The sequence below is a fragment of the Pseudomonas sp. CC11G genome (assembly GCF_056174845.1).
In genome coordinates this window covers 57,672-102,499 of record NZ_JBWBZC010000019.1, presented here as the reverse complement: position 1 = coordinate 102,499, position 44,828 = coordinate 57,672, and the positions used below count along the sequence as shown (strand labels likewise).

The window sequence follows — 44,828 nt, the reverse complement described above, 5'->3', positions numbered from 1 at the left end:
CTGGGGGAAATTACATCACTCGGCAGTTTTACGGCGACGCAGGCGCAGCAGGTATTGCACAGGCCGGACGCAGCATAGGCGAGGAAAATCAGCAGCAGAATACGTGGCGGATCGCTGAACACCACGGCGAACACCAATACCACCGCAAGAATGGCCACGAAAGGCACACGCCCTTTGAGGTCCAGATCCTTAAAGCTGTAGTACTTGATGTTGCTGACCATCAACATGCCGGCCGCCGCCACCATCAAAGCAACCACGAACGACATCTTCGAGCCTTGAATGCCGAAGTCGCTGAATGCCCACACCGTACCGGCAACCACGCCCGCGGCTGCGGGGCTGGCCAGACCGATAAAGTAGCGTTTATCCACAGTACCTATCTGGGTGTTGAAGCGCGCCAACCGCAATGCAGCACCGGCCACATAGATGAAGGCGACCATCCAGCCGACCTTACCCATACTGCCCAACGCCCACTCAAACGCAAGGATCGCCGGAGCCACACCGAAGCCACCATGTCCGACAGCGAGTCGTACTCGGCACCAAACGCACTTTGCGTATTGGTCAGACGAGCAACACGGCCATCCAGGCTATCAAGCACCATCGCAACGAAATAGTCGCGGCCGCTACATAGAAGTTGCCGTTGATGGCATTGATGATCGCGTAGAAACCGGCAAACAGGTTGGCGGTGGTGAACAGGTTGGGCAGCAGGTAGATGCCACGATGCCGGACTTTGCGTCCTTCGGCGTCATGACCTTCTTCTACATGCTCATCAATTGGCAGCAGGCTTTCTGCATCGGGGCCGGTAGCCGGCTCCTCGGGACGTTCGCTCATGAACAACACCTTGCAACGGTTTGGAAAGTTTTCGACCAATCGGCTGACTCAGGGTTCAGCCCGGCGTGGTCCTGACGCTTTATACCAGAAGCCTTAGCCTAGAACGAAAAAACGCGGCCGGAGCCGCGTTCTTTCTAGACATCGACAGCCTTAGTTCTTGGCTTTGTCGACGATCTTGTTGGCGGCGATCCAAGGCATCATGGAACGCAGTTGCTCACCAATGATCTCGATGCCGTGGGCAGCGTTGTTACGACGCTTGGCGGTCATCGAAGGGTAGTTGGTGGCGCCTTCGCTGATGAACATCTTCGCGTATTCACCGTCCTGGATACGCTTCAGAGCGTTGCGCATGGCCTGACGGGATTCGGCGTTGATGACTTCCGGGCCGGTCACGTACTCGCCGTATTCGGCGTTGTTGGAGATTGAGTAGTTCATGTTGGCGATACCGCCTTCGTACATGAGGTCAACGATCAGCTTCAGTTCGTGCAGGCACTCGAAGTAGGCCATTTCAGGCGCGTAGCCCGCTTCAACCAAGGTTTCGAAACCAGCTTTAACCAGTTCAACGGTACCGCCGCACAGAACGGCTTGTTCGCCGAACAGGTCGGTTTCGGTTTCGTCTTTGAAGGTGGTTTCGATGATGCCGGTACGGCCGCCGCCAACGCCCGACGCGTAGGACAGTGCAACGTTTTTGGCGTTGCCCGAAGCGTCCTGGTAAACAGCGATCAGGTCAGGAATGCCGCCGCCTTTTACGAATTCGGTACGTACGGTGTGACCCGGTGCTTTCGGCGCGATCATGATCACGTCAAGGTCAGCGCGCGGTACAACCTGGTTGTAGTGAATCGCGAAGCCGTGGGAGAAGGCCAGGGTGGCGCCTTTCTTGATGTTCGGCTCGACTTCGTTTTTGTACAGCTGGGATTGGAACTCGTCCGGGGTCAGGATCATGACCAGATCGGCAGCAGCAACGGCAGCAGGCACGTCAGCCACTTTCAGACCATGAGCTTCAGCCTTGGCACGGGTAGCGGAACCTGGACGCAGGCCGACGGTAACGTCAACGCCGGAGTCTTTCAGGTTGCACGCTTGAGCGTGGCCCTGGGAGCCGTAACCGATGATGGCTACTTTTTTGCCCTGGATGATCGAAAGGTCGCAATCTTTATCGTAAAAAACTTTCATGAATTTCCCCTGATTTCTGAGGCCCGCTGGGGCCTCGCGCTAAATGAGTTAAATGCTGAGAACTTTGTCGCCACGGGCAATGCCGGTGACGCCACTGCGGACAGTTTCCAGAATGGAGCTAGTGCCAACGGCCTGGATGAAACTGTCCAGCTTGTCGCTGGTCCCCGCGAGCTGGATGGTGTAGACGCTGCTGGTCACATCCACGATCTGGCCACGGAAGATATCGGTAGTACGTTTGATCTCAGCACGCTGAGCACCGGTCGCCTTGACTTTCACCAACATCAATTCGCGCTCGATATGGGCGCTTTCCGACAGGTTCACCAGCTTGACCACTTCGATCAACTTGTTGAGGTTTTTGGTGATCTGCTCAATCACCTCATCATGACCAACGGTGGTCAAGGTCAGACGCGACAGAGTCGGGTCTTCGGTTGGCGCTACCGTCAGGCTTTCGATGTTGTAGTTACGCTGGGAGAACAGACCGACCACGCGGGACAGTGCGCCCGGTTCGTTTTCCAGAAGCAGAGAGATGATATGTCGCATGATTATGTCCGCTCCGTCTTGCTCAGCCACATGTCACGCATGGAGCCATCTCTGATCTGCATCGGGTAAACGTGCTCGCTGGTATCCACCTGGATATCGAGGAACACCAGGCGATCTTTCATCGCGAACGCTTCGGCCATCTTCGGCTTCAGGTCTTTCAGATCGGTGATCTTGATACCCACGTGACCATAGGCTTCGACCAACTTCACGAAGTCTGGTAACGACTCCATGTAGGAGTGCGAATGGCGACCGCTGTAGCTCATGTCCTGCCACTGGCGAACCATGCCCAACACGCCGTTGTTCAGGTTGACGATCTTCACCGGCAAACCGTACTGCAGGCAGGTCGACAGCTCCTGAATGTTCATCTGGATGCTGCCTTCACCGGTGACGCAAGCAACGTCGTCATCCGGGAAGCTCAGCTTGACGCCCATGGCCGCCGGGAAACCGAAGCCCATGGTGCCCAGGCCGCCGGAGTTGATCCAACGGTTCGGCTTGTTGAAGCGGTAGTACTGCGCAGCGAACATTTGATGCTGGCCCACATCGGAAGTCACAAAGGCATCGCCATTGGTAACTTCGCTGAGGGTTTCGATCACGGTTTGCGGCTTGATGATGCTGCCGTCGCCCTTCTCGTAGGGGAACAACGCACCATTGGCACGCCACTCATCCACCTGTTTCCACCAACTGGCCACCGCTTCTTTGTTCGGGGTCTCGCCGATTTCTTTCAGGATGGCGACCATCTCGGTCAGCACGCTATCCACCGGACCAACGATAGGCACGTCGGCCTTGATGGTTTTGGAGATCGAAGCTGGGTCGATGTCGATGTGGATGATCTTGGCGTTCGGGCAGAACTTCGGAGCACCGTTGATGACACGGTCATCGAAGCGCGCGCCGACAGCCAGGATCACATCGGCGTGATGCATCGCGAGGTTAGCGGTGTAGCTACCGTGCATACCGAGCATGCCAACGAACTGGCGATCGGTTCCAGGGAAGCCGCCCAGGCCCATCAGGGTATTGGTTACCGGCAGATTGAGCATTTTCGCCAGCTCGGTAAGCGGCTCAGCGGCATTGCCCATGATTACGCCACCACCGGAATACAGAACTGGGCGCTTGGCGGCCAGCAGCATTTCAGCGGCTTTGCGGATCTGCCCGGAATGGCCACGAACGGCTGGGCTGTAGGAGCGCAGCTTGGCTTTTTTCGGGTAGACGTATTCGAATTTCTCGGCCGGGTTGGTCATGTCTTTCGGGATATCGACAACAACCGGACCTGGACGGCCGGACTGGGCGATATAGAAAGCCTTCTTCATGACTTCCGGGATTTCCGACGCGTGCTTGATCATGAAGCTGTGCTTCACGATCGGCCGGGAGATACCGATCATGTCGGTTTCCTGGAACGCATCGGTGCCGACCATGTTGCTCGGTACCTGGCCGGACAAGATCACCATCGGAATGGAGTCCATGTAGGCAGTGGCGATACCAGTAATAGCGTTGGTCGCGCCCGGGCCGGAGGTAACCAGCACCACGCCGGCTTTACCGGTAGCACGGGCGTAGCCGTCAGCCATATGGGTTGCAGCCTGCTCGTGGCGAACCAGGATGTGGCTCACTTCCGGTTCTTTGAACAGGGCATCGTAAATATGCAGGAGGGCACCGCCTGGGTACCCATAGATATGCTTAACGCCTTCGTCACGCAAAAAGCGGACGACCATTTCAGCGCCAGATAAAAGCTCCACGTTGTTCACCTCTAAAACGCTTAGAGAACCGCTCGAAAAGAACGGGTCCGAATAGGTTTACCGCCAAGCAGAGCATGAGCGACGGTGGTCGCCGACTACGCCAGCTACTACTTGAGCAAGTATTGGGAAGGCCCCTGAGTGTTTCGGGGTTTTCCCACCCAGCGCGAGGTAACGCGTTGCGGGTGTAACAGGTCGGCACGGGTATGCGCCTCATGTCTGCTGAGCTAAAGCCTGCTTGCGGCCGACTCCACTACAGCGAACGTCGAATTGTTCGGATTCAGCGCACCCAAGTCAAGTCATCAGTTGTGCTTTCTTCGAATTAGAGCTGTGACACGGTGCAGGGTGACGAGCGGCTGGTTTTGGTTATAGTTAGCACCATGTTCCGCCGCTAAATCAGAAGGACACCGCATGCGACGCATGATTATCACCGGCAGCCTGCTGCTTGCCCTGAGTGCTACGGCTTCGGCCAGCCAGGTTTTCAAATGGGTCGACGCACAAGGCAATACCCACTTTGGTGCTCAGCCGCCGCAGGGGCAGGACGCCACGCCCGTCAATACCGGCGTTGCTCAACCCAAGCCTGCCACACCCGCTCCGGCGCCACTGCCTTTGCCCGGCACGGAGCAAGACCCGGCGCAAAAAGCCATCGACGAAAAAGTTAAACAGGAAGTGGCGGCCAAAGAGGAAGAACGCAAGAAGTACTGCGAGGCCGTGCGCACCCACTTATCGCAGCTGCAGAACAATCCGCGTCTGATGGTTGAAGTGGATGGTGAGAAGCGTCGTTTCACCGAAGACGAGCGTCAGGCCAAGATCGCTGAAGACCAGAAATCAATCGCCGATACGTGCAACGACTGATAGCCCGCCGTTCCAGGCAACTTCAGCTATGAAGTTGCCTTACCGATCAAACCATCAAACTCCCCCAGTAACACCAATAGCCCGCGAGCCTTGCCTAGGTTGGCGCTATAAACCATTTCCGCCATGGGCCGAATGCCCGACACCGACGGCAATGGCTGCCCGCTCTCGATGATGGCCTTCATGCGCGGCAGAAAAATCCACTGCAACCATTCTTCGAACGCCAGGCTGTCCACGCAGAACGGCTCGACGCTGGCCAGCGCATCGGCCGACGGCGGCGACGCCGACCACCAGCCTTGCGTTCGCAGTTCGCGCTCGATTAACAGCAGGTGGTCGGCCAGATCTGGCAAACGGCGATCCATCAAAGATTCACCTGGGCCTTCTGCCGGGCCTGGGCAGCGCCAGATGCATTGCCTTGTTTATCTCGCGCCTGGGCGATCAAGCCCCACAGACTGGCTTGCAGTGTCGGCCGCCCGTTGGCGTAAGTCAGCCCGCGTTGCGCCACTTGCTCGGCCTGTGCGGCATCGCCTTGGGCCAGGCGTACTTGCGCCAAACGGTACAGCACTTGTGGCTCGCTCGGAGCAATACGCTGAGCACGCTCCAGGCTGGACGACGCACCGTTCAGGTCGCCGCTGCTTTGTTGTTGCTGAGCAGTAGTGAGCAGCGCAAGCACAGGACCATCCAACTGCTCATCCGCAGCCAGGCCGCCGGCAGAAGGAATGCCACTCGGCGCTACTGGCGTCGGCACGCTATAGCTGGCACCGGGGCCAGGTGTAATGGGGCCGGTGGTAATCGGGCCCGGTGTAATACCGCCGCTAGAAATAGGCGCGCTGCTCACCGAAGAGCCGCCAGCCGGGTAGGTCTGGATCGGCGTAGACGCCTTGCCCTGCCCCGGCACCATTACCACCACGCCGGAGTCCTGCGGCACAGCCTGGGTTTGCGACTGTGTTTGCGCTTGGGCATACCCGCCCGTCGTCGCCCGGCCATTCGCGGACGGACGATCATTGGACAGAGGCGCACCGGAGTCGACCACTGGAATCGAACCGCGTTGAACGTTGGCGCAACCGGACAGCACGCTGGTGGCCACTACTGCAGAAATCAACCACTTGTTCACTGAGCACCTCATCACTTAATTCATCCAACCGCGCACCCAGTCCATCACTTCCGTAGCAGGCGTCTGCCCGCCACAGGCCGTACCGGCTGCCGGCTCGCTGCCGCGAATATACGGCATCTGTACCGCGTTCGGGCAGTTGGCATCGGAGCCCTGGCCGCTGTTGGCATCGACCCATACCTGCACCACGTTATCGGGCAGCGGCATGTTCAATGGCAACGGATCGGCCTGCTTCATAAAGCCGGTCCACACCTGCAACGCACCGGTGGCACCGGTAAATGGCGTGCCGCCGTTATCGTCGCGCCCCATCCACACCACGGCCAGCAAGTCCTGGCTGAAGCCGGCAAACCAGCTGTCGCGCGAGTCGTTACTAGTACCGGTCTTGCCGGCCAGGTTGAGCGAGGACGGCAACTGGGTGTAGACCGAACGCCCGGTGCCTTCGCGCATAACGCGCTGCATGGCGTTCTGCACAAGGTAAATGGCACCCGGGTCAAATCGCTGCTGAATCTGGAACGGATAACGCTTGAGAGGTTCCCCTTCGGCGGTCAAAACGCTGCGAATACCGCGCAGCGGGGTATTGAAGCCGCCGTTGGCGATGGTCTGGTACATGCCCGCCACCTCGATCGGCGCCAAGGCACCGGCCCCCAGCAGCATCGACGGGAACGCCGGCCACTCGCGGGAAACGCCCAGGCGCTCCAGGGTTTTCAGCACATTGGGCACGCCCAGTTCCAGCCCCAGCTTGGCGGTGGAAAGGTTGTAGGAATGCGCCAGGCCCTGGTACAGGTAAATGGTGCCATGGGCTTTGCGGTCGTAGTTCTGCGGCGTCCATACCTGGCCGTCTTTACCCTTCACCGAGAACGGCTCGTCTTCCAGCCAACTGGTCAGCGTGTATTGGCTCGGCCGTTCGAGAGCCGTCAGGTACACCGCCGGTTTTACCAGCGAGCCAATCGGGCGCACGGCATCCAGCGCGCGGTTAAAGCCGGCAAACCGTGGCTGGCGACTTCCGAGCATGGCCTGAATTTCACCGCTTTCCGGGTTGGTGACCACCATCGCCGCTTCCACTTCATCAGCGCCTTTACGGCCTTTGAAGCTTTTCAACGTGGTGTGCAGGGCGTTTTCCGCCTTCTGCTGCAAAATCGGATCGAAGCTGGTGAAAATCCGCAGGCCTTCTTCGGTCAAGTCTTCGTCGCGGTAGTCTTGGCGCAACTGGCGCTTCACCAGATCGAGGAAGGCCGGATACGAACTGTCCGCCATGCTGCCGCGCTTGGTTACGCCCAGCGGCATCTTCTTCGCCGCTTCGGCCTGCTCCACCGTCACCACGTTTTGCGCGGCCAGCAGGTCGAGCACCAGGTTGCGACGCTCCAGCGCACGGTCCGGATTGCGCCGCGGGTTATAGAAGGTCGGCCCTTTCACCATACCTACCAGCAGCGCCACCTGATGCAGCTTCAACTCTGCCAGTGGTTGGCTGAAGAAGTACTGACTGGCCAGACCAAACCCGTGCACCGCACGCTGCCCGTCTTGCCCCAGGAACACTTCGTTGAGGTAGGCCTCAAGAATGTCCTGCTTGGTGTAATGCAGCTCCAGCAACACCGCCATCATGGCTTCGGTGGCTTTACGGGTGAGGCTGCGTTCGCTGGTCAGGAAGAAGTTCTTCACCAACTGTTGGGTGAGCGTACTACCGCCCTGACGCATCTGCCCGGCACTGGCGTTCACCCAGAACGCACGCGCAATGGACTTGGGCGACACGCCGAAGTGATGGAAAAACTCACGGTCTTCGACTGCCACCAGGGTGTCCACCAGATACGGCGGCGCCTGGTCGAGCTTGATCAGAATGCGGTCTTCGTTGTGCGCCGGGTACAGGCCGCCGATCAACAACGGTTCCAGCCGCGCCACCGCCAAATCCTGGCCGCTGGCTTGGGTGAGCCCGGCCACATAATCACCGGAGAACTTCACCCGGATGCGCTGGGCTGGTTCGGCGCCTTCATAGAACTGAAAGCCGCGGGTATTGAGGTCGATATTGTTGCCGGCCACCACAGCCGCGCCGGGGCCGGTTACGGTCGTTTCGCGGCGATAGCCCAAGGCATCGAGTTCGGTAAGAAAATCGTCTTTGGCCAGCTTCTGGCCGACGAACAATTCCAGCGGACGGGCGTACACCTTGGCGGGAATGGTCCAGCGCTTGCCGGAGAATTTTTCCTGCACCACGGCGTCGAGGTACACGGCAAAACCCGCCACCACCACAATGCCGACAAGACTGAGTTTGAGCAGCCAACCCAACCAGGGGCGCATGCCACCAGAACGGGATTTAGGGCGCGAACGAGAGGGGCGAGAAGATCGGGTACGTGTCATGGCGGCGCATTATACGCACTTTGCCTGGGCCAGACAGACGCCTACCGGCGGTTTGCACACTTGCTCACAGCCGCCATAATGGCCGCCTGAATCCTGCCCGTTATTCAAGGAAAGACCGTGAGCCAAACCCTGATCGCTGCCCTGCAGAACCCGGCCCTCTACCCCCATCCGGTGGAAGGTTTCCAGGTCATTGAAACGCATATTTCCTGGGTGGTGTTGACCGGTCCCTTCGCTTACAAAATCAAGAAACCGGTGAATTTCGGCTTCCTCGACTTCACCAACCTCGATGACCGCAAGCACTTCTGCAACGAAGAACTGCGCCTCAACCAGCGCCTGACCGAAGGCCTGTACCTCGACGTAGTGCCGATTTTCGGCAGCGCCGAAGCGCCTCAATTCGATGGCAGCGGCCCGGTGCTGGAATACGCCCTGAAGATGCGCCAGTTCCCGCAAAGCCAGTTACTGGCCGAAGTGCAAAGCCGCGGTGAGCTGACCACCGACCATATCGACGCCTTGGCCAGCCAGATCGCCCACTTCCACCTCAATGCGCCGCGCGTTGCCGCTGACCACCCGCTCGCCAGCGCCGCTGCCATCATGGCGCCGGTTACGCAGAACTTCGAACAGATCCGCCCGATGCTGTCCGACAAGGCCGATCTGGTACAACTTGACGCCCTGCAAGCCTGGGCCGATGCAAGCTTCGAGCGCCTGCAGCCGTTGTTCGAAAAGCGCCGCACCGAAGGGTTTATCCGTGAATGCCACGGCGACATTCACCTGGGCAACGCCACCATTCTGGATGGCGAGGTGGTGCTGTTCGACTGCATCGAATTCAACGAACCATTCCGCCTGACCGACGTTACCGCAGACGTCGGCTTCCTTGCCATGGACCTCGAAGACCGCGGCTTGAAGCCACTGGCTCGACGCTTTATCAGCGCCTGGCTGGAACACACTGGCGACTACGACGCGCTGCAAATCCTGAATTTCTTCAAGGCCTACCGCGCCATGGTGCGCGCCAAAGTCGGCCTGTTCCGCCTGGGCCAGGAAGAAAGCGCCGTACAACGTGCAGTTATCCTGCGTCAGTACCGCAGCTATGCCGCGCTGGCCGAAAGCTACAGCGCCATTCCTTCGCGCCTGCTGGCCATTACCCATGGCGTGTCTGCCGTCGGCAAAAGCCATGTAGCGATGCGCCTGGTCGAAGCGCTGGGCGCCATTCGCCTGCGCTCGGACGTCGAACGCAAACGCCTGTTCGGCGACCAGAAAGCCGCCGACAAAGGCCAATTGACTGCCGGCATCTACAGCAGCGATGCCAGCGTCGCCACCTACCAGCGCTTGCACCAGTTGGCCGATGCCGCACTGCGGGCAGGTTTCCCGGTCGTGATCGACGCCACCTACCTGAAGCACGCCCAGCGCGAAGCGGCATGGGACGTAGCATTGGAGACGGGCGCGCCGTTTCTGATTCTGGATTGCCAGGCACCGGAAACCGTTATCGCCAGTTGGCTGGCGCAACGTCAGGCCGCCGCCAAGGACCCGTCCGACGCCACCCTGGAAGTAGTGCAAGCCCAGCAAGCCAGCCGTGAACCGCTGGATGCCGAAGAACTGGCCCACACCAAACGCGTCGACACCCACGAAAGCGCCAGCCTCGACTCGCTGATCGAACGCATTCGTCAGCGCCTGCCGGGCCTCTAAGCCCTCGCCACACGCCCGGTTCTGCCAACAGGCAGAGCTGGTCATGGCTTCTATACTGCCGGTGAACCCTTCATCGGAAGCACACCATGACCAAGCCGCGCCAACTGGATTCACCGCTGTACCTGCTTCTGCACAACGAAGACATCGAAGGCTTCAACGCGCAACGCAAGCAAGGGGGTGATCTCGACTTCACCGACGGCGACTTTCGCGGCCTGGACTTGCGGCTTATCGACGCCGACGGCATCAACTTCACCAACGGCTATTTCCGCGGCGCCGACTTGCGCGGCGTGGACCTGCGCACCACCCGCATGGATGGCGCGAGCATCGCCCACGCGCAGATCTCCGGCGCGTACTTCCCGCTCGAGCTGAGTGCCGATGAGATCGTGATGTCGCTCACCTACGGCACTCGCATGCGCTACCGGCCACAGGGCAATTAAGCGCCCAAGCCCTGCCAGTAACATCGTGCGGCCAAGCAAAAAGCATGGCGGGATATCAAACAGCCACGTTTTATCCACTGGCCGCTACACTTCCTGGCAGGGTCCCCGCCGCACCAGCAGCAGCGGGCTACGCACGGCAGCCAAGGAGGCGCGATGAACGACGAACTGCAACACTTGAAAAATCTGGGTAAAACCTCATCGCAATGGCTGCATGCCGTCGGCATCCATAGCGCAACAGACCTGCGTCGCCTGGGCGCGGTGGGTGCTTATCGCGCCGTACAAGCCCGTGGTTTCAGAGCATCCAAGGTTTTGCTGTACGCGATCGAAGGGGCATTGCTGGATGTGCATTGGAATGAGTTGCCTCCGGCCCATAAAGCAGAGTTGAATGGCCAACTTGACGCGATGCCGCCCAACAACAAGAGCTAGCTCACATCCTCCACGCTCGATGATTTACGCCGGGGCGGGCGCGCACTATTGTTTCAGGGACGTTCGTGCGTTCTCGTAAGCCCAGCCAGTTCAAGGAATTACTGTATGTACCTACTCGGGGAGCAACCGGCTTACGCCGACCAGCTGATCAACCGACTGCAAGGCATCCCCACGCAACTGCTGGAAGGACTTGCACCTTCGGGTGCCACCGTGCGCCTGGAGCGCACCGACGACCTCGCACAGGAATTGCCGGGCAACCAGCTGTTCATCATCGAAAACGGCTTGCTGCATGCGCTTGTCGATGAGCGTCCGCTGTTCTACCTGCAGGAAGGCGACCTCTTCGGGCTGCGCCAGGGCATCGAATTCCCTACCTGCCGTTACTCCAGCGAAGAACCCCTGAGCCTGGTGCCGTACTCGCGCACCGAGGTGTTCAAACATATCTATGCCAGCGAAGTGCGCCTGGAACTGTTCGTTCAGTACCTGATTGGCCACACCGCCTTGCTGTCCGACGCTCTCGCGCGCCTGAAGCAGCCGGAAATTCGCCCCGCCACCGGCTTCCAGCACTTTGCCGCCGGCGAAGAGCTGATTCACCAGGGCGACGAAGCAGACCACGTGTTCATCATCATCGAGGGCCACGCTGAGGCGTACGTCGACGGGCACAAGGTGGGTGACGTACAGAAAGATGAAATCTTCGGCGCCATGGCCGTTTTCACCCGCGAAAAACGCAGCGCCACCGTATTGGCCAGCGAGCCGTGCACGGTGATGGTCATTCCGAAAGAGCAGTTCCTGAGCCTTACCCAGAGCAATCCACGCATCGCCCACAGCCTGATCGAGAGCATGGCGCGGCGCATCGATCTGCTGAACAAGGAAGTCACCCAGCTGCGTTTACCGCCTGGCGAATAACGCGCAAACCCTTACAGAACCCGGCCTTGCGCCGGGTTTTGTGTATCTGGGATAGGCGTTTTTTGCAGGCAGAAAAAAAGATGCGGGAGAGGTGTTGACTTAGAAATGAGAATTGTTATTATTATCGCAACTGGTCGCGAGATCAGTCGATATTCTGAGAGACCTTCAGTCGGACTTTTCAGATTATCTCCTCATCAGGCTAATCACGGTTTTTGACCCGGCTCTTGCCGGGTCTTTTTTTGCCAGCGAAAAAGTGGCGGCCAAAGGCAATAAAAAACCCGCCGAAGCGGGTTCTGTGGAACGGCGAGCAACGTTACTTACGCAGCTCCGCGCAGTGGTCCTGTTCCGGCAATGCTGGGGTGAACCACACGTAATCCGCAGTAGAAGCCGGCACCGTTTTGCCCACCTCCGCCAACACCACACTGATACTGCCCTGCCCCGCTCCCAGATCGGCCAGATGCAAGGGCACCCCAAGATCGCGGCGCACATGAAACGCCCCGGCGAACAACAGCGCCGGCTGCGGCGCGGCCAACAGACGCTGCGCCATGCGCCGATCACGCTGCTGCTGCACCGCCAGCATCGACGGCAGTTGCTCTTCGGGTAGCAACCCGCAATGCGACTCGCGAATGTCGTCCAGCAGCGGCGCCTGTACGCTCTTCGCCGTCGACGCCGAGCCGTCGAGTACCGGGCGCGTTTTGTAGATGTTCATGATCTCGCTGCGATCCAGGTTGGCAGACAACAGCGGATACGGCTGCGCCAGCGCATGGCGAACGATCGGGCCATACATCGACCACTCCCAGTTTTTCTGCCAAGCCAACGCCGCCGGCAGATCGGCGACGGTTTGCCCGCGCGCCTGATCCACCTTGGCTTGCTGATCAGGGTTAAGCATCTCCATCAACAAGCTGCCCTGCGCGCGCTTTTTCTCCAGCGCCTGCAACAGCCACAATTCCAGCGCGTGGTGATCCGGGTTGTCGTGCTGCTCACCCACCAGCACGCGCGGTGCGGGCGCCAAGCGCTCGACCAGTTGCGCGGGCGTTAGCTGCTCGCCGGTACGCAGGTCACGGATAACACCGAGGTCGGCGTGTTGACGCCCCTCGGGCGCTTGCCAGGTGGGCAACGGCGGCAAGCTTTGGCAGCCGGCCAGAAAAACGCAAAACAGCAGAAGACAACGCATTGCCGAATCCTTGATACGGGGTTAACGGGCGATGATCAGCGGATGACCCCGCTCGGGGTGCTGCTGCACCAGCACTTCCAGGTCGAACACCGCTTGCAGCGGCTCGGCCTGTAGCACTTCATGGGGCGTGCCGAGCGCGTGCGGGCGGCCGCCTTGCAGCAGCAACAGTCGGTCGCAGTAGCGCGCGGCCAGGTTCAGGTCATGGAGAATCACCAGCACGGCCACGCCACTGGCGGCGATATTGCGCGTCGCCTGCAAGGTGGTGTGTTGGTGCAGCGGGTCGAGCATCGAGGTGGGCTCGTCGAGCAGCAACGTCTGCCCGCTCGCGCCCGGCCACAACTGCGCCAGCACACGGGCCAGGTGCACGCGCTGACGTTCGCCGCCGGACAGCTCCAGGTAATTGCGCCCCGCCAGGTGCGCGGCATCGGCTGCCCCCAGCGCTTCGGCAATGATTTCCTCATCACGCACGCGGCCGGTCGCATGGGGCAAACGGCCCATGCCCACGACATCTTCGACGCGAAAGGCAAAATTCAGCGTTGAGGTCTGCGGCAAGATGGCCAGGCGCTGAGCGCGCTCGGGGCCGATCCACGCCGATAGCGGCTTACCATCGAGCGTCACATGCCCCTCGCTCGGTTTCAGCTCGCCGCTCAAGGCATCGAGCAAAGTACTTTTGCCGGCGCCATTGGGGCCCAACACGCCCAGCACTTCACCCGGCTGCAAGGCCAGGTCGATACCGCTCAGCACCAATTTGCTGCCACGCTGAACGGCCAGATTGTCTGCACGGAGCATCAGGCGCGTCCTCGCAGCAATAGATAAAGGAAGAACGGCGCACCGATCAGCGCCGTGACAATGCCGATGGGCAGTTCGGCCGGCGCCAGCACCATGCGCGCGAGCACGTCGGCGAACAGCAGCAACGCCGCGCCCGCCAAGGCCGAAGCCGGCAGCAACACCCGATGGTCCGGCCCCACCAGCAAGCGCACCAGGTGCGGCACCACCAGGCCGATAAAGCCGATCATGCCCGCCGCCGCTACGGCAGCGCCCACGCCCAATGCCGTGCAGAACACCAGCTCGCGTTTCACCCGCTCAACCTCGAAGCCCAGGTGGCGCGCCTCCGACTCGCCCAGCAGCAAGGCATTCAACGCTTTGGCGCGTTTGGGCAACCACAGGCCGACGGCAATGGTGACCACCAGCAACGGCCACAGCCGCGAATAGCTGGCGCCGTTCAGGCTGCCCAAGTTCCAGAAGGTCAGGGTACGCAGGGTGGCGTCATCGGCCAGGTAGGTGAACAAACCGATCACCGCGCCCGCCAAGGCCGTTAGGGCGATACCGGCGAGCAGCATGGTCGACACGCTGGTCTGGCCATTGCGACTGCCCAGGCGATACACCAGCGCCGTCACCACCAGCCCGCCGCCGAATGCACTGGCCGACAACAGATACGGCGCAAAGGCGTCCGGCAGCCCGCCCAGCCAGGCGCCGCCCACAATGGCCATGGCCGCGCCCAGCGCCGCACCGCTCGAGACGCCGACCAAACCGGGGTCTGCCAATGGGTTGCGAAACAGGCCCTGCATGGCCACCCCGGACAGCGCCAACACGGCACCGACCGCCAGCCCCAGCAAGGTCCGCGGCATGCGGATCTGGCCGATGATCAGCTCAGCCTGATCCAGCTCGGCCCCGCCGATGGGCGCACCAAACACCCGGAAGGTGGCTTTCAGCGTATCGAGCCACGGCAAACTCACCGGGCCAAGCGCCAGCGATAACAGCAGCGCGAGCGCCAGCAGCAGGCCCAGTGCAATAAACAGTGAGCGCGGAAGAACAACTGGATTCATGGTTGCGGCTTAGCGTCGGCAGTTAGGGGTTGCGCGGCAGGATAGAAGGCTGCACCCAGCACCGCCAGTGCATCAGGAATGCGCGGGCCGAGGCCGCCGACCAGCAGGGTCGGGTCCAGCGCCAGCAGGCGATCATTCTTTGCCGCACGGGTAGCGGCCAATGCCGGGTTCTGCTTGAGCAGTGCCGCCTTGGCTTGCGGGCCGGCGATGCTGCGGTCGGCGAAAATGATCACTTCTGGATCCAGCGCCAGCAGGGCCTCGGTAGACAACGCCTTGTAGCTGGTATGGGTGGTGATACTGCGGCCGCCGGCCTGTTCGATTAGCCAGGCGCCAATGGTGTCTTGGCCCGCCGCCATGGGGCTGCTGCCGGAATGGGACAGCAGCAGCAACACGGTCGGCGCGGGTTTGCCGGCCTGCGCGGTGGCTACCCATTTGGCCTGGGTTTGCAGACGCGCTTTGTAGTCGGCCAGCGCCTTGGCGGCACGCGGCTCATCGCCCAACAGCGCGCCTATGCGACCGAGGTTATGTTCGAGGGTCGGCAAGTCCGACTTGGTCGGCAACGCCTCGACGGTTACACCGGCGCCTTTGACCTGCGCCAGCACCGGCGGCGGGCCCATCTCTTCGCTGCCCAGCAGCAAGTCCGGCTTGAGGCTCAAGATGCCTTCGGCGGCCAACTGGCGTTGATAGCCAATGCTCGGCAGTTTTTTCAGTTCAATCGGGTGCAGGCTGGTCGTATCGACGCCCACCAGTTTGCTTTCACCTCCCAGCGCGACCACCCATTCAGTGATCGAACCACCGGCACTCACCCAACGCTGTGGCAAGGCATCGGCGGCGCTCACCGCTTGGCTCAGAAGAACAGCACAGCACAGGCTGGCAACACGGGCAGTCACACGCATGAAAGGCTCCATAAATTCTTGGAAAAACGTAAGCAGTAAAAAACCAGCCTGTCAGGCTCCTATATAGAAGGAACAGGCTGGTTGGGATGCAGCTGTTTACCGGTAATCAGGCTTCCAGAACGGGAGCAGCCTCGGCCAGTGCACGCCATTCGGTCAACTCCGGGATGCCCGGTTTGCGCGCGCCGAACAGTTGCACGATCAGCTCACCATTGGCATCGAACGCTTCGAAGCTGGTGATCACACCGTCGCTGCTTGGCTTACGTACGCGCCACAGCTCGGCTACCGAATGGCTCTTGAGGTGCAGGTTGAACTCGGGGTCCAGCACGTTGAACCAGGTGTCCATCCAGCGCAGGTTTTTCACCAGGCCGCTGTGAATCTGGATGCAGTGACGGTTGCCGACAAACACCATCAACGGCACTTCGGTGGTGCCAGCGGTTTCCATCAACTTCGGCAGTTCACTCGGCGCCAGCGGTTCGGCCCACTCGCGGCCCGCCAGACGCAGGGCCTGGGTACGGGTGGTTTCGTGCTTTTTCAGCAGGGCGAAAAAGTGGTGGGTGTCTTTCAGGGTCGACCAGCCAGCGCGTAGCGACTCAACGTCGATTTCGCTGTCAGGCTTGGCCACGACCGGCGCCGGCAGCGGCTTCAATTCCAGTACCGAGGTCTGCTCTTGCGCACGGAAACGTTCAACCAGCGGCGCCCAGGCGGCTTCGTTGCTGTCTTCGGTCAGGAATACTTTGTGGACAGCCACGCCTTGGTAGTCGAACACCTGGATGCTGTGCTGAGTGCCCTTGGCGGTTTCTTCGGCAATGGCGAACACGCTGGCCCAGCCGCCAAGGAACAGGCGCAGGTCGATGTCCGGCGATACCACCAGGCCCATCTGCCCGTTGGCCATTACGGTCACGTCGCGGTAGTAGCCTTTGCGCTCGTGCACGCAATCTTCGTTGCGGGTCAGGGCCATGATGTAGCCCAGCTCGCCGAGGGCCGGCAGCAGCGTGGCCCACTCCGGGTTGAGGCGCACGGTGTCGACACCCAGGCGGCTGGCAACCAGCTCGCCTTCGCTTACGGCCAGGTGGGCGGCGGCATCGCGGGCACGCAGTTTTGGCTGTTCGCCGCGCAGGGTTTGCCAGGCCTGATACAGGTCGCTGGCAGCAGCGTTAGGGTTTACAGCCTGAATTTGGCTACTCATGGACAACTCCTCGATCACAATCAACGGCTCGCCGTCAGGGCGAACTCAATAGGTATTTGCACGCGGCTCGGTACTGCTCGTCCGTCTAGGGTTTCGGGGCGAAAATGCCAGTCGGCTACCGCCTCCAGTGCGGCTTCATCCAGGCTTTCAACCCCGGAAGACCGCACGATTTGCAACGCCCGCTGGTGGCCGCGCTCATCCAGACGCACCTCCACCAACACCACGCCTTGCTGATTTCGGCGCTTAGCCAATTTCGGGTAATTCGGCTGCGTGGGCGGCTGCAAGTAACTCGGTTTACTGCTGAACACTTCTTTAACCGGCTCCGGAGTTACCGGGCCGGCGGAGGTGGCCGCGCTGGGCAATTCCACTTTCGCCATTTCCGGACCGGGCGCTGTTTGCGGCTCCACCGGTTTGGGCGGCGCCGCTTTCTGTGGCTGCACTTTTTTCGGCTGGTCTTTTGGCGGCGTGGCTTTCGCGACCGGGCGCGGCTCGACCTTGCGCTCAACTATTACTGCCGGCTTCACCACCGGCGGCTCGGGTGTCACCACTGGTTCTTCAATCGTTTCCAGCGGTTCAACGACAACCGGCTGAGTCAGCGCTACGGTCGCCGGAATTGTCGCCGGGGCCAGCTGAATCAGCATGGCCGGCGGCGCTTTGGCCAAATCCTGGGCGCGCCCGGCCGCTACGACAGACTCGCGTAGAAAGAAGCTCGCCATCGCATGCAGCGCGAGCGACACCAGGAAATACACCGAAAAACGCAGCATCGGATGCCAATACCTATCAAACACGAATTCATTTGATAATTATTTGCATTTGCGTGTCAAGGCCGCTAACGTTCCGCCCCGATATCAAACCGGTGGCCAATGCAGCTACCCGACGTTAACGATCTAGGAGTAGATCCATGTCCCTTCGTCCGCCCTTCGCCCACAAGCCTTGGCTGGTCTTGCTGTTGCTCTCGCCGTCGCTGGCTGTTGCAGCCGACAAGACGCCGACACAATTCGACACAGTTACCGTGACCGCGACCCGTACCGAGCAGAAGCTCGACGAGGTGCCGAGCACCGTATCGGTTCAAACCGAGCGCGACATCGACCAGAACAACGTCAAAGACATCAAGGATTTGGTCCGTTACGAGCCGGGCGTTTCGGTGGGTGGTACCGGTAGCCGTTTCGGCCTGTCGGGCTTCACCATTCGCGGCATCGGTGGTAACCGCGTGCTGACCCAGGTAGACGGTGTGGCCGTGCCCGATGCGTTCGCGTTCGGCCCGTTCATGGAAGCCCGCCGCGACTACATCGACCCCGACACCATGAAGCAGGTCGAGATCATCCGTGGCCCAGCCTCGTCGCTGTACGGCAGCGATGCCATCGGCGGCGCAGTCAGCTTCCTTACCAAGGACGCCGCTGACTACCTGGAAGACGGCGATGACGCCTATGCCCGCCTGAAAACCGGCTTCGACAGTTCCGATGACAGCTTTATGCGCAGCGCGACCGTCGCCGGCCGCCTCGGCAGCGTCGACGGCGTGGCGCATATCGGCCACCGCAACGGCCAGGAAGTCGACTCCTACGGCGGCAACGACGGCATCGGTGCCAGCCGTGGCGAAGCCAACCCGCAGGATTACAGTGCAGAAAACCTGCTGCTCAAAGGCGGCTGGAACTACTACAACAACGATCGTCTACAGCTGACCTACGAACGCTACTCCGTCGACACCAACACCGAAGTTCTCAGCGAATACAGCAACACCGCGGCTATCCGCACCTCGGACGCCATCGACAGCACCGATCGCGAACGCTACAGCCTGCAACACACGTTCGAGCTGAACACCCTGTTGGTGGATAAAGTCGACTGGCACCTGGACTACCAAGAAAGCCAGATTCGTCAGCGCACTGAGCAGGAACGCTTTGTTTCCAGCGCCTTGCGCGACCGTTACCGCGATTCCAGCTATGAAGAGAAACTCTGGGCGCTGAATGCCAAGTTCGACAAAGCGTTCGCCACCGGCCAGGTAAACCATCAGCTGATTTATGGCTTCGACGTCAAACGCCTGGAAAGCAGCGACCTGCGTCGTGGCGCTGAAACCATCCGCGCCACCGGTGCTACCGTGCCTGTCGGCTTTGGCGGTGACGTGTTCCCGGTTAGCGACTTCCCGGATCCGACCACCAAGGAGTACGCACTGTTCGCCCAGGACGAAATGACCATCGGCCGCTGGAGCATTTTGCCGGGCCTGCGTTATGACCGCTTCGAGATGAAGCCGCACGTCACCCAGGAATACCTGAATAGCCGCGCTACAGATGCCAACCCAGACGACACCAAGGATGAGCACGTTTCGCCCAAACTTGGTGTGACCTACCAGCTCAACGACGAGCACAGCGTCTACGGTCAATACGCCGCAGGCTTCCGCGCACCACAAGCGGTAGAAATGTTCGGCGAGTTCGCCAACCCGGGCCTTTACCGCACCTTGGCCAACACCAAGTTGAAAGCGGAAACCAGCGACAGCTATGAGTTTGGTCTGCGCGGCAAATACAGCGTAGGTAGCTTCGGCGCCGCCCTGTTCTACAACCGATACAAGGACTTTATTGACCAGAAGCAAACCGCTCCGTCTGCCGTCCCTGGCTATCTGTATGACTTCCAATACGTCAACAGAGACCGCGTGACCATTCGTGGCGCCGAGGCCAAGGGCGAGTTGTTCCTTGATCAGTTGGGCTGGATGCCGAGCGGCTGGAAAGCCATCGGTTCGGTTGCCTATGCCCGCGGCAAAGATGAAGGCACTGGCCAGCCGATCAACAGCGTAGACCCGCTGAAAGGCGTATTCGGTCTGGGCTATGCCGAGCCTAACGGCAAATTCGGTGGCAGCCTGAACTGGACGTTGGTGGCGGCCAAAGACCGCGTCAACAATGGTTCGAGTGAAGAAGACGGCACGCCTAACCAATACGAGCCGTCTGGTTACGGCCTGCTCGACCTCAACGGCTGGTGGCAAGTCACCAACGAGTTCTCGGTGAACGCCGGTCTGTTCAACCTGGGTGACAAGGAATACTGGCAGTGGGGCGACGTTCAAGGCCTCAGCTCGCTGAACACCGGCCTGGATCGCTACTCCCAGCCTGGCCGTCACGCAGCAGTTAACTTCATCTGGGAAATCTAAAAGCTGATCTGGGAAATCTGACTATCGCCCACCCCAGGCGCGCGGGATAATCCGCGCTCACCTGGAGGCGACTATGCAGTTTCTCTGCGCCCCGGACACTTTGACTGAAGGTCAAAGCCGGGGCTTTTTATTGGGCGGGATAAAGCTCTTGGCCGTGCGCAAAGACGGCCAGGTGTACGCCTACGTCAACCGCTGCCCGCACAAGGGCGTGCCGCTGGAATGGCAGGCGGACGAGTTTCTCGATAGCAGCCGCAGCCTGATCCAGTGCGCCCGGCATGGTGCGCTGTTTCTGATCGATTCCGGGGAATGCATCACGGGTCCGTGCGAGGGCGAAGCCCTCACCGCCCTGCCCTGCCGCGAGGACGGCAGCGGTATCTGGGTTGGCCTGCCGAACTAGCGCTTACAGCTCGACCGACAATCGCCGGGTCAGGCGAATTTCCGTAGGCGTCAGCTCCGCGCCATACGCCAGCACTTCCACTCCCGCCAACTTCGCTTCGCGCAGCGCCGCCGCATAAGCCGCGTCAACTTCTTCTGCCGGGCGCACCGCCTCGATACCGGACAGGTTTACGCAGTAAAGCTGCACCGCTCGAATGCCCTGACGGGCCAGGCTGGCCAGCTCGCGCAGGTGCTTGGCGCCGCGCTGGGTCTTGGCGTCGGGAAAGGCCGCCACCGCCGTGCCCTCAAAGCCCAGGGTGACGCTTTTCACTTCTACATATGCCGGGCCGCTGGGGTATTCCAGGCGAAAGTCGATGCGACTGTTTTCTTCGCCGTAGGGCACTTCGCGCTTGAGCGTGGTGAAGCCGGCCAACTCGCTGATCACGCCTTCACGCAATGCTTCTTCCACCAACGGATTGGCCCGCGCGGTATTCACGCAGGCCCAGCGCCCTTGCGGCGTTTCGGCCAGCTCCCAGGTGCCGGGCAGCTTGCGCTTGGGGTCGTTGGAGCGGCTGAACCACACCGCACCGCCCTCCACCATGCAATTGAACATGGAGCCGGTGTTGGGGCAGTGGATGGTCAGTAGTTCGCCGCTGTTGGTCTCGATATCGGCGAGAAAGCGTTTGTAACGGCGAATCAGGCGGCCTTGTTCCAGCGGTGGATTGAACTGCATCAGGGCCGCCAGGTTTTCAGGCCACGGGCGATGCGCTCTACCGCTTCTTCAAGGCGCGGCAGACTCTGCGTGTAGGCAAAGCGCACGTGATGTCCGGCCTGGTAACGACCGAAATCCAGGCCGGGGGTAAAGGCCACGTGTTCGGTTTCCAGGAAGTGCTGGCAGAAGGCAAACGCGTCGCCGCCAAAGGCGCTGATGTCTGCATATAAATAGAAGGCGCCTTCGGGCTCGACGGCGATCCCGAAGCCCAACTCGCGCAATGCCGGCAGCAGGTAATCGCGGCGACGGGCGAATTCGCCACGGCGCTCTTCGAGAATATCCAGGGTGGCCGGCTCGAAGCAGGCCAGCGCGGCATGCTGGGCCATGCTCGGCGCGCTGATATAGAGGTTTTGCGCCAGTTTCTCCAGCTCGCCCACCGCCTGCGGCGGCGCCACCAGCCAGCCCAGGCGCCAGCCGGTCATGCCGAAGTATTTGGAAAAGCTGTTGAGCACAAAGGCGTCATCGTCCACTTCCAGCACGCTGGCGGCGTCGGTGCCGTAGGTGAGGCCGTGGTAGATCTCGTCGACCACCAGATGACCGCCATGGGCCTTGAGCGCCTTGGACAGACCGCCGAGCTCATCGCGCGACAACAACGTGCCGGTCGGGTTGGCCGGCGAGGCGACCAGGGCGCCGACGCTGTCGCGGTCCCAATGGCGGTCGACCAGTTCAGGCGTGAGCTGGTAACGCACCTCCGGGCCGACCGGCACCAACTGGGCAGCGCCCTCTACTAGGCGTAGGAAGTGGCGGTTGCAGGGGTAGCCGGGGTCTGCGAGTAGCCAGTGCTTGCCGGGGTCGACCAGTAGCGCCGTGGATAACAACAAGGCCCCCGAGCCGCCGGGCGTAATCAGGATGCGTTCGGGGTCTATGCTCAAGCGGTAACGTTGGGCGTAGAAACTCGAAATAGCCTCACGCAGGGCCGGCAATCCACGGGCAGCGGTATAGCGCGTGTGACCTTCGGCCAAGGCCGCCTGGCCGGCCGCGATGATTGGCGCGGCGGTGGTGAAGTCCGGCTCGCCGATTTCCAGGTGGATCACATCATGGCCGTCGGCCTGCAACTGATTGGCCCGGGCGAGCAGCGCCATCACATGAAACGGCTCGATGGCGCGGCTGCGAGCACTGTAGGACGAAGTCATCGACCTTCCTTTATATAAGTTCAGGCGGCGATTCTACCCAACCAGTTGGCTAAACAGCAGCACGATGACAACCGGGAGTGGCATACCCGAGGGCGATCTGGTAAGTTCGCCCGCTTGCAGCCGCAGGGCCGGCATAAATGACGGCAATGGACAGTAATCCTGCGCAGTGGATTAGAGAGTTTTTAAGAGGCGGTCATCCATGCCCACCAAAGCAAAAGCAAAGAACGACCCGCTCAACCGTAGCTTCGAACCCTATAAAGAAACAAAGGGCGAGGAGTACATGAGTGAGCCAATGCGTGCACACTTCACCAATATCCTTGGCAAGTGGAAGCTTGAGCTGATGCAAGAAGTCGATCGGACTGTGCATCACATGCAGGACGAAGCAGCCAACTTCCCAGACCCAGCCGACCGTGCCAGCCAGGAAGAAGAATTCAGCCTGGAACTGCGCGCCCGTGATCGTGAACGCAAGCTGATCAAGAAAATTGACCAGACCATGCAACTGATCGAAGACAACGACTACGGCTGGTGCGATTCCTGCGGCGTAGAAATCGGCATCCGCCGTCTCGAAGCCCGCCCTACCGCCACCCTTTGCATCGATTGCAAAACCCTGGCGGAAATCAAAGAAAAGCAGATCGGTTCCTGATCTGAGAACGGGGCGCTTAGGCGCCCCGCTTCATTTCTGCCATGCCTACTCTTCACGTATGACCACTCCAGCCTATATCGGGCGCTTCGCCCCGACCCCTAGCGGTTATCTGCACTTCGGCTCTTTGGTGGCGGCACTGGCCTCCTACCTCGACGCCAAAGCCTGCGGCGGCACCTGGTTGCTGCGCATGGAAGATATCGATCCACCCCGCGAAGTACCCGGCGCGCAAACCGCCATTCTGCAGACCCTGGAAAGCTACGGCTTTGAATGGGACGGCGAACTGGTGCGCCAGAGCGACCGCCACGACGCCTATGAAAGCCTGGTGCAACGCCTTTTTCAGCAAGGCCTGGCGTATGCCTGCACGTGTTCGCGCAAGCAGCTCGAAGGCTATCAAGGTGTGTACCCCGGTTTATGCCGCAATGCCGGGCATGAACAGGAAGGCGCGGCCATTCGCCTGCGGGTGCCGGAACTGGAATACCACTTTACCGACCGCGTGCAGGGCGATTACCGCCAGCACCTGGGCCGTGATGTCGGCGACTTTGTGATTCGCCGCCGCGATGGGTTGTATGCCTATCAACTGGCGGTGGTGCTGGATGATGCCTGGCAGGGTATTACCGATATCGTGCGCGGCGCCGACTTGCTCGACTCCACGCCGCGCCAGCTCTATCTGCAGGAACTGCTCGGCTTGCCGCAGCCGCGTTACTTGCATGTGCCACTGATTATTCAGCCGGATGGACACAAGCTGGGTAAGTCGTACCGCTCGCCGCCGCTGGAGTCGCATGAGGCGGCGCAGTTGTTGTTGCGGGCGTTGCGGGCGCTGGGGCAAACGGTGGTGCCTGAATTGGAAGAAGGCACGCCCGGCGAGATTCTCGCGTGGGGCGTTCGGCATTGGGATGCGACGCGGATTCCGCGCACTCTGACGTTGGCTGAATCGCAGCTGCGTTAGGCTCGCACTGTTTTATATTCCCCTCCATTCTAGGTCGCCAGTCCGGTGGATCCCTGCCTTCGCAGGGATGACGGATGTCTTGAACCAGTTCTCCGTCATCCCTGCGAAGGCAGGGATCCAGACTCGTGAAGGCCCCACAATTTGGCGGTATTACCTTCGCCAACGCTTCCAGCCCTTGTTGCCATTCCGTTACCATCCCCGCTCGCCAACCACGAGAAACGGCATGTACATCTACCGATTGGTCTTACTTCTGGTGGTGGGGATTTATCTCTTCTCCCCGGCCATCATGGACTGGTGGATCGACCCGACCGGCGCCTGGTACCGGCCGTACCTGCTGTGGCTGATCCTTATCGTGGTGACCTTTATCTTGCAGAGCGGACGTGATGCTGACGAGCTTTAGCCTGAGTCAGCTGATCCTGATCAGCGCTGCCTACCTTCTTGTACTGTTCGGCGTGGCCTGGATCGCCGAGCGCGGCATCATTCCGCGCTGGGTCGTCTCGCACCCGCTGACCTACACCTTGTCCCTTGGTGTGTATGCCAGTGCCTGGGCTTTCTACGGCACGGTCGGTCTGGCCTATCAGTACGGGTTCGGCTTTCTCGCCAGCTACCTCGGGGTATCCGGCGCCTTTCTGCTGGCGCCGGTGCTGCTCTACCCGATTCTGCGCATAACCCGCACGTATCAACTCTCCTCACTGGCTGACCTGTTTGCCTTCCGCTTTCGCAGCACCTGGGCCGGCGCACTCACCACCTTGTTTATGCTGATCGGCGTGTTGCCGCTGCTGGCCCTGCAATTCCAGGCGGTGGCCGACTCCATCGGCATCCTTACCCGCGAGCCGGTGCATGAGCGGGTGGCGCTGAGTTACTGCGCGTTGATCACGCTGTTCACCATTCTGTTTGGCGCCCGGCACATCGCCACGCGTGGCAAGAACGAAGGGCTGGTGTTTGCTATCGCCTTCGAGTCGATCGTGAAAATGGTCGCCCTCGGCGGTATCGCGCTGTACGCCTTGTACGGCGTATTCGGCGGCCCGCATGAACTGGAACTGTGGCTGCTGCAAAACCAGGCGACCCTCGCTGCGCTGCACACGCCATTGCAAGAAGGGCCGTGGCGCACGCTGCTGCTGATCTTCTTCGCCTCGGCCATCGTGATGCCGCACATGTATCACATGACTTTCACGGAAAACCTCAACCCGCGCGCCATGGTCAGCGCCAGTTGGGGCCTGCCGCTGTTTCTCCTGCTGCTGAGCCTGACGGTACCGCTGATTCTCTGGGCCGGGCTGAAACTGGGCGCCACTACCAACCCTGAATACTTCACCCTCGGCATCGGAATTGCGGTGAATAACGACACCTTGGCGCTACTCGCCTATGTGGGCGGGCTATCGGCCTCCAGCGGTCTGATCATCGTTACCACCCTGGCACTTTCGGGCATGGCGCTCAATCACCTGGTGTTACCGCTGTACCAGCCGCCAGCCCAGGGCAATATCTACCGCTGGCTGAAGTGGACGCGCCGCGCGCTGATCATCGCGATCATCGCCGCCGGCTACGGCTTCTATCTATTGCTCGGTGCCGAACAGGATCTGGCCAACCTCGGCATCGTGGCTTTCGTGGCCACCCTGCAGTTCCTGCCGGGCGTGCTGTCCGTTCTGTACTGGCCGACCGCCAACCGCAAAGGCTTTATCGCCGGGCTGCTGGTGGGCATTTCGGTGTGGACCGCGAGCATGCTGTTACCGCTGATTGGTAACGTGCAGGGCATTTATATCCCGCTGTTCAACTTCGTCTATGTCCTCGACGACACCAGCTGGCACCTGGCGGCCATCGCCTCCTTGGCGGCCAACGTGCTGGTGTTTACGTTGGTTTCGCTGTTTACCGAATCCAGCCCGGAAGAAGAAAGCGCCGCCGAGGCCTGTGCAGTGGATAACGTGCGGCGTCCGCAACGTCGAGAGCTGTTGGCCTCCTCGCCGCAAGAGTTCGCGACCCAACTGGCCAAACCGCTGGGCGCGAAAACCGCGCAGCGGGAAGTGGAACAGGCATTGCGTGACCTGCACCTGCCGTTCGATGAGAGCCGCCCGTATGCCCTGCGCCGCTTGCGCGACCGCATTGAGGCCAACCTCTCTGGCCTGATGGGGCCGAGCGTGGCGCAGGATATTGTCGAGACGTTCCTGCCGTATAAATCCGGCAGCGAAAGCTACGTGACCGAAGACATTCACTTCATCGAAAACCGCCTGGAAGACTACCACTCGCGCCTGACGGGCCTGGCCGCCGAGCTCGACGCGCTGCGCCGTTACCACCGGCAAACGCTGCAAGAGCTGCCGATGGGCGTGTGCTCGCTGGCCAAGGATCAGGAAATTCTGATGTGGAACCGGGCGATGGAAGACCTCACCGGTATCGTCGCCCACCGCGTGGTCGGCTCGCGGCTGTCGGCGATTGGCGAACCGTGGAAGGCGCTGCTCGAAGGCTTTATCAATCTGCCCGACGAGCACCAGCACAAACAGCGCCTGGCCCTCGACGGTCAGATTCGTTGGCTCAACCTGCACAAAGCCGCCATCGACGAGCCGTTGGCGCCCGGTAACACAGGCCTGGTGTTACTGGTCGAAGACCTCACTGAAACGCAGATGCTCGAAGACAAACTCGTGCACTCCGAGCGCCTGGCCAGCATTGGCCGCCTGGCCGCCGGTGTCGCTCATGAAATCGGCAACCCGATCACCGGCATCGCGTGCCTGGCGCAGAACCTGCGCGAAGAACGCGAGACCGACCCTGAGCTGGCGGAGATCAGCAGCCAAATCATCGAACAGACCAAACGCGTGTCGCGCATCGTGCAGTCGCTGATGAGCTTCGCTCATGCCGGCGCGCACCAGCAGTCTGAAGAGCCGGTGTGTTTGGCCGAAGTGGCGCAGGACGCGATCGGCCTGTTAGCCCTGAACCGCCGTACGATGGAAGTGCAGTTCTTCAATTTATGCGACCCGGACCACTGGGCCGTGGGCGATCCGCAGCGTTTGGCGCAAGTGCTGATCAATCTGCTGTCCAACGCCCGTGATGCCTCGCCGCCGCGCGGCGCCATCCGAGTGAAAAGCGAAGCGAGCGAACAGACCGTGGATTTGATCGTCGAAGATGAAGGGACCGGAATTCCCAAAGCGATCATGGACCGCCTGTTCGAACCCTTCTTTACTACCAAAGACCCGGGCGAAGGAACCGGCCTGGGCCTCGCTCTGGTCTATTCCATCGTGGAAGAGCATTATGGGCAAATAACCATCGACAGCCCGGCAGACCCGGAGCTACAACGCGGAACCCGGATTCGGGTAACGTTACCGCGACATGTCGAAGCGACGTCCGTAGTGACCAGAGATCGTCGAGAGAGCTGAATTCATGCCACATATTCTGATCGTCGAAGACGAGACCATTATCCGTTCCGCCCTGCGCCGCCTGTTGGAGCGCAACCAGTACGAAGTCAGCGAAGCCGGCTCCGTGCAGGAGGCGCAGGAACGTTTCAGCATTCCCAGCTTTGACCTGATCGTCAGCGATCTGCGTCTGCCGGGTGCGCCAGGCACCGAGCTGATCAAGCTCGGTCAGGGCATTCCGGTGCTGATCATGACCAGCTACGCCAGCCTGCGCTCGGCGGTCGATTCCATGAAAATGGGCGCGGTGGATTACATCGCCAAACCCTTCGACCACGACGAAATGCTCCAGGCCGTGGCGCGCATCCTGCGTGATCGCCAAGACAACAAACCCGCATCGGCCGCCGCCAGCACCAGCAATGGCAGCCGCGCCGGTGACAAAACTGTCGCCGGTAACAGTAACGGCGAGATCGGTATCATCGGCTCCAGCCCCTCGATGCAGGAGCTGTACAGCAAAATTCGCAAAGTCGCCCCCACCGATTCCACCGTGCTGGTTCAAGGCGAGTCCGGTACCGGTAAAGAACTGGTGGCCCGTGCCCTGCACAACCTCTCCAAGCGCGCCAAGGCCCCGATGATTTCGGTGAACTGCGCGGCCATTCCGGAAACCCTGATCGAGTCCGAACTGTTCGGCCACGAAAAAGGCGCGTTCACCGGCGCCAGCGCCGGCCGTGCTGGTCTGGTGGAAGCGGCCGACGGCGGCACGTTATTCCTCGATGAAATTGGTGAGCTGCCGCTGGAGGCGCAAGCGCGCTTGCTGCGCGTGCTGCAGGAAGGCGAGATTCGCCGCGTCGGTTCGGTACAGTCGCAGAAGGTGGATGTCCGCCTGATCGCCGCTACCCACCGCGACCTGAAAACCCTGGCCAAAACCGGCCAGTTCCGTGAAGACCTTTTCTACCGCCTGCACGTTATCGCCCTGAAGCTGCCCGCCCTGCGCGAGCGTGGCGCTGACGTCAGTGAAATTGCCGCGCTGTTCCTCACCCGCCAATCGGCCAAGATGGGCCGCACCGACCTGCGCTTCGCCCCCGACGCCGAACAGGCCATCCGGCATTACACCTGGCCGGGTAACGTGCGCGAGCTGGAAAACGCCATCGAGCGCGCCGTGATCCTGTGCGAAGGCTCGGATATTTCCGCGGAATTGCTGGGCATCGATATAGAGCTGGACGACCTGGAAGACGGCGACTTCCTCGGCGCACCCCTCACCCACACCAGTAACAACGCCCACGAGCCGACCGAAGACTTGAGCCTGGAAGACTACTTCCAGCACTTCGTACTCGAGCACCAAGACCACATGACCGAAACCGAGCTGGCGCGCAAATTGGGCATCAGCCGCAAATGTCTGTGGGAACGTCGTCAGCGCCTGGGCATTCCACGGCGCAAAACCGGCGCGACGGTCGAAGGTTGACAGCCGCGTGGTAACAAAGAATGTGCGCGGCGAGTCGCCACACTTTGTTACCTCACCAATATCACGTAACAAAGCCGGGTCTTACGGTAACGGAAATCCGGCTTTTTTGTACCTACCCTGACACAGCCAAACCAGCTAAGCCCTTGTTTTATAAGGATTCACAAAAACTGGCACGGCTCCTGCTATATGCTTGGTACAACAACAATAACAAGCACCACCAAAGACAATAAAAATAAGACGTACCGACTCCAGCACAACAAAAACAAAATCGCGGGAGGCGCAGCTAACTGATTCTTTTGGAGAGGAATGGCTTTTGGGGTTCGCCCCGCGACCAGGCTGAGAACAACAAGACTGCTACTAGGCAGAGCCCGAACTGGTTGGATCGAATGATCATGGCTACATCAGCATCCAAAGCAATCCGTTTGCCATTAACCCTCGAATTGGGGGTTTTTCCTGAGGCCACTAGGCCGACGGAACGGGTCAACAAACAAAAACAACAAGCCCGACATAATAATAAAAATAAAGCACGCACCTACTTGGGGGGGAGCTTCGGCTCCCCCAGTAGCTTTCGCTACCACCCTCCGGTAACACCTTCCACCCCTCGCTTCACCCCTCTTTCGCAGCGTCCTACACCATCCCCCGACACAATGCTAGAATCCGCAGCCATCATGCGGTCATTTCCTTTTCTGGCCGATCATTCCGTCAAACAGTGCATCCCATGCTGAAAAAGCTGTTCCAGTCCTTACGTTCCCCATTGCGCCGCGCCAAGCAGCATCCGCGCAGCACCCCCGAAGTGGTGACCAGTCACCAGCACCCGTTGCGCCGCGCGCATATCAGTCGCTATGCGGTGAGCATCGTCGAACGCCTGCAAAACGCCGGTTACCAGGCGTACCTGGTCGGTGGTTGTGTACGCGACCTGCTGCTGGATATCGAACCCAAAGACTTCGACGTCGCCACGAGTGCCACCCCTGAGCAAGTGCGCGCCGAGTTCCGCAATGCGCGGGTGATCGGTCGCCGGTTCAAGCTGGTGCACGTGCACTTCGGCCGCGAAATCATTGAAGTGGCCACCTTCCGCGCCAACCACCCGGTGAGCGAGGAAGACGAAGACAGCAACCAGTCTTCGCGCAACGAAAGCGGCCGCATCCTGCGTGACAACGTGTACGGCAGCCTGGAGGACGACGCCCAGCGCCGCGACTTCACCATAATGCCCTGTACTTCGATGTTACCGGCGAGCGCATTCTCGATTACGCGCGCGGCATGCACGACATCCGTAACCGCCAGGTGCGCCTGATCGGCGATCCGGAAAAGCGTTACCTCGAAGACCCGGTGCGCATGCTGCGTGCCGTGCGCTTTGCCGCCAAGCTCGACTTCGAAATCGAAAGCCACAGCGCCGAGCCGATTCCGCGCCTGGCCAAGATGCTCCGTGATATTCCTTCGGCGCGCCTGTTCGATGAAGTGCTCAAGCTGTTCCTTTCCGGTTACGCCGAGCACGTATTCGAGCTGCTGCTCGAGTACGACCTGTTCGAACCGCTGTTCCCGGCCAGCGCCGCCGCCCTCAAGGCGAGCCCTGAATACGCCTACAACCTGATCAGCCAGGCGCTGATCAACACCGACCAGCGCATCGAAGACGGCAAGCCGGTAACACCTGCTTTCCTGTTCGCCGCCCTGCTCTGGCCTGCCCTGCCGGCCCGTGTGATCAAGCTGCAAGACCGTGGCATGCCGCCGATTCCGGCAATGCAGGAAGCCGCCCACGAACTGATCGCCGAGCAATGCCAACGCATCGCCGTACCGAAGCGTTTCACCATTCCAATCCGTGAAATCTGGGATATGCAGGAACGCCTGCCACGGCGCAGCGGCAAGCGCGCCGACCTGCTGCTGGAAAACCCACGTTTCCGCGCTGGCTACGACTTCCTGCTGTTGCGTGAAAGCGCCGGCGAGCAGACCAATGGCCTGGGCGACTGGTGGACCGACTATCAGGACTGCACTGACAGCGAACGCCGCGCCATGATCCGCGAGCTCGCCGCCAACCCCGACGACAGCGGCAGCGCGCCACGCAAACGTCGCCGTGGCGGTAACCGCAAACGCGGTGCAGCGCCGAGCCCGGCGCAAGACTGATGGAACGCGTGTATATCGGCCTCGGTAGCAACCTGGCCGAACCCCTGCAGCAACTGCGCGGCGCCCTGGCGGCGCTGGCACAGTTGCCGCAAACCTCACTCGCGCAGCACTCTTCCTTCTATAGCAGCGACCCGCTCGGCCCCGCCGACCAGCCGCGCTATGTGAATGCCGTGGCAGCGCTGGATACCGGCCTCGAGCCGCTGCAACTGCTCGACGCCTTGCAAACCATCGAACTCGAACAAGGCCGCGAACGCAAAGCCGAACGCTGGGGCCCGCGCACGCTCGATCTGGACATCCTCGCCTTCGGCCAGCGCCTGCTCAACGAACCGCGTTTGCAGGTGCCGCACTACCATATGCACGCACGGCCGTTCGTCCTCTACCCGCTCGCCGAACTGGCCCCGCAATTGACCCTGGCCGATGGGCGCCGCCTTCCCGACTTGCTTGCCGCATGCCCCTTCGAGGGCCTGGAACGTCTGCCCGCTTCGCTGTAAGCGGCATGGTTGCTGGGCTCAGGTAGTAAAACTACAAATGTGGCATTGGCGGTAACGCCAGTAACAAGTCGGTAACACCTGCAATTGACTTCGCCCTTTCGCATCACGACTATAGGCGTCCCGTTGCCCCGCGCCGGTGCGCGCGAGGCTCTAAGAGGACCAATATGATGCCTGACGTTACCCTGAGCACCCTGCAAGAGCTGAATCAGAAAGGCGAGAAAATCGTCATGCTCACTGCCTACGATGCCACCTTCGCTTCCGTCGCCGCCAAGGCTGGCGTGGAAGTTCTGCTGGTCGGGGATTCCCTGGGCATGGTCGTGCAAGGCCATGACAGCACCCTGCCGGTCAGCGTTGCGGACATGGCTTACCACACCGCCTGCGTAAAACGCGGCAATCGTGGTGCCTTTATCGTTACCGACCTGCCCTTTATGGCTTACGCCACCCTCGAACAAGCCTTGGTGAACAGCGCTGCCGTGATGCAGGCCGGCGCCCATATGGTGAAACTCGAAGGCGGCGCGTTCCTGTCCGACATCGTTCGCCGTCTGGCCGAGAACGGCGTGCCCACCTGCATCCACATGGGCCTAACGCCGCAATCGGTGAACGTGCTCGGTGGCTATAAAGTGCAGGGCCGCAATGAAGCCCAGGCGCGTCAGCTGCGCAGCGACGCCATCGCTCTGGAGCAAGCCGGCGCGGCCATGCTGCTGCTGGAATGTGTACCGAGCGAACTGGCCGCCGAAATTACCGACGCGGTAAAAATTCCGGTCATCGGCATTGGTGCCGGTAACGCCACCGACGGCCAGGTGCTGGTGTTGCACGACATGCTCGGCCTGTCGCTCACCGGCCGCATGCCCAAGTTCGTGAAGAACTTCATGGTTGGCCAGACCAGCATCGACGGCGCCATCAGCGCTTACGTCGCGGCGGTCAAAGATGCTTCTTTCCCTGCCGCTGAACACGGATTCTCTGCATGAACACGGTTACCACCGTCCGCGAGCTACGCGCCGCTGTCGCCCAGGCGCGTGCCGAGGGCAAAGATGTCGGCCTGGTGCCGACCATGGGCAATCTGCACGACGGCCACGCCGCGCTGGTGGAAAAGGCTGCGCAACGGGTCGACTTCGTCGTCGCCAGCATTTTCGTCAACCCGCTGCAGTTCGGCCCTAAAGAAGACCTGGAAGGCTACCCGCGCACCCTGGCGGCCGATAAAGAGCGGCTGATCGAGGCCGGCTGCAAACTGCTGTTCGCCCCGAGCGTGGAAGAGATGTACCCCGACGGCATGGCCGCGCAGACCATCGTGCACGTGTCCGGCGTTTCTGAAGGTTTGTGTGGCGGCAGCCGCCCCGGGCATTTCGACGGGGTGTCCACCGTGGTCACCAAGCTGTTCCAGATGGTGCAGCCTGATATCGCCATTTTCGGCCAGAAGGACTACCAGCAACTGGCCGTGATCCGCACCCTGGTGCGCGATCTCAATATGCCAATCCAGATCATCGGCGAGCCCACAGTGCGCGCCGAAGACGGCCTGGCGCTGTCCTCGCGCAACGGCTATCTAGACGCGACCCAGCGCACCAGCGTGCCGGCCATCTACCAATGCCTGCACCAGATGGCCACCGCCATCAAAGCCGGCGCTCGTGATTACGCCGCGCTGATTGCCGAAGGCAAGCAGCAGCTCGAAGCCGCCGGCTTTCGCATGGATTACCTGGAAGTGCGCCGCGCCGACAACCTGCGGGCGGTCAGCGAAGACGACCGTCATCTGGTGATTCTGGTGGCGCTGTTCGTCGGCACCACGCGTCTGATCGACAACATCATCGTCGACCTGCCCGAAGGCGCCTGAACGGCGCCGGTAACCCCTTCAACAATCAATAACCCCGCGGCGCCCCTCCAATAACAACAGGCGCCGCCGCTTAGCCCTGCCAGGCTCTTTATCGAGGAGTTGATATGCACGCCATTATGCTCAAGGCCAAACTGCACCGCGCCGAAGTAACCCACGCGGTGCTCGACTACGAAGGTTCCTGCGCCATCGACGGCGAGTGGCTGGACCTGGCCGGCATCCGTGAGTACGAACAGATCCAGATCTACAACGTCGATAACGGCGAACGCTTCACCACCTACGCCATCCGTGGCGAAGAAGGCTCGCGCATTATCTCGGTCAACGGCGCTGCGGCGCACAAAGCGCACGTCGGGCATCGGGTCATCATCTGCGCCTATGCTCACTACAGCGAAGCCGAGCTGTTAAATTTCAAACCGAAGATGCTCTATATGGCACCCGGTAATGAACTCAGCCACACCAGCGATGCCATACCTGTTCAAGTCGCGTAACAAGGTCGCTATGATGCGCCGCTGCGCAGGCTTGGCACCGTCGCCAGCAGTTGGCACGAAAACCGCTGTGACCGTACGTGACAGCGGCGGCGGCGTTACCCGCTAAGATAAAAGCCCGGAGCCGTCCGGGCTTTTTAATGGTCATAGGTTTCTCACGTTAGTCAGAAAGGAATTTGCAGGCTATGGCGTACTACGAACACCCCCTCGACGTTACCTCCTTGCCGGCCTGGCAGGCATTACGCCAGCACCGTGAAGCCATGCAAGATTTCAGCATGCGCGAAGCCTTTAACTCCGACGACAAACGCTTCAGCGAATTTTCCCTAAGCAGTTGCGGCCTGTTTCTCGATTACTCGAAAAACCTGATCACCGGCGAAACCCGCGACCTGCTGGTGAAGCTGGCTGAAGAAGTCGGCCTCAAGGACGCCATCAGCGAGATGGTCAACGGCACCCTGGTAAACGCCTCGGAAGGCCGCCCGGCGCTGCACACCGCGCTGCGTCGCCCGGTGGGTGAGCGCCTGTCGGTGAACGGCGTGAACGTGATGCCCGATGTGCACCGCGTGCTCAACCAGATGACCGAGTTGGTCACTCGCATTCACAACGGCCTATGGCGCGGCTACACCGAAAAGCCGATCACCGACGTGGTGAACATCGGTATCGGTGGCTCGTTCCTCGGCCCGCAGCTGGTTTCCGAAGCGCTGCTGCCCTACGCGCAGCGCGGCGTGCGCTGCCACTACCTGGCCAACATCGACGGCAGTGAATTCCACGAGCTGTCCGAAGGACTGAAGGCCGAGACCACCCTGTTTATCGTCTCGTCGAAATCCTTCAACACCCTCGAAACCCTGAAAAACGCCCAGGCCGCACGCAGCTGGTACCTGGCGCAGGGCGGTTCGGAAGGTGATCTGTACAAACACTTCATCGCCGTTTCCAGCAACCGCGATGCAGCGGTGGCCTTCGGTATCCGCGAAGAAAACATCTTCCCGATGTGGGACTGGGTCGGCGGCCGTTACTCGCTGTGGTCGGCCATCGGTTTGCCGATTGCCCTGGCCATCGGCATGGCCAACTTCAAGGAGCTGCTCTCCGGCGCCTACAGCATGGACCAGCATTTCCAGACCGCGCCGTTCGAGAAGAACATGCCGGTGCTGCTGGCCCTGCTCGGCGTGTGGTACGGCAATTTCTGGGACGCGCAAAGCCACGCGATCCTGCCGTACGACCACTACCTGCGCAACATCACCAAGCACCTGCAACAGCTGGATATGGAATCCAACGGCAAGAGCGTGCGCCAGGACGGCAGCGCCGTTACCTGCGAAACTGGCCCGGTTATCTGGGGTGGTGTGGGCTGTAACGGCCAGCACGCCTACCACCAGTTGCTGCACCAAGGCACCCAACTGATTCCGGCCGACTTTATCGTGCCGGTCGTCAGCTACAACCCAGTAGCCGACCACCACCAATGGCTGTACGCGAACTGCCTGTCGCAGAGCCAGGCGCTGATGCTGGGTAAAACCCGCGACGAAGCCGAAACCGAGCTGCGCAGCAAAGGCCTGCCGGAAGACGAAGTCGAGCGCCTGGCGCCGCACAAAGTCATTCCCGGCAACCGCCCGAGCAACACCCTGGCCATGGAACGTATCAGCCCTCGTCGTCTGGGCGGCTTGGTGGCGTTGTATGAGCACAAGGTGTTCGTGCAGAGCGTGGTCTGGGGCATCAACGCCTTTGACCAGTGGGGTGTGGAGCTGGGTAAAGAGCTCGGCAAAGGCGTTTATCAGCGCCTTACTGGCGGTAACGAGCAGCCTGCCGAAGATGCATCCACCCAAGGTCTCATCGACTATTTCCGAGCCCGTCACCGCGGTTGATTTGTTAGCTAAACGATCGGCTGCGCGTCGGCGTGGCTGCGTTAAAAAAGGGTTTTGAATGCTCATGGGCTACAGCCCACTGCGCTTCAAAACCCTTTTTTGTTCGGCCTGACCAGGATTGCCACACCTAGCTCGCTCGATCTTGAGTTGTGGGAGGCGGACATCCCGAGATCAAACGCATCGTTTTCCACCCGCATTCCGAGGGGTTGTACCCCTCGCCACCTAGAGTGCACCCTAGCGCTCTATCTTTAGCTTCACCGTTTCCTACATTCAGCGGTCATAACTAGCGGTTAACAAAAACAAGGACTCCGCCATGTTCAAGATCTCCGACCACCCGGTAGCCGATGCCGTGCGTGAGCGCGCCTGGCTCGACAACGCGGGTTACCAGCGTCTGTACCAGCAATCCATCGAGAAGCCCGAAGAGTTCTGGGGCGAGCAGGCCAAGGCCTTTCTCGACTGGTTTCAGCCCTGGCGCAGCGTGTACCACGGCGATATGCGCACCGGGCACGCCACCTGGTTCAAGGACGGCAAACTCAACGTCAGTTACAACTGCATCGACCGTCATCTGGAAAAGCGTGGCGACCAGGTTGCCATCATCTGGGAAGGCGACAACCCCAGCGAATCGGCGCATATCACCTACAAAAAACTCCACCACCATGTCAGCCGCCTGGCCAATGTGCTGAAAAGCCGTGGCGTGCAGAAGGGCGACCGGGTGTGCATCTATATGCCGATGGTGCCGGAAGCCACCTACGCCATGCTGGCCTGCGCGCGCATTGGTGCGGTGCATTCGGTGGTGTTCGGCGGGTTTTCTCCCGACGCCCTGCGTGACCGCATTCTGGATGCCGACTGCCGCACCGTGATCACCGCCGATGAAGGCGTGCGCGGCGGCAAATACGTGCCGTTGAAGAGCAACGTCGACAAGGCCCTGGAAAGTTGCCCGGCCGTCTCCACCGTAGTGGTGGTGCAACGCACCGAAGGCGATGTGGCCTGGAAGGAGGGCCGCGACCTCTGGTACCACGAAGCCGTCAGCGCCGCTGAAAGCGACTGCCCGCCCGAGCCAATGGACGCCGAAGACCCGCTCTTCATCCTCTACACCTCCGGCTCCACCGGCAAACCCAAAGGCGTGCTGCACACCACCGGCGGCTACCTGCTGATGGCGGCCATGACCCACAAGTACGTGTTCGACTACCACGAAGGCGATATCTACTGGTGCACCGCCGACGTCGGCTGGGTGACCGGCCACAGCTATATCGTCTACGGCCCGCTGGCCAATGGCGCGACCACGCTGGTGTTCGAGGGCGTGCCCAACTACCCGGACAGCTCGCGCTTCTGGCAGGTCATCGACAAGCACGAAGTGAACATCTTCTACACCGCACCGACCGCCCTGCGCGCACTGATGCGCGAAGGCTCGGCGCCAGTGGAAAAAACCTCCCGCGCCAGCCTGCGCCTGCTCGGTTCCGTGGGCGAGCCGATCAACCCGGAAGCCTGGGAGTGGTATTTCAATGTGGTCGGCGAGTGCCGCTGCCCCATCGTCGATACCTGGTGGCAGACCGAAACCGGCGGCATCATGCTCACCCCGCTGCCCGGCGCCACGGTGCTCAAACCCGGCTCGGCGACCAAGCCGTTCTTCGGTGTACAGCCGGCGCTACTTGACGAGCAAAGCAAGGAAATCGACGGCGCCGGCTCGGGTGTGTTGGTGATGAAGGCCAGCTGGCCGAGCCAGATCCGCAGCGTGTACGGCGATCACCAACGCATGATCGACACCTACTTCAAGCCGTACCCCGGTTACTACTTCTCCGGCGACGGCGCGCGCCGCGATGCTGACGGTGACTACTGGATCACCGGACGTATCGACGATGTGATCAACGTCTCCGGCCACCGTATCGGCACGGCCGAAGTGGAAGCGCCCTGGTGCTGCACGACGCCGTGGCCGAAGCGGCGGTGGTGGGTTATCCCCATGACGTCAAAGGCCAGGGCATTTATGCGTTTGTCACGCTGATGCAGGGCATTGAGGTCAGCGACGAACTGCAGAAAGAGCTGCTGGCCCTGGTCGGCAAGGAAATCGGCAGCTTCGCCAAACCGGAGCTGCTGCAATGGGCGCCGGGCTTGCCAAAAACCCGCTCGGGGAAAATCATGCGGCGCATTCTGCGCAAGATTGCCTGCAACGAACTGGACAGCCTGGGCGACACCTCGACCCTGGCCGACCCGTCCGTGGTAGACAGCCTGATCGATAACCGCCTGAACCGTTAGCCCGCACGTCCGGCGCTGCTGGCACGGCGCCGGGCCTGACTTGAGCCACCGATGGAATTTCTCCGCCAGCGTATCGAACGCCAAGTGCTGAGCCTTACCGGCTTGGCGCTCGGCCAAATCGACTTTGAACAACCACCCGGCGACCCCGGCCTGTTTGGCCCCGACGCCGTGTGCTGGCGCGTGCATGGCGACTTCACCAGCATGATGATCGGCGGCATCAGCGCCCTGCTGCTACAAGCCCTGCACCCCCTGGCATTGGCCGGCGTGTGGGACCACTCGAATTTTCGCCAGGACCTGCTCGGCCGCCTGCGCCGCACCGGTCAGTTTATTTCCGGCACCACCTACGGCTCGGCCAAAGACGCCAACTGGCTGATCGACAAGGTGCGCACCATTCACCTGCAAGTGACCGGCACCGCCAAAGATGGCCGCCCCTATGCCGCCAGCGACCCGGCGCTGCTGACCTGGGTGCATGTGGCCGAAGTCAGCAGCTTTCTCGCGGCGCACCTGCGCTACTGCAACCCGGATTTATCGGTGGGCGAGCAAGACCGCTACTACGCCGAAATTGCTCTGATCGCCGAACGCCTCGGCGCTACCGGCGTGCCGCGCAGTTGCCAGGAAGTGGCCGATTACCTGGACGGCATTCGCCCGCAGTTGCTCTGCGATGAACGCAGCCTCGAGATCATGGAGGTGCTGTTCAACGCCCCGGCTCCTAGTGCTGTGGCCAAGCCCTTCGGTGCACTGATGATGCGCGCCGGGGTCGACCTGTTACCGCACTGGGCGGCAGGGATGCTGGGGCTGGAATTGTCCGAGCGCCAGCGCCTGCTGATCCGCAGCGGCGTCAAACGCAGCGCGCCGCTACTGCGTTGGGCCGTGCGCAGCGGCGCCTATCACCGGGCGCGCAAACGCATGGGTTTGCCCGCACTGCGCTGACCCACCAGTCAGTCCTGCGTGTGGTCGCAACGCGTACCCTGTGCCACCATAACCGCCCGCCGCGGCCTGGCCGCGCCCTGCTCAGATGAGGTTTCGCGCCATGCAAGACGTCGTAATCGTTGCCGCCACCCGTACCGCCGTCGGCAGTTTCCAAGGCTCGCTCGCCAATATTCCGGCCGTTGATCTGGGCGCTGCCGTAATCCGCGCGCTGCTGGAACAAACCGGCCTAAATGGCGCAGAAGTGGATGAGGTGATCCTGGGCCAAGTGCTCACCGCCGGCGCCGGTCAAAACCCCGCTCGCCAAGCTGCCATCAAGGCTGGCCTGCCAGTGGCCGTGCCGGCGCTGACCTTGAATAAAGTCTGCGGCTCCGGCCTCAAAGCCCTGCACCTCGGCGCACAAGCGATTCGCTGCGGCGATGCCGACGTGATCATTGCCGGCGGCCAGGAAAACATGAGCCTCTCGCCGTATGTGATGCCGGGCGCCCGCACTGGCCTGCGCATGGGCCACGCGCAGGTGATCGACAGCATGATCACCGACGGCCTGTGGGATGCGTTCAACGACTACCACATGGGCATCACCGCCGAGAACCTGGTGGATAAGTACGAGATCAGCCGCGAAGCGCAAGACGCGTTTGCTGCCGGTTCGCAGCAGAAAGCCGTAGCCGCTATCGAAGGCGGGCGCTTCAAGGATGAGATCACCCCGATCCTGATTCCGCAGCGCAAAGGTGATCCGATTGCCTTCGCCACCGACGAGCAACCGCGTGCCGGCACCACCGCTGAAGCATTGGCCAAACTGAAACCCGCGTTCAAAAAAGACGGCACCGTCACCGCCGGCAACGCGTCCAGCCTCAACGACGGCGCAGCTGCCGTAATCCTGATGAGCGCCGAAAAAGCCAAGGCTTTGGGCCTGCCAGTTCTGGCCAAAATCGCGGCCTACGCCAACGCCGGTGTAGACCCGGCCATCATGGGCATCGGCCCGGTCTCGGCCACCAAACGCTGCCTGGAAAAAGCCGGCTGGACCCTCGACCAGCTCGACCTGATCGAAGCCAACGAAGCCTTTGCCGCGCAAGCGTTGTCGGTGGGTAAGGAACTCGGTTGGGACGCCAGCAAAGTGAACGTCAACGGCGGCGCCATCGCCATCGGCCACCCGATCGGCGCGTCAGGCTGCCGCGTGTTGGTGACCTTGCTGCACGAGATGATCAAGCGTGATGCCAAGAAAGGCCTCGCCACCCTGTGCATCGGCGGCGGCCAAGGTGTAGCCCTAGCGCTGGAACGCCCTTAACGCTGTTGATGTTGTGGGAGAGGCTTCAGCCTCGATGCTTAAAATCAAAAGCTCGAGGCTGAAGCCTCTCCCACAACTGCCGGTGGTAAACTGCGCGCCCTTCTTTCCCGAGCCGGCGCGCATGTCTTCTCTCGATCAGGCGCTGCGCGCCGCCCTCCTCTCCCGTCAGCCGCTGCTGGCTGAACTGCACGGCCAAGGCACCGACTGCTACCGCCTGTTCCACGGCAGCCAGGAAGGCGCCTCGGGCCTGACCATCGACCGCTATGGCCCGCAACTGCTGGTGCAAAGCTTTCACACCCCGCTGGAACGCGATGCCCTGCTGGCAGCCCATGCGCTGATCAACACCGAGCTGAACCTCGACCTGTTGCTGGTTTACAACGACCGCTCCGGCACAAACTCGCGTATCGACCGCAGCGATGCGGTGTACCAGGCAGGTCCCGAGGCATTGGTGGATATGATCGGCCACGAATGGGGCCTGAATTACCGCGTACGCGGTCGGCATGCCGGGCAAGACCCACTGCTGTTTCTCGACCTGCGTACAGCCCGCGGCTGGGTCAAAGACCACAGCGCCGGCAAGAGCGTGCTTAACCTGTTTGCCTACACCTGTGGCGTCGGCCTGAGTGCGGCGGCGGGCGGTGCCAGCGAAGTGTGCAATCTGGATTTCGCCGAGGGCAATCTGGCGGTCGGCAAGGAAAACGGCGCGCTTAACCCCGAACTCGCGCCGATGCAGTTCATTCAGTCCGACTACTTCCCCGCCATTCGCCAACTGGCCGGCCTGCCAATCACCCAGCGCCGCGGGCAAAAACTGCCCAGCTATGAGCGCCTGGAACAACGGCAATACGACCTGGTGCTGCTCGATCCGCCGGCCTGGGCCAAAAGCGCCTTTGGCACCGTCGACCTGCTGCGCGATTACCAGAGCCTGCTGAAACCGGCGATTCTCACCACCGCCGACGATGGCGTGCTGATCTGCTGTAACAACCTCGCCAAAGTCGCCATGGAAGACTGGCGCGAGCAGGTCTTGCGCTGCGCCGACAAGCTCGGCCGGCCGGTGCGTGAGTGGCAAGTGATGCCGCCGGCGGTGGACTTTCCGTCCAGCGATGGCCGCCCGCCGTTGAAGACGCTGATTCTGCAGTTCTAAAAGCAACACTGCTTCACGCCCTACAAAGGAAACTTGGGGCACGTGCCGAACCTCAGACGCGTGCCATACTCCAAGCCACTTCTTGCCAGGAAAGTTGAAGCGTCGCCATGCCCAAAGGATTGAAACGCGCCGTTGGCGCCCTGCTGATTGCCCTTGGTTTGTACTGCCTGCTGGGCTTTCTGATTCTGCCGGGCATTGCCCTGCGTATCGCCAACCAGCAATTGGCAGCCATGGCCACCGTGCCGGCCAAGCTCGAGCGCCTGGAACTCAACCCGTTCAGCCTGGAGGTCAGCGCCTGGGGCCTGCATATCGGCGAACCGGCGGCCGACCAGATCGGTTTTCAGCGCCTGTACGCCAACCTGCAACTGGACAGCCTATGGACCGGCGCCCTGCACTTGGCTGATGTTGAGCTGGAAAAATCCCAGACGGCGGTGCAATTCAGTAAAGACGGCACGCTGAATCTGACCCAATTGTTCAAGCTGCCGGCCAGCCCCGAGCCGGAGGTCAAAGATCCCAACGCCAAACCTTTCCCCCTGCGCCTGGACCGCTTGCAGCTGATTGAAGGCGCGCTGCAGTTCGCCGATCTGCGCCCCAGCGAGCCCGTGCAGTTCGTGTACGACTCGTTGAACCTGGAGCTCAAACACCTCAGCACGCTGCCCGAAGACAATGCCGATATGAGCCTGGTGGCCAAAGGGCCGTACGGCGGGCAAGTGGACTGGGCCGGCAAGGTCAGCCTGTCGCCGATCACCTCCAGCGGTCAGCTGAAAATCACTGACGGCAATATGAAAGCCTTCTGGCCATACGTGCGCGACGCCGTGCCGCTGGTGTTGGAAAAAGGCATGTTGAGCCTTAGCACCGATTACAGCCTGGACCTGAGCCAGGGCACCCAGTTGCTGCTGACCAACGCTGCAATCACCGTCGCCCCGTTTGCCATCAAGACCGTCGACGACCGCCCGCTGGTCAACCTGGAACGGCTGGAAGTCAGCGAAACCTCGCTGGACCTGGCCAAGCAACTGGTCACCATCGGCAAAATCCGCAGCCAGAACCTGGAAACCTGGGCGGCGCGCGAGAAGGATGGCCAGCTGGATTGGCAAAAACTGTTCGCCAGCAAACCGGTCAGCAAAAAAGTCGAACCGGCGCCCACCCCGGTTGCCGAGCAGCCTGAAGGCACCGAAGCGCCGGCGCCGACGCCGCCCACCGACCCAAATGTGGTGGCCGCCCAGCAAGTGCCGGCGCCCACCGAGCCGGCCAAACCCTGGCAGGTGCTGCTGCAGGACACGCAGTTGCGTGGCTACCGCATCCACCTGGCCGACCGCGTGCCGAAGGACCCGGTGGCGCTGGAAGTCGGCCCGCTGAACCTGGACCTGGAAAAATTCGACAGCCTCAACGGCTCGCCCTTTACCCTCAAGCTCGATACCGGCCTGGGCAAGCAAGGCAAAATCACCGCAGCCGGACAGGTGAATCTCAACCCGGTGAATGCGCAATTGAAGGTAACCACTCAGGACATCGACCTGCGGGTGGCGCAGTCCTATCTGGAGCCCTTCGCTCGTATCGAGCTACGTAGCGGCCTGCTGGGCAGCGACCTGGCCGTCAACCTGAAAAGTACCGAACCGCTGGCGTTCAGCGTGACCGGCCGCGCCCAGGTGAACCAGCTGCACACCCTGGACACCCTGAAAAGCCGCGACTTCGTGAAGTGGAAACAGCTGACCCTCGACGGCCTGAATTATCAGCACGGCGACAGCCTGTCGATTGAGAAGGTCAGCCTGGCCCAGCCCTATGCGCGCTTTATGATCAACGAAGACCGCAGCACCAACGTCAGTGACCTGGTTATTCCTCAGCCAGCCGAGCCCAACGCCAAACCCGCCCCGGCCGGCAAACCGCTGGGCATTCATATTGGCGGCATCAACATCGATGACGGCTCGGCCAACTTTGCCGACTTCAGCCTCAAGCCCAACTTCGGCACAGCTATTCAACAGCTCAACGGCCAGATCGGCACGCTCGACAACCGCAAGCCGCAGGCGGCCAAGGTGGATATCAAGGGCAAGGTGGATCGGTATGCGCCGGTGAGTATCGTCGGCAGCCTCAACCCGTTCGAACCGCTGGATGCGCTGGACCTGACCACCAGCTTCAAGCACGTAGAACTGACCACCCTGACGCCCTATTCCGGCAAGTTCGCCGGCTACCGAATCCGCAAAGGGCGGATCAACCTCGACCTGCATTACCGCATCGAAAAAGGCCAGCTGAACGCCGAGAACAAGCTGGTGGTGGAAAAACTGCAACTGGGTGAACAAGTGGACAGCCCGGATGCCGTCGACCTGCCGATTCGCCTGGCGGTGGCGCTGCTCAAGGACACCGACGGCAAGATCCAGCTGGAGTTGCCGGTATCCGGCGACCTCAACAATCCGCAATTCAGCGTGATGCCGATCGTGTGGCAAACCCTGCGCAATCTGGTGCTGCGCGCGGTGTCAGCACCGTTCAAATTTATTGCCGGGTTGGTATCCGGTGGCTCGGATGTGGATATCAGCACGGTGCAATTTGCCGCCGGCGCCAACACGCTCGACAGCCAAGCCGAAGGCGGCCTGAACACCCTGGCCGAAGCCCTGAAACAACGCCCCAACCTGCGCCTGGAAGTGGAAGGTTTGAGCGCCGCGAAAGCCGATGGGCCGCTGCTGGCCGAACAGCGTCTGCACCGCGAATACCAGTACATCTACTACAAGATGCTGCAACGTCGCGGCGACAAAGTGCCGGCCAAGGCCGGCATGCTGGAAGTACCGGAAGACGAACAGCCGCCGATGCTCGAAGGCATCTACCGCACCCGTCTGAAGAAACAGCCGCCGGAAGAATGGAAACAGCTCAGCGACGACGAACGCACCGCCAAACTGCGCGCCGACATCCTCGCCAACTGGAGCAATAACGAAGTCCTGCTGCGCAAATTGGCCCAGGCTCGCGCCGCCGCCATCAAGCATTACCTGGTGAGCAAAGGCGGCCTGGCCGATGAGCGCATCTACATGGTTGACGTCAGCCTCGGCGAAGCCGAAAGCAACGGCCGCGTTGCCTCGCCACTGAACCTAGATAGCGAGTGAGCAACACCGCCGAGCGCCTCTGCACTGGGGCTCTCGGCGGCGTTCTGCTGTGTGACAGAGACGATACACTGGCGTAGCCTATTGCCTACATCGCCCACGGACCGCCCTCGTGAAAACCCCTTCGCTATACGTCCTCTCCCTGCTTGGCCTGATTCTCTGCGGCAACGTATTCGCCTCGGCGACGCTGCGTTGCGGCAGCGCCCTGATCAGCATGGACGACCGCACCAGCGAAGTGGAAAGCAAGTGCGGCACGCCGCTGAGTCGCAGCATGCTCGGCAACAAAGTGATCTACGGCTATTACGGCGAACGCAGCGAAGTCATGGTTGAAGAGTGGGCGTACGGCCCGCGCAACGGCATGTACTACTACCTGCGTTTTGAAGGCAATCGCCTGGTCGATATCGATTCCAAACGGGGCGGCTAACCGCTCCTCTATCAATAAACTGGACAGGATGCCCAGCCATGAAACAGTCGTTTTTACTCTGCCTGCCACTGATGG

37 protein-coding genes and 3 pseudogenes (1 of these 40 only partly in view) are annotated in these 44,828 nt (G+C 61.1%); 25 read left to right on the top strand and 15 right to left on the bottom strand.

The window, feature by feature from the left end; translation table 11 throughout:
- Positions 1–15: 15 nt before the first annotated feature.
- From pssA to AC0V2S_RS20435, 4 genes and pseudogenes are all read right to left on the bottom strand, one after another.
- Positions 16–828 (bottom strand): annotated as a pseudogene (gene pssA, locus AC0V2S_RS20450) (CDP-diacylglycerol--serine O-phosphatidyltransferase).
- A gap of 150 nt (positions 829–978) precedes the next feature.
- Positions 979–1,995, bottom strand: a complete 1,017-nt coding sequence (ilvC, locus tag AC0V2S_RS20445) for a ketol-acid reductoisomerase (RefSeq protein WP_108099955.1) — start codon at positions 1,993–1,995, stop codon at positions 979–981.
- 48 nt (positions 1,996–2,043) lie between these two features.
- Complete coding sequence (gene ilvN, locus AC0V2S_RS20440; protein ID WP_108099957.1) at positions 2,044–2,535, bottom strand: acetolactate synthase small subunit; 492 nt, start codon at positions 2,533–2,535, stop codon at positions 2,044–2,046.
- 2 nt (positions 2,536–2,537) lie between these two features.
- Positions 2,538–4,262: an acetolactate synthase 3 large subunit gene (locus AC0V2S_RS20435; RefSeq protein WP_475511316.1), complete on the bottom strand. Its 1,725-nt coding sequence runs from the start codon at positions 4,260–4,262 to the stop codon at positions 2,538–2,540.
- Positions 4,263–4,670: 408 nt separating this feature from the next.
- Between AC0V2S_RS20435 and AC0V2S_RS20430 the strand changes: the two genes are divergently transcribed.
- Complete coding sequence (locus AC0V2S_RS20430; RefSeq protein WP_475511315.1) at positions 4,671–5,114, top strand: DUF4124 domain-containing protein; 444 nt, start codon at positions 4,671–4,673, stop codon at positions 5,112–5,114.
- Positions 5,115–5,140: 26 nt separating this feature from the next.
- Here AC0V2S_RS20430 and AC0V2S_RS20425 read toward each other — a convergent pair whose 3' ends face one another.
- The 3 genes from AC0V2S_RS20425 to mrcB are packed head-to-tail and all read right to left on the bottom strand — an operon-like array spanning position 5,141 to position 8,568.
- Positions 5,141–5,473 carry a YqcC family protein gene (locus AC0V2S_RS20425; protein ID WP_475511314.1) on the bottom strand — a complete coding sequence of 111 codons (333 nt, stop codon included), beginning with the start codon at positions 5,471–5,473 and terminating at the stop codon, positions 5,141–5,143.
- Complete coding sequence (locus AC0V2S_RS20420) at positions 5,473–6,225, bottom strand: tetratricopeptide repeat protein (RefSeq protein WP_475511313.1); 753 nt, start codon at positions 6,223–6,225, stop codon at positions 5,473–5,475. The genes AC0V2S_RS20425 and AC0V2S_RS20420 overlap by 1 nt, the downstream gene beginning before the upstream one ends.
- A 15-nt stretch (positions 6,226–6,240) precedes the next feature.
- On the bottom strand, positions 6,241–8,568 hold the full coding sequence (mrcB, locus tag AC0V2S_RS20415) for a penicillin-binding protein 1B (protein WP_475511312.1): 2,328 nt from the start codon (positions 8,566–8,568) through the stop codon (positions 6,241–6,243).
- A 117-nt stretch (positions 8,569–8,685) separates the two neighbouring features.
- Here mrcB and AC0V2S_RS20410 point away from each other — a divergent pair, with 117 nt between their 5' ends.
- The 4 genes from AC0V2S_RS20410 (at position 8,686) to AC0V2S_RS20395 (ending at position 12,014) form a co-directional block, all read left to right on the top strand.
- Positions 8,686–10,248, top strand: coding sequence for a bifunctional aminoglycoside phosphotransferase/ATP-binding protein (locus tag AC0V2S_RS20410; protein WP_475511311.1), 1,563 nt, complete (start codon positions 8,686–8,688; stop codon positions 10,246–10,248).
- Between the two features lie 86 nt (positions 10,249–10,334).
- Entirely contained in the window at positions 10,335–10,685 is a 351-nt protein-coding gene (locus AC0V2S_RS20405; protein ID WP_475511310.1) for a pentapeptide repeat-containing protein, read from the top strand.
- A 153-nt stretch (positions 10,686–10,838) separates the two neighbouring features.
- Entirely contained in the window at positions 10,839–11,111 is a 273-nt protein-coding gene (locus AC0V2S_RS20400; protein ID WP_108099972.1) for a TfoX/Sxy family protein, read from the top strand.
- Between the two features lie 105 nt (positions 11,112–11,216).
- Positions 11,217–12,014: a Crp/Fnr family transcriptional regulator gene (locus AC0V2S_RS20395; protein WP_475511309.1), complete on the top strand. Its 798-nt coding sequence runs from the start codon at positions 11,217–11,219 to the stop codon at positions 12,012–12,014.
- 313 nt (positions 12,015–12,327) lie between these two features.
- On the opposite strand, the gene AC0V2S_RS20390 is transcribed toward AC0V2S_RS20395, so the two are convergent.
- The 6 genes from AC0V2S_RS20390 to AC0V2S_RS20365 form a co-directional block, all read right to left on the bottom strand.
- The gene (locus tag AC0V2S_RS20390; protein WP_475511308.1) at positions 12,328–13,188 is read right to left on the bottom strand and encodes a ChaN family lipoprotein; all 861 of its coding nucleotides are present in this window, start codon (positions 13,186–13,188) and stop codon (positions 12,328–12,330) included.
- Positions 13,189–13,209: 21 nt separating this feature from the next.
- Positions 13,210–13,977, bottom strand: coding sequence for a heme ABC transporter ATP-binding protein (locus AC0V2S_RS20385; RefSeq protein ID WP_475511307.1), 768 nt, complete (start codon positions 13,975–13,977; stop codon positions 13,210–13,212).
- Positions 13,977–15,014, bottom strand: a complete 1,038-nt coding sequence (locus AC0V2S_RS20380; protein ID WP_475511306.1) for a FecCD family ABC transporter permease — start codon at positions 15,012–15,014, stop codon at positions 13,977–13,979. The genes AC0V2S_RS20385 and AC0V2S_RS20380 overlap by 1 nt, the downstream gene beginning before the upstream one ends.
- Positions 15,011–15,910, bottom strand: a complete 900-nt coding sequence (locus tag AC0V2S_RS20375) for a heme/hemin ABC transporter substrate-binding protein (RefSeq protein WP_475511305.1) — start codon at positions 15,908–15,910, stop codon at positions 15,011–15,013. The genes AC0V2S_RS20380 and AC0V2S_RS20375 overlap by 4 nt, the downstream gene beginning before the upstream one ends.
- Before the next feature lie 106 nt (positions 15,911–16,016).
- Positions 16,017–17,096 carry a hemin-degrading factor gene (locus AC0V2S_RS20370; RefSeq protein ID WP_475511304.1) on the bottom strand — a complete coding sequence of 360 codons (1,080 nt, stop codon included), beginning with the start codon at positions 17,094–17,096 and terminating at the stop codon, positions 16,017–16,019.
- Positions 17,097–17,116: 20 nt separating this feature from the next.
- Positions 17,117–17,860, bottom strand: coding sequence for an energy transducer TonB (locus tag AC0V2S_RS20365; RefSeq protein WP_475511303.1), 744 nt, complete (start codon positions 17,858–17,860; stop codon positions 17,117–17,119).
- 137 nt (positions 17,861–17,997) lie between these two features.
- Between AC0V2S_RS20365 and AC0V2S_RS20360 the strand changes: the two genes are divergently transcribed.
- Both AC0V2S_RS20360 and AC0V2S_RS20355 read left to right on the top strand, forming a co-directional pair.
- The gene (locus tag AC0V2S_RS20360; protein WP_475511302.1) at positions 17,998–20,226 is read left to right on the top strand and encodes a TonB-dependent hemoglobin/transferrin/lactoferrin family receptor; all 2,229 of its coding nucleotides are present in this window, start codon (positions 17,998–18,000) and stop codon (positions 20,224–20,226) included.
- Between the two features lie 73 nt (positions 20,227–20,299).
- Positions 20,300–20,623 carry a Rieske (2Fe-2S) protein gene (locus AC0V2S_RS20355; protein WP_475511301.1) on the top strand — a complete coding sequence of 108 codons (324 nt, stop codon included), beginning with the start codon at positions 20,300–20,302 and terminating at the stop codon, positions 20,621–20,623.
- A 3-nt stretch (positions 20,624–20,626) separates the two neighbouring features.
- Here AC0V2S_RS20355 and sfsA read toward each other — a convergent pair whose 3' ends face one another.
- Positions 20,627–21,334: a DNA/RNA nuclease SfsA gene (gene sfsA / locus AC0V2S_RS20350; protein ID WP_475511300.1), complete on the bottom strand. Its 708-nt coding sequence runs from the start codon at positions 21,332–21,334 to the stop codon at positions 20,627–20,629.
- Positions 21,334–22,506 (bottom strand): pyridoxal phosphate-dependent aminotransferase, encoded by a 1,173-nt coding sequence (locus AC0V2S_RS20345; RefSeq protein WP_475511299.1) that lies wholly within the window; start codon positions 22,504–22,506, stop codon positions 21,334–21,336. The genes sfsA and AC0V2S_RS20345 overlap by 1 nt, the downstream gene beginning before the upstream one ends.
- A 199-nt stretch (positions 22,507–22,705) precedes the next feature.
- Between AC0V2S_RS20345 and dksA the strand changes: the two genes are divergently transcribed.
- The 18 genes and pseudogenes from dksA to AC0V2S_RS20255 form a co-directional block, all read left to right on the top strand.
- Positions 22,706–23,149 carry an RNA polymerase-binding protein DksA gene (gene dksA / locus AC0V2S_RS20340; RefSeq protein ID WP_475511298.1) on the top strand — a complete coding sequence of 148 codons (444 nt, stop codon included), beginning with the start codon at positions 22,706–22,708 and terminating at the stop codon, positions 23,147–23,149.
- Positions 23,150–23,207: 58 nt separating this feature from the next.
- Entirely contained in the window at positions 23,208–24,095 is an 888-nt protein-coding gene (gluQRS, locus tag AC0V2S_RS20335) for a tRNA glutamyl-Q(34) synthetase GluQRS (protein WP_475511297.1), read from the top strand.
- A gap of 223 nt (positions 24,096–24,318) precedes the next feature.
- The gene (locus tag AC0V2S_RS20330; protein ID WP_108100001.1) at positions 24,319–24,495 is read left to right on the top strand and encodes a hypothetical protein; all 177 of its coding nucleotides are present in this window, start codon (positions 24,319–24,321) and stop codon (positions 24,493–24,495) included.
- The gene (locus AC0V2S_RS20325; RefSeq protein WP_475511296.1) at positions 24,479–27,451 is read left to right on the top strand and encodes a sensor histidine kinase; all 2,973 of its coding nucleotides are present in this window, start codon (positions 24,479–24,481) and stop codon (positions 27,449–27,451) included. Before AC0V2S_RS20330 ends, AC0V2S_RS20325 begins: the two co-directional genes overlap by 17 nt.
- Before the next feature lie 4 nt (positions 27,452–27,455).
- Positions 27,456–28,886: a sigma-54-dependent transcriptional regulator gene (locus AC0V2S_RS20320; protein WP_475511295.1), complete on the top strand. Its 1,431-nt coding sequence runs from the start codon at positions 27,456–27,458 to the stop codon at positions 28,884–28,886.
- A 718-nt stretch (positions 28,887–29,604) separates the two neighbouring features.
- Positions 29,605–31,001 (top strand): annotated as a pseudogene (locus AC0V2S_RS20315) (polynucleotide adenylyltransferase PcnB).
- Positions 31,001–31,492, top strand: coding sequence for a 2-amino-4-hydroxy-6-hydroxymethyldihydropteridine diphosphokinase (gene folK / locus AC0V2S_RS20310; protein WP_475511294.1), 492 nt, complete (start codon positions 31,001–31,003; stop codon positions 31,490–31,492). The pseudogene AC0V2S_RS20315 and the gene folK overlap by 1 nt, the downstream one beginning before the upstream one ends.
- Before the next feature lie 167 nt (positions 31,493–31,659).
- Complete coding sequence (gene panB / locus AC0V2S_RS20305; RefSeq protein ID WP_475511293.1) at positions 31,660–32,460, top strand: 3-methyl-2-oxobutanoate hydroxymethyltransferase; 801 nt, start codon at positions 31,660–31,662, stop codon at positions 32,458–32,460.
- On the top strand, positions 32,457–33,317 hold the full coding sequence (gene panC / locus AC0V2S_RS20300; protein ID WP_475511292.1) for a pantoate--beta-alanine ligase: 861 nt from the start codon (positions 32,457–32,459) through the stop codon (positions 33,315–33,317). Before panB ends, panC begins: the two co-directional genes overlap by 4 nt.
- A 104-nt stretch (positions 33,318–33,421) precedes the next feature.
- The gene (gene panD / locus AC0V2S_RS20295; protein ID WP_271198128.1) at positions 33,422–33,802 is read left to right on the top strand and encodes an aspartate 1-decarboxylase; all 381 of its coding nucleotides are present in this window, start codon (positions 33,422–33,424) and stop codon (positions 33,800–33,802) included.
- Between the two features lie 182 nt (positions 33,803–33,984).
- The gene (gene pgi, locus AC0V2S_RS20290; RefSeq protein WP_475511291.1) at positions 33,985–35,649 is read left to right on the top strand and encodes a glucose-6-phosphate isomerase; all 1,665 of its coding nucleotides are present in this window, start codon (positions 33,985–33,987) and stop codon (positions 35,647–35,649) included.
- 313 nt (positions 35,650–35,962) lie between these two features.
- Positions 35,963–37,899: pseudogene (gene acs / locus AC0V2S_RS20285) on the top strand (acetate--CoA ligase).
- Between the two features lie 51 nt (positions 37,900–37,950).
- The gene (locus tag AC0V2S_RS20280) at positions 37,951–38,829 is read left to right on the top strand and encodes an oxygenase MpaB family protein (RefSeq protein ID WP_475511290.1); all 879 of its coding nucleotides are present in this window, start codon (positions 37,951–37,953) and stop codon (positions 38,827–38,829) included.
- Between the two features lie 100 nt (positions 38,830–38,929).
- A complete protein-coding gene (locus tag AC0V2S_RS20275; RefSeq protein WP_475511289.1) occupies positions 38,930–40,111 on the top strand; it encodes an acetyl-CoA C-acetyltransferase in 1,182 nt (393 codons plus the stop codon).
- Between the two features lie 121 nt (positions 40,112–40,232).
- Positions 40,233–41,249 carry a class I SAM-dependent rRNA methyltransferase gene (locus AC0V2S_RS20270; RefSeq protein ID WP_475511288.1) on the top strand — a complete coding sequence of 339 codons (1,017 nt, stop codon included), beginning with the start codon at positions 40,233–40,235 and terminating at the stop codon, positions 41,247–41,249.
- A 107-nt stretch (positions 41,250–41,356) separates the two neighbouring features.
- Positions 41,357–44,332 carry a DUF748 domain-containing protein gene (locus tag AC0V2S_RS20265; RefSeq protein WP_475511287.1) on the top strand — a complete coding sequence of 992 codons (2,976 nt, stop codon included), beginning with the start codon at positions 41,357–41,359 and terminating at the stop codon, positions 44,330–44,332.
- A gap of 109 nt (positions 44,333–44,441) precedes the next feature.
- On the top strand, positions 44,442–44,753 hold the full coding sequence (locus tag AC0V2S_RS20260; RefSeq protein WP_475511286.1) for a DUF2845 domain-containing protein: 312 nt from the start codon (positions 44,442–44,444) through the stop codon (positions 44,751–44,753).
- Positions 44,754–44,791: 38 nt separating this feature from the next.
- Positions 44,792–44,828, top strand: the 5' portion of a protein-coding gene (locus tag AC0V2S_RS20255) for a DUF2845 domain-containing protein (protein ID WP_475511285.1). 260 nt of this gene lie beyond the right edge of the window; the window shows 37 of its 297 coding nt (coding positions 1–37); the start codon lies at positions 44,792–44,794; its stop codon lies beyond the right edge, outside the window.

Bases quoted from the DNA above. Each gene is read 5' to 3' on its own strand.
- AC0V2S_RS20385 (WP_475511307.1), bottom strand. From the start codon at position 13,977: ATGCTCCGTGCAGACAATCTGGCCGTTCAGCGTGGCAGCAAATTGGTG.
- AC0V2S_RS20365 (WP_475511303.1), bottom strand. From the start codon at position 17,860: ATGCTGCGTTTTTCGGTGTATTTCCTGGTGTCGCTCGCGCTGCATGCG.
- AC0V2S_RS20275 (WP_475511289.1), top strand. From the start codon at position 38,930: ATGCAAGACGTCGTAATCGTTGCCGCCACCCGTACCGCCGTCGGCAGT.
- mrcB (WP_475511312.1), bottom strand. From the start codon at position 8,568: ATGACACGTACCCGATCTTCTCGCCCCTCTCGTTCGCGCCCTAAATCC.
- panD (WP_271198128.1), top strand. From the start codon at position 33,422: ATGCACGCCATTATGCTCAAGGCCAAACTGCACCGCGCCGAAGTAACC.
- ilvC (WP_108099955.1), bottom strand. From the start codon at position 1,995: ATGAAAGTTTTTTACGATAAAGATTGCGACCTTTCGATCATCCAGGGC.
- dksA (WP_475511298.1), top strand. From the start codon at position 22,706: ATGCCCACCAAAGCAAAAGCAAAGAACGACCCGCTCAACCGTAGCTTC.
- AC0V2S_RS20325 (WP_475511296.1), top strand. From the start codon at position 24,479: ATGCTGACGAGCTTTAGCCTGAGTCAGCTGATCCTGATCAGCGCTGCC.
- AC0V2S_RS20380 (WP_475511306.1), bottom strand. From the start codon at position 15,014: ATGAATCCAGTTGTTCTTCCGCGCTCACTGTTTATTGCACTGGGCCTG.
- AC0V2S_RS20390 (WP_475511308.1), bottom strand. From the start codon at position 13,188: ATGCGTTGTCTTCTGCTGTTTTGCGTTTTTCTGGCCGGCTGCCAAAGC.
- AC0V2S_RS20395 (WP_475511309.1), top strand. From the start codon at position 11,217: ATGTACCTACTCGGGGAGCAACCGGCTTACGCCGACCAGCTGATCAAC.
- AC0V2S_RS20270 (WP_475511288.1), top strand. From the start codon at position 40,233: ATGTCTTCTCTCGATCAGGCGCTGCGCGCCGCCCTCCTCTCCCGTCAG.
- AC0V2S_RS20405 (WP_475511310.1), top strand. From the start codon at position 10,335: ATGACCAAGCCGCGCCAACTGGATTCACCGCTGTACCTGCTTCTGCAC.
- AC0V2S_RS20360 (WP_475511302.1), top strand. From the start codon at position 17,998: ATGTCCCTTCGTCCGCCCTTCGCCCACAAGCCTTGGCTGGTCTTGCTG.
- gluQRS (WP_475511297.1), top strand. From the start codon at position 23,208: ATGACCACTCCAGCCTATATCGGGCGCTTCGCCCCGACCCCTAGCGGT.
- panC (WP_475511292.1), top strand. From the start codon at position 32,457: ATGAACACGGTTACCACCGTCCGCGAGCTACGCGCCGCTGTCGCCCAG.
- AC0V2S_RS20425 (WP_475511314.1), bottom strand. From the start codon at position 5,473: ATGGATCGCCGTTTGCCAGATCTGGCCGACCACCTGCTGTTAATCGAG.
- panB (WP_475511293.1), top strand. From the start codon at position 31,660: ATGCCTGACGTTACCCTGAGCACCCTGCAAGAGCTGAATCAGAAAGGC.
- AC0V2S_RS20320 (WP_475511295.1), top strand. From the start codon at position 27,456: ATGCCACATATTCTGATCGTCGAAGACGAGACCATTATCCGTTCCGCC.
- AC0V2S_RS20430 (WP_475511315.1), top strand. From the start codon at position 4,671: ATGCGACGCATGATTATCACCGGCAGCCTGCTGCTTGCCCTGAGTGCT.
- AC0V2S_RS20375 (WP_475511305.1), bottom strand. From the start codon at position 15,910: ATGCGTGTGACTGCCCGTGTTGCCAGCCTGTGCTGTGCTGTTCTTCTG.
- AC0V2S_RS20370 (WP_475511304.1), bottom strand. From the start codon at position 17,096: ATGAGTAGCCAAATTCAGGCTGTAAACCCTAACGCTGCTGCCAGCGAC.
- pgi (WP_475511291.1), top strand. From the start codon at position 33,985: ATGGCGTACTACGAACACCCCCTCGACGTTACCTCCTTGCCGGCCTGG.
- AC0V2S_RS20280 (WP_475511290.1), top strand. From the start codon at position 37,951: ATGGAATTTCTCCGCCAGCGTATCGAACGCCAAGTGCTGAGCCTTACC.
- AC0V2S_RS20330 (WP_108100001.1), top strand. From the start codon at position 24,319: ATGTACATCTACCGATTGGTCTTACTTCTGGTGGTGGGGATTTATCTC.
- ilvN (WP_108099957.1), bottom strand. From the start codon at position 2,535: ATGCGACATATCATCTCTCTGCTTCTGGAAAACGAACCGGGCGCACTG.
- folK (WP_475511294.1), top strand. From the start codon at position 31,001: ATGGAACGCGTGTATATCGGCCTCGGTAGCAACCTGGCCGAACCCCTG.
- AC0V2S_RS20265 (WP_475511287.1), top strand. From the start codon at position 41,357: ATGCCCAAAGGATTGAAACGCGCCGTTGGCGCCCTGCTGATTGCCCTT.
- sfsA (WP_475511300.1), bottom strand. From the start codon at position 21,334: ATGCAGTTCAATCCACCGCTGGAACAAGGCCGCCTGATTCGCCGTTAC.
- AC0V2S_RS20355 (WP_475511301.1), top strand. From the start codon at position 20,300: ATGCAGTTTCTCTGCGCCCCGGACACTTTGACTGAAGGTCAAAGCCGG.
- AC0V2S_RS20345 (WP_475511299.1), bottom strand. From the start codon at position 22,506: ATGACTTCGTCCTACAGTGCTCGCAGCCGCGCCATCGAGCCGTTTCAT.
- AC0V2S_RS20400 (WP_108099972.1), top strand. From the start codon at position 10,839: ATGAACGACGAACTGCAACACTTGAAAAATCTGGGTAAAACCTCATCG.